The 52,083-nt window shown below is 67.8% G+C and carries 43 protein-coding genes, 1 tRNA gene and 1 pseudogene (1 of these 45 cut by a window edge); 26 read left to right on the forward strand and 19 right to left on the reverse strand.

From position 1 onward, the window contains the following. Positions 1–1,172 carry the 3' portion of a transglycosylase domain-containing protein gene (locus SSP24_RS23915; protein ID WP_141311746.1) on the forward strand. Its footprint begins 1,117 nt before the window's first position, so 1,172 of the gene's 2,289 nt are visible here — the last part of the coding sequence; its start codon lies beyond the left edge, outside the window; its stop codon occupies positions 1,170–1,172. A 151-nt stretch (positions 1,173–1,323) separates the two neighbouring features. Here SSP24_RS23915 and SSP24_RS23920 read toward each other — a convergent pair whose 3' ends face one another. Then, positions 1,324–1,788, reverse strand: coding sequence for a GatB/YqeY domain-containing protein (locus SSP24_RS23920; protein WP_141311747.1), 465 nt, complete (start codon positions 1,786–1,788; stop codon positions 1,324–1,326). A 94-nt stretch (positions 1,789–1,882) separates the two neighbouring features. Here SSP24_RS23920 and SSP24_RS23925 point away from each other — a divergent pair, with 94 nt between their 5' ends. The 3 genes from SSP24_RS23925 (at position 1,883) to SSP24_RS23935 (ending at position 3,892) form a co-directional block, all read left to right on the forward strand. Continuing rightward, positions 1,883–2,809, forward strand: a complete 927-nt coding sequence (locus SSP24_RS23925) for a metallophosphoesterase (protein WP_141311748.1) — start codon at positions 1,883–1,885, stop codon at positions 2,807–2,809. Positions 2,810–2,991: 182 nt separating this feature from the next. Beyond that, positions 2,992–3,786, forward strand: a complete 795-nt coding sequence (locus SSP24_RS23930) for a Pr6Pr family membrane protein (RefSeq protein WP_141311749.1) — start codon at positions 2,992–2,994, stop codon at positions 3,784–3,786. A gap of 32 nt (positions 3,787–3,818) precedes the next feature. Further along, positions 3,819–3,892 (forward strand) — tRNA-Pro (locus SSP24_RS23935). Between the two features lie 143 nt (positions 3,893–4,035). On the opposite strand, the gene SSP24_RS23940 is transcribed toward SSP24_RS23935, so the two are convergent. The 4 genes from SSP24_RS23940 to SSP24_RS23955 all read right to left on the reverse strand — a co-directional run bounded on the left by SSP24_RS23940 (position 4,036) and on the right by SSP24_RS23955 (position 7,594). After that, complete coding sequence (locus SSP24_RS23940) at positions 4,036–4,713, reverse strand: hypothetical protein (RefSeq protein ID WP_141311750.1); 678 nt, start codon at positions 4,711–4,713, stop codon at positions 4,036–4,038. Between the two features lie 617 nt (positions 4,714–5,330). Then, complete coding sequence (locus SSP24_RS23945; protein WP_141311751.1) at positions 5,331–6,833, reverse strand: LacI family DNA-binding transcriptional regulator; 1,503 nt, start codon at positions 6,831–6,833, stop codon at positions 5,331–5,333. A 63-nt stretch (positions 6,834–6,896) separates the two neighbouring features. Beyond that, positions 6,897–7,247, reverse strand: coding sequence for a helix-turn-helix domain-containing protein (locus tag SSP24_RS23950; RefSeq protein ID WP_167529679.1), 351 nt, complete (start codon positions 7,245–7,247; stop codon positions 6,897–6,899). A gap of 89 nt (positions 7,248–7,336) precedes the next feature. Beyond that, positions 7,337–7,594 (reverse strand): helix-turn-helix domain-containing protein, encoded by a 258-nt coding sequence (locus tag SSP24_RS23955; protein ID WP_141311753.1) that lies wholly within the window; start codon positions 7,592–7,594, stop codon positions 7,337–7,339. Positions 7,595–8,078: 484 nt separating this feature from the next. Between SSP24_RS23955 and SSP24_RS23960 the strand changes: the two genes are divergently transcribed. The 6 genes from SSP24_RS23960 to SSP24_RS23985 all read left to right on the forward strand — a co-directional run bounded on the left by SSP24_RS23960 (position 8,079) and on the right by SSP24_RS23985 (position 14,254). Continuing rightward, entirely contained in the window at positions 8,079–8,999 is a 921-nt protein-coding gene (locus tag SSP24_RS23960; RefSeq protein ID WP_141311754.1) for a hypothetical protein, read from the forward strand. Further along, positions 8,996–9,694, forward strand: a complete 699-nt coding sequence (locus tag SSP24_RS23965; protein ID WP_141311755.1) for an ATP-binding protein — start codon at positions 8,996–8,998, stop codon at positions 9,692–9,694. The genes SSP24_RS23960 and SSP24_RS23965 overlap by 4 nt, the downstream gene beginning before the upstream one ends. Positions 9,695–9,785: 91 nt before the next feature. Continuing rightward, a complete protein-coding gene (locus SSP24_RS23970) occupies positions 9,786–10,709 on the forward strand; it encodes a hypothetical protein (protein ID WP_308794429.1) in 924 nt (307 codons plus the stop codon). Between the two features lie 378 nt (positions 10,710–11,087). Continuing rightward, on the forward strand, positions 11,088–11,750 hold the full coding sequence (locus tag SSP24_RS23975; RefSeq protein WP_141311756.1) for a MobC family plasmid mobilization relaxosome protein: 663 nt from the start codon (positions 11,088–11,090) through the stop codon (positions 11,748–11,750). Next, on the forward strand, positions 11,747–13,459 hold the full coding sequence (locus tag SSP24_RS23980; protein WP_141311757.1) for a relaxase/mobilization nuclease domain-containing protein: 1,713 nt from the start codon (positions 11,747–11,749) through the stop codon (positions 13,457–13,459). Before SSP24_RS23975 ends, SSP24_RS23980 begins: the two co-directional genes overlap by 4 nt. A 192-nt stretch (positions 13,460–13,651) precedes the next feature. Continuing rightward, positions 13,652–14,254, forward strand: a complete 603-nt coding sequence (locus SSP24_RS23985) for a hypothetical protein (protein WP_141311758.1) — start codon at positions 13,652–13,654, stop codon at positions 14,252–14,254. Between the two features lie 282 nt (positions 14,255–14,536). Here SSP24_RS23985 and SSP24_RS23990 read toward each other — a convergent pair whose 3' ends face one another. Continuing rightward, a complete protein-coding gene (locus SSP24_RS23990; protein ID WP_141311759.1) occupies positions 14,537–17,062 on the reverse strand; it encodes a hypothetical protein in 2,526 nt (841 codons plus the stop codon). 678 nt (positions 17,063–17,740) lie between these two features. On the opposite strand from SSP24_RS23990, the gene SSP24_RS42975 reads away from it, so the two are divergent. Next, on the forward strand, positions 17,741–18,340 hold the full coding sequence (locus SSP24_RS42975) for a hypothetical protein (RefSeq protein ID WP_189986326.1): 600 nt from the start codon (positions 17,741–17,743) through the stop codon (positions 18,338–18,340). A 363-nt stretch (positions 18,341–18,703) separates the two neighbouring features. Here the strand turns inward: SSP24_RS42975 and serS are convergent, their stop codons facing one another. Continuing rightward, positions 18,704–19,996 (reverse strand): serine--tRNA ligase, encoded by a 1,293-nt coding sequence (serS, locus tag SSP24_RS24000; RefSeq protein WP_141311760.1) that lies wholly within the window; start codon positions 19,994–19,996, stop codon positions 18,704–18,706. A gap of 409 nt (positions 19,997–20,405) precedes the next feature. Here serS and SSP24_RS24010 point away from each other — a divergent pair, with 409 nt between their 5' ends. Then, complete coding sequence (locus SSP24_RS24010; RefSeq protein ID WP_141311761.1) at positions 20,406–21,263, forward strand: hypothetical protein; 858 nt, start codon at positions 20,406–20,408, stop codon at positions 21,261–21,263. Here SSP24_RS24010 and SSP24_RS24015 read toward each other — a convergent pair. From SSP24_RS24015 to SSP24_RS24030, 5 genes are all read right to left on the reverse strand, one after another. Next, positions 21,251–22,108: an aldo/keto reductase gene (locus SSP24_RS24015; RefSeq protein ID WP_141311762.1), complete on the reverse strand. Its 858-nt coding sequence runs from the start codon at positions 22,106–22,108 to the stop codon at positions 21,251–21,253. The genes SSP24_RS24010 and SSP24_RS24015 overlap by 13 nt on opposite strands. Continuing rightward, positions 22,042–23,238 (reverse strand): JmjC domain-containing protein, encoded by a 1,197-nt coding sequence (locus SSP24_RS24020; protein ID WP_141311763.1) that lies wholly within the window; start codon positions 23,236–23,238, stop codon positions 22,042–22,044. Before SSP24_RS24020 ends, SSP24_RS24015 begins: the two co-directional genes overlap by 67 nt. An 85-nt stretch (positions 23,239–23,323) precedes the next feature. Further along, complete coding sequence (locus tag SSP24_RS42980; protein WP_167307964.1) at positions 23,324–23,491, reverse strand: hypothetical protein; 168 nt, start codon at positions 23,489–23,491, stop codon at positions 23,324–23,326. A gap of 147 nt (positions 23,492–23,638) precedes the next feature. After that, positions 23,639–23,956 (reverse strand): hypothetical protein, encoded by a 318-nt coding sequence (locus SSP24_RS24025; protein ID WP_141311764.1) that lies wholly within the window; start codon positions 23,954–23,956, stop codon positions 23,639–23,641. Further along, complete coding sequence (locus tag SSP24_RS24030) at positions 23,956–24,447, reverse strand: ATP-binding protein (protein WP_141311765.1); 492 nt, start codon at positions 24,445–24,447, stop codon at positions 23,956–23,958. The genes SSP24_RS24025 and SSP24_RS24030 overlap by 1 nt, the downstream gene beginning before the upstream one ends. Positions 24,448–24,699: 252 nt before the next feature. Here SSP24_RS24030 and SSP24_RS24035 point away from each other — a divergent pair, with 252 nt between their 5' ends. From SSP24_RS24035 to SSP24_RS24060, 6 genes are all read left to right on the forward strand, one after another. Next, entirely contained in the window at positions 24,700–26,043 is a 1,344-nt protein-coding gene (locus SSP24_RS24035) for an NsdA family TPR-like regulatory protein (protein ID WP_141311766.1), read from the forward strand. Positions 26,044–26,116: 73 nt separating this feature from the next. Then, the gene (locus SSP24_RS24040) at positions 26,117–27,289 is read left to right on the forward strand and encodes a serine hydrolase domain-containing protein (RefSeq protein ID WP_141311767.1); all 1,173 of its coding nucleotides are present in this window, start codon (positions 26,117–26,119) and stop codon (positions 27,287–27,289) included. A gap of 377 nt (positions 27,290–27,666) precedes the next feature. After that, positions 27,667–29,142, forward strand: coding sequence for an ATP-binding protein (locus SSP24_RS24045; RefSeq protein ID WP_141311782.1), 1,476 nt, complete (start codon positions 27,667–27,669; stop codon positions 29,140–29,142). A 69-nt stretch (positions 29,143–29,211) separates the two neighbouring features. Beyond that, the gene (locus tag SSP24_RS24050; protein WP_141311768.1) at positions 29,212–31,983 is read left to right on the forward strand and encodes a Z1 domain-containing protein; all 2,772 of its coding nucleotides are present in this window, start codon (positions 29,212–29,214) and stop codon (positions 31,981–31,983) included. Beyond that, positions 31,980–32,990, forward strand: a complete 1,011-nt coding sequence (locus SSP24_RS24055) for a PD-(D/E)XK motif protein (protein ID WP_141311769.1) — start codon at positions 31,980–31,982, stop codon at positions 32,988–32,990. Before SSP24_RS24050 ends, SSP24_RS24055 begins: the two co-directional genes overlap by 4 nt. Then, positions 32,983–34,992, forward strand: coding sequence for an AIPR family protein (locus SSP24_RS24060; protein WP_141311770.1), 2,010 nt, complete (start codon positions 32,983–32,985; stop codon positions 34,990–34,992). The genes SSP24_RS24055 and SSP24_RS24060 overlap by 8 nt, the downstream gene beginning before the upstream one ends. A gap of 40 nt (positions 34,993–35,032) precedes the next feature. Here the strand turns inward: SSP24_RS24060 and SSP24_RS24065 are convergent, their stop codons facing one another. After that, complete coding sequence (locus tag SSP24_RS24065; RefSeq protein WP_141311771.1) at positions 35,033–35,221, reverse strand: AbrB/MazE/SpoVT family DNA-binding domain-containing protein; 189 nt, start codon at positions 35,219–35,221, stop codon at positions 35,033–35,035. A gap of 56 nt (positions 35,222–35,277) precedes the next feature. On the opposite strand from SSP24_RS24065, the gene SSP24_RS24070 reads away from it, so the two are divergent. Then, a complete protein-coding gene (locus SSP24_RS24070; protein ID WP_141311783.1) occupies positions 35,278–35,727 on the forward strand; it encodes a very short patch repair endonuclease in 450 nt (149 codons plus the stop codon). A gap of 11 nt (positions 35,728–35,738) precedes the next feature. Here the strand turns inward: SSP24_RS24070 and SSP24_RS24075 are convergent, their stop codons facing one another. Together SSP24_RS24075 and SSP24_RS24080 are read right to left on the reverse strand one after the other, a co-directional pair. Beyond that, entirely contained in the window at positions 35,739–37,676 is a 1,938-nt protein-coding gene (locus tag SSP24_RS24075; RefSeq protein WP_141311772.1) for a DNA cytosine methyltransferase, read from the reverse strand. Between the two features lie 430 nt (positions 37,677–38,106). Continuing rightward, positions 38,107–40,149, reverse strand: a complete 2,043-nt coding sequence (locus SSP24_RS24080) for a hypothetical protein (RefSeq protein ID WP_141311773.1) — start codon at positions 40,147–40,149, stop codon at positions 38,107–38,109. A 651-nt stretch (positions 40,150–40,800) separates the two neighbouring features. Between SSP24_RS24080 and SSP24_RS24085 the strand changes: the two genes are divergently transcribed. The 4 genes from SSP24_RS24085 (at position 40,801) to SSP24_RS24095 (ending at position 45,026) form a co-directional block, all read left to right on the forward strand. Then, positions 40,801–43,065 (forward strand): nSTAND3 domain-containing NTPase, encoded by a 2,265-nt coding sequence (locus SSP24_RS24085; RefSeq protein ID WP_229865812.1) that lies wholly within the window; start codon positions 40,801–40,803, stop codon positions 43,063–43,065. Positions 43,066–43,339: 274 nt separating this feature from the next. Further along, complete coding sequence (locus tag SSP24_RS42985; protein ID WP_167529681.1) at positions 43,340–43,486, forward strand: hypothetical protein; 147 nt, start codon at positions 43,340–43,342, stop codon at positions 43,484–43,486. Positions 43,487–43,690: 204 nt separating this feature from the next. Continuing rightward, positions 43,691–44,200, forward strand: a complete 510-nt coding sequence (locus tag SSP24_RS24090) for a hypothetical protein (protein ID WP_141311774.1) — start codon at positions 43,691–43,693, stop codon at positions 44,198–44,200. Positions 44,201–44,312: 112 nt separating this feature from the next. Then, positions 44,313–45,026: a GIY-YIG nuclease family protein gene (locus tag SSP24_RS24095; protein WP_141311775.1), complete on the forward strand. Its 714-nt coding sequence runs from the start codon at positions 44,313–44,315 to the stop codon at positions 45,024–45,026. Positions 45,027–45,395: 369 nt separating this feature from the next. On the opposite strand, the gene SSP24_RS24100 is transcribed toward SSP24_RS24095, so the two are convergent. From SSP24_RS24100 to SSP24_RS24115, 4 genes are all read right to left on the reverse strand, one after another. After that, entirely contained in the window at positions 45,396–46,211 is an 816-nt protein-coding gene (locus SSP24_RS24100; RefSeq protein ID WP_141311776.1) for an ABC transporter permease, read from the reverse strand. Further along, positions 46,208–47,212, reverse strand: coding sequence for an ATP-binding cassette domain-containing protein (locus tag SSP24_RS24105; protein WP_229865799.1), 1,005 nt, complete (start codon positions 47,210–47,212; stop codon positions 46,208–46,210). The genes SSP24_RS24100 and SSP24_RS24105 overlap by 4 nt, the downstream gene beginning before the upstream one ends. Positions 47,213–47,275: 63 nt before the next feature. Further along, entirely contained in the window at positions 47,276–48,124 is an 849-nt protein-coding gene (locus SSP24_RS24110; protein ID WP_141311777.1) for a DUF4097 family beta strand repeat-containing protein, read from the reverse strand. A 98-nt stretch (positions 48,125–48,222) separates the two neighbouring features. After that, entirely contained in the window at positions 48,223–48,741 is a 519-nt protein-coding gene (locus tag SSP24_RS24115; protein WP_141311778.1) for a toxin-antitoxin system HicB family antitoxin, read from the reverse strand. Positions 48,742–49,149: 408 nt separating this feature from the next. Between SSP24_RS24115 and SSP24_RS24120 the strand changes: the two genes are divergently transcribed. From SSP24_RS24120 to SSP24_RS45335, 3 genes and pseudogenes are all read left to right on the forward strand, one after another. Next, positions 49,150–49,488, forward strand: coding sequence for a hypothetical protein (locus SSP24_RS24120; RefSeq protein ID WP_229865796.1), 339 nt, complete (start codon positions 49,150–49,152; stop codon positions 49,486–49,488). Between the two features lie 118 nt (positions 49,489–49,606). Beyond that, a complete protein-coding gene (locus SSP24_RS24125) occupies positions 49,607–51,997 on the forward strand; it encodes a tetratricopeptide repeat protein (RefSeq protein ID WP_141311779.1) in 2,391 nt (796 codons plus the stop codon). 24 nt (positions 51,998–52,021) lie between these two features. Then, a pseudogene (locus tag SSP24_RS45335) lies at positions 52,022–52,083 on the forward strand (DUF397 domain-containing protein); the annotation flags it as partial.

The raw sequence follows: 52,083 nt of genomic DNA on the forward strand, positions 1-52,083 counted from the left end.
TCCTCGGCATGGGCCAGTCGAAGCCGTTCGGCTACGGCAAGAACGAGACCGAGTACAACTACTCGGTCGACTCCTCCATGGGCGGCTCGAACTACGGCTTCCCGACCGGTTCGACGTTCAAGCCGTTCGTCGCGGCGGCCGCGCTGGAGGAGGGGCGGCCGCCCACGCAGGAGTACTCGTCGCCGTACGAGATGGAGTACCCGAGCCCGGTCCAGACGTGCTCCGGCAAGCCGTGGGTGAACACCGGCCCGAAGAAGGCGACCGTCGAGAACGAGGACGAGTCGGAGGTCGGGCCGTACCGCCTGGAGGAGGCGATGGCCAAGTCGGTCAACACCTACTTCGTGCAGATGATCTCGGACATCGGCCTCTGCCCGGTCATGAAGATGACCGACAATCTGCACGTCGTGCAGGGCAACGGCGACAAGCTCCCCGAGCTGCCCGCCATCTCCCTCGGCTCCAAGGGCATCTCCCCGCTGACCATGGCGACCGCGTACGCAGCCTTCGCCGCGCGCGGTATGTACTGCACGCCGATCGCCATCGAGTCGATCACGCAGAAGATCGGCAACGAGCAGAAGTCGCTTCCGGTGCCGAAGTCGACCTGCTCACGTGCAATGTCCGAGCGGACCGCCGACACCATCAACACCCTGCTGCGCGGTGTGGTCGACTCCGGTACGGGCCAGGAGGCGGGCCTGAGCGACCGCGACAGCGCCGGTAAGACGGGTACGACGGACGAGCGCAAGAACGCCTGGTTCGTGGGCTACACGCCCAACCTGGCCGGCGCGGTCTGGGTCGGCAGCGCGACGCAGCAGGTCGAGATGGAGAACATCACCATCGGCGGCGTCTCGCACGCCAAGGTCTACGGCGGCCGCGTCCCCGGCCCGATCTGGCGCGACGCCATGACCGGCGCCCTCGCGGGCAAGGAGCCGGCCTCCTTCAACATCGTCGACATCCCGGACGGCGGCGACCGCGAAGGTGACCGTGGTGAGCGCGGCGACAACGACAACGGCAACGGCGACAACGAGGGCGGCCTGATCGAGGGGCTGACCAACGGGGGTACGGACGGGGGGACGTTCCCGGACCCCACGTTCTCGATCCCCGAGGGCTGGATCCAGGGCGGCGACAACGGCGGGAACAACGGGAACGGGAACGGCAACGGGGGGAACTGGCCGTGATGCGTTGACCCAGACGGTGGTACGACGATGGGGGCGCCCTTTTGAGAAGGGGCGCCCCCGTTGGCGTACTGGGACTGGGCGCCCTTCTTGATGGGGGCTCCCCCGTTGGCGTACAGCCGCAGGCTTGTCGCGGTGGCCGGCGGCTGCCGCCTCAGCCCGCGAGGAGCTTCTTCACCGCCGCTGCGACGCGGCCGCCCTCCGCCAGGCCGGCGACCTTCGGGTTCACGATCTTCATGACCGCGCCCATGGCCCGCGGCCCCTCCGCGCCGGCGGCCTTCGCCTCCTCCACCGCCTGAGCCACGATCTTGTTCAGCTCCTCGTCGGACAGCTGCTTGGGCAGGTACGCGGCGAGCACCTCGCCCTCCGCCTTCTCCCGCTCGGCCGACTCGGCGCGACCACCCTGCGCGAAGGCGTCCGCGGCCTCCCGCCGCTTCTTCGCCTCGCGGGTGATCACTTTCGTGACCTCCTCGTCGGAGAGCTCGCGCTTCTCCGTGCCCGCGACCTCCTCCTTGGTGATCGCGGCGAGCGTCAGCCGGAGCGTCGAGGAGCGGAGCTCGTCGCGCTCCTTGATCGCGGCGTTGAGGTCTTCCTGCAGCTTCGACTTGAGCGTGGTCATGGGGTCGATTGTCGCAGGTGTGCACGGCTGGACGCCCGTTGATTTAAGGGGCGGTCGGGCGCGGGGGCGCTACAGCGTCTGACACGATGGGCGTATGCGCGCGCGATACGGAGTACCCCTCGGCATCACGGCGGTCGCGGCCGCCGGTCTCGTCTACTCGGCCGGGTTCGAGGCCCATTCCTTCCGCCTGCGACGGGTGACCGTCCCCGTCCTGCCCGCGGGCATGCGCCCGCTGCGCGTGCTGCACGTCTCCGACATCCACATGGTCGGCGGCCAGCGCAAGAAGCAGCGCTGGCTGCGCTCGCTGGCCGGCCTGCGCCCGGACTTCGTGATCAACACCGGCGACAACCTCTCCGACCCGGAGGGCGTACCGGAGGTGCTGGACGCGCTGGGGCCCCTGATGGAGTTCCCGGGCGCGTACGTCTTCGGCTCCAACGACTACTACGGCCCCAAGCTGCGCAACCCCGCCCGCTATCTGATCGAGAAGGCCCAGGGCCGCCACGGCCTGAACGGCAACGCGCCCGCCGTCGGCGTCGTCCACAACCCGTGGGAGGACCTGCGGGACGGTTTCGACGCGGCGGGCTGGCTGAACCTCACGAACACGCGGGGGATGCTGAAGGTCGACGGCGTCACGGTGGAGATGACGGGCGTGGACGACCCGCACATCAAGCGGGACCGCTACGCGACAGTGGCGGGCGGTCCGTCGTCGTCGGCGGACTTCTCGATGGGCGTGGTGCACGCCCCGTACCTGCGCAGCCTGGACGCCTTCACGGCCGACGGCTACCCCTTGATCCTGGCCGGCCACACCCACGGCGGCCAGCTCTGCGTCCCCTTCTACGGCGCCCTGGTCACCAACTGCGACCTGGACACGGACCGGGTGAAGGGCCTGTCGACGCACACCTCCGAGGGCCAGACGTCCTACCTGCACGTGTCGGCGGGGTGTGGGACGAATCGGTATACGCCGGTGCGGTTTGCTTGTCCGCCGGAAGCTACGTTGATGACGTTGGTGGGGCGGGGGTAGGGCGCCGGGGTCGCCGGAGTCGCCGGGGCGGGGGTAGGGCGCCAGGGCCGCCGGAGTCGCCGGGGCAAGGCAGACGAGCCACAAGGACCGGGCAAGGGCAAGGCACCGGCAGACACCGGTCGACGTAACCCACACAGCCCACCCGCAATGCCCCATTTGCCCGATCTGCTTAGCGTGAGGGCATGACCGCCCCGATACCCAGGGACATCCCGGATCTCCCCGCGATCCCGGGCGTGCCCGGGCTGCTGCCCTCCCCGGTTCCCGCCACGGCGGTGGTACCCCCCGTACGCCGCCCCGTGACCGCTGCCTTCCGCCTCCTGACCGCGCTGACGGTGGCGGTCGGCGTAACGATCTTCCTGCTCCTCGGCAGCCCGCCCCGGGTGCTGAGCCACTTCACGATCCAGAGCAGCATCCTGCTGGCCGTCGTCCTCACGATCTCGGCCCGCCGAGCCTGGACGGCCCGCCGCCCCCTGCCGTCGGCCGTGACGGGCGCGACACTCCTCTACGTGCTGACCGCGGCCCTCGTCCACCACCTGCTCCTGGCGGACGCGTCGAGCCCGTTCGCGATGACGACGACGATGACCGGCGACGCACACCCCACGCTGCTGCAGTCGATCGCCGACCACATCCTGCACACGGCGGTCCCGACAGCGGCCGTACTGGACTGGCTGCTCCTCACCCCCTCCGGCCGCCTGCACCTCCGCCAGGCCACCACCTGGCTCCTCTACCCCCTGGCCTACCTGGCCTTCTCCTTCGCCCGGGGCGAGTACCTGCCGCCCGGCACGCCGGGCCGCTACCTCTACCCGTTCCTCGACGTCGCCCAGCACGGCTACAAGAGCGTCCTCGGCAACGCCCTCCTCCTCGGCCTCTCCATCTACGCCCTGGCCGTGCTCCTGGTCGCCCTCGACCACGCCCGCCCGAACCCCGTCCGCCACCGCACGAAAACCGGATTTCGTCTCCAGCCACCAGTGGGCTAAAGTAAACGACGTCGCCGCGACAGCAGCGACATCGGGGTGTAGCGCAGCTTGGCAGCGCGCTTCGTTCGGGACGAAGAGGTCGTGGGTTCAAATCCCGCCACCCCGACAGGGAAGTACCAGGTCAGGGGCCTGATCCGCTTTGCGGGTCGGGCCCCTTCTGGGTTTCTGGGGCACTCTTGGGAGCCATTTGGGAGCCGGACCCGAAAGAGGGATCAGTCCCCCTGCACAGCTCCACCGAGGGAACCGCCGTCACGTGTCGCTGCTCGGCTCCTGCGCCCAGGCGTCGTCATCCCAGCACCAGCAATCCTTCGGATCGCCAAGCGCATGCGGAACATCGACGCCCCCCCAAGGCACGGCGTGATCACGAAGGAAGTCCTCGGCCGCACTCATGGCTATCCACCGGACGGTATACACCTCCTCCGCCTCCCGGTGTGTTCCATCGTCGCCGTGAGCAGTCCAGCCCCAAGCACACCGGTCTGGAAGGTATGTGATCTCGGCAACCCCGCCGTACCTTTCCACCGTGATCTTCTCTGGTTGCCCCGAGCCGTCATCGACCGCGCCGGGCCACTTCTTACGCGCTGCCTGCTTGGAGATCCCCCAGGCAGATCCCAGATGGCCATAGGTAGCGCCCATTCCCCCGCCCATCAGCGCAGCCTCTGCGGCAAGCGCCTCAGCGGCTTCATGCACCCGCCGCAGGGCATGCAGGTAGGCGAGCTGCCAGTCTGCGAACAACTCCGCCATAGCAGAGGGTTCGTGTCCGTTGACCAGGCATTCCTGACCACGCGCCGAGATCCGACCCGCGATCTTGCAGGCAAGCTCCCTCAACTGGTCCTGCATCCAGGCTGCTTCGGCAGCATGAGGCGGACGCCACGGATCCGCCATGGCGTCCGAATCGAACCAGAACTCGTCATCGCTCACTGAACGCATGGGGACAACCGTAGTTGTCACAGCATGCCCGGTGAGGACAACCGTGATTGTCGCAACGGGCCCGTCGCAGAGCGGACTTCGAAAGTTTGATGTGCTCGGCTACTCGACTCGAAGCCACAGAGAGGAGAACAAAACTGCAGGTCACGCCTGCATGACCTGGCCTAGAGGAAGTGACCAGCCTCGACAGCAAGGCCGGAAAGCGGGCGGATTGACTTGCGGTGCTAAGTAGCAGCTGCTCGAAGGTGGGCGCGCTCGAATCACCGGGCAACCCACTTGCTTGCGGTCGATATGCGCCGTAGGCCCGAAGAATCGGAGAGGCCATGGCCAAGCACCTCAACTCTCACGTGGTTCCTGACGCTCAAGCGGTCTACCAGTCAGAGCCGCCCTCACGCACGCCGGCCTTCGAGCTTCGTTGCGGCCCCTTGCACGTGACACTTGATCGCGCACCGCTCAAGTTGCTGGCACTCGGGAGCACGATGACGGCCGTTGCCATGGGAGCAGCGAACTGGTTGCGCTGAAAGCCGGTCAGGGAGTGCTCCGCTTACGGAGCACTCCCTGACCGGGTTCTCGTCGCTCGGGGCAATTGAGAGTCCCGAGCGACGAGCCCTCGTTTCCTACTAGCGTGCGCGCAGTAGATCATCCAGCACACGCACCGGTGACGTCGGGCGCCTCGCGAGGCGAGCGTCGAGTGCCATCTCCCACTGCTCGGTGAGACCGAGCATGAGGCGCTTGCGCATGCCCAGTGTGACGTGGGCATAGCGCGCCGAGACCGAGCCGTCGATGTGGCCCATGCGCTCGTCCATGAGGACCTTCTCAGTGCCGAGGTCCTCCATCATCGTGCGGTGAGTGTGGCGTAGGCCGTGGGGTGTGAGGCCCTTGGCGATCGGGAGCCAGCAGGCGTCTGCCCGCTGACTCGCGCCGCGCCCGCGTGCCGGGATACCGGGCCACGGCTCACCGAGGATCGGCACCGGCCGGGCCTCCTGCGGTGCCTTCTTCGGGTACCAGCCGGAGACCGCCGGGGTGAACAGCCAGGTGCCGAAGCCGTTCCTGCGCCAGTGGGCCGCGTGCTCAGTGGTCGTGCCGCCCCGCACGAAACCGAGGTCGGCGATCGCCTGCTCGACGCGGACGCGGGTGTCCTCCCGCACGCGGTCGGGGTGGTTGAGGACGTTGGACACTGTCCCCGTGGACACCTCTGCGAAGCGTGCGACGTCAACGAGCTTCGCGCCCTGGTGGCCACCGGTGCGAGCGGCTCCCAGCCCCCGGAAGACGTAGGTCCTGCCGTGGCATGAGCAGGGCGCCGGCTTCGTGCGGGCGACGTGGTTGAAGACCAGGGCGGACAGCCAGTCCATCGAGTCGATGGTGCGGTAGCTGTCGTCCTTGGGCGGGCAGCGCACCAGTTCGCCGGTGTCCAGCTCATAGAGCTGCCACTCGACGCGGAAGGCACCGGGGCGGACGAACTCCGTTTCTAGGCCGACGATTTCGCCCCAGCGCATGCCGGTGTAGCCCTTGAGGACGACGGCGACGAACTCGTCGTCACGGCCGGAGAGCAGGGCAGCGCGCTCCGCGGTCAGCAGGATGCCGAGCGGGTCAGTGACCACCTTCTCCGGGCCACGGTCGCGGGAGCGGCCAGCGCGCTTGCCGCGTCCGCGCCGTCTGGCGGCCGGGTTGGAGGTGATCAGGCCCTCGTCGATCGCGTCCTCGAAGATCAGGTGGAGCGTCGAGCGCCAAGTCTTGACGCTGGAGGCCGCGTAGACGGCCTTCTCCTTCTTCTCCCACAGGTCGACGTCCGTGCGCAGGATGCCGGCGAGCGCCTTGTCCTCGAAGTCGGGGAGCAGGTGCTCCTCGATGTGGCGCTTGTAGTTCTGCATGGTCGAGGCGGCCAGGTCCTGGGCCTCGTACCAGCGGTTCGCGTACTCGCCGAAGGTCTCCTGGCCGAGTGCCGGGTCGCGCCAGTCGCCGCGCCGGTACTTGTTCTCGGCCTCGCTCGCGGCGCGCTGGGCCTCGCCCTTGGTGGCGAACCGGATCGCCTTGCCGTTGTCGTCGACCACCGTGAGGTGCTTGCCGGGCGCGGTCTTGTACCGGCCGCGCCAGTAGTTTCCGCGCTTCTCCGCGAAACCCAACTTCCGTCTTTCTCCCCTGCTCTCGGCTTGTGACTGGGCACGGGCGCGCTACGCGACGGTCTCTTACTGGGTACGGCGCGGCGGTCGAGCCCGCAGACGCCCTAGCGTCGAGGCCGTAGTCGGCCCAGGAGGACGGGCGGCACGAGTTCGTGCAGCGGGAGGACTTGTCGCTGCACGACTCGCCGACGCGCTTCTGACGGATCGCTTCGGGCGCTCTTCGTGGAGGCGGACGATCTCGGCGAGGTGCGCGGCGGTGAAGCGATAGGCGCGGCCGACGCGGGTGTGCGGGATGAGTCCGCGTCGGGCCCGGTCCTTGACCCACCAGGCGGAACAGCCGAGGGCTTCGGCGATTTCTTCGGGGCGGTAGAGACGGGGCAAGAGGGCTCCGCCCTCTGTGCCGGGAAGGTGTCGCACGAGGGCAGGGGGTATCTCGGAGTGGTGCAAGAAGGGCGGGTCCTAACTTGGTGGGAGTGTGCTCGGTCAGCGGTGCTGAGCGGCCCTCGTCACGTGACAGTCGGCCCCTGCAGCAGCACGAGAGGCGAGACGAGGAGGGCTTCGGCGATCGCGACGAGGTCGTCGGCATCGCATCGTCGTTGGGCGCGTTCGATGCGGGACAGCATGGTGTTGGACATCGGGTGGCCGAGGGCGGTCACGCGGCCAGCCAACTGGCGTTGTGACAGGCCGCGTTCGGTTCGGAGGATTTCGATGGTGCGGGCTGCCTGCATTCCTGCGGGTCCGACTTCCAATGAGCGTGGGGGCATGACTCCAATTGAAAGGTGCATTCGCCGGTTTGGGTAACCGGCGATCGTGATCTATGTTGCGCTCGCGTCGTTCGCCGAGATGCGGTTCCCCGGGGTCGGGAAGGGGCGCGGAACAGCGCGTCGATCATGGCTCTGACGTGGGGTGTTGTGTTGTTGCTTCCCTGTCTGCGGATGGTCAACGGCTTGCCGGTGTGATGCTTCTGGCTCTGCAGTCCGGGCAACTATTTGGTCAACAGCGGATCGTGCCTTACGGTTTTGCTCCCGCCCGCCACCGAGCCCCATTTCTCGCGGCCTTTCTGCCGTGAGAGATTGCGCCGGATAGGGCTGGACTTGCGCAACTGGGGTGTGGCTATGTTGACGACACCCCCGGAAACGCAATCGCTTCCCGGCGCGCGTACGCGCCAACACCCTCTCGATTCCCGCCCCGACCGACGGTGAGCCGTGATGTCCACGCACAGGCCACCGAGTGAGGACCGCCCCGCTCTTGGCACGAATCCGCACCATCAAGCCCGAAGCCTTCGTCTCCGAGTCCCTGGCCGCCGTCTCCCTGACCGCCGAGCGCACCTTCCTCGGCCTGCTCACCCAGGCCGACGACCAGGGCCGCCACCGCGACCACGCCGCGATCATCGCCGGGCAGCTGTGGGTGCTGCGCCCGGAACACACCCCCTCCGATGTCGAGACGGACCTCGCCCAGCTCGCCGACGCCGGACTGATCTGCCGCTACAAGGGGCCGGATCACAAGCGGTACCTGCACGTCGTGACCTGGCATCAGCATCAGAAGATCAACCGGGCCAGCAAGAGCCGCCTCCCCGCCTGCCCGGTTCACGACTCTTCAGGCGCTGCCGCGCCTGCCATGAGCGCCGGTGTCACGGAATCCTCGCTGCCGCCTCACGCAGTCCTCAGTGAGGGCTCCGGCGACGTCCGTGAGTCCGCGCTGAATTCCGGGCGGGATAGCGAAGTCGCAGGTCAGGAGCGCTTCACGGAGTCCTCCGTGATGGATCAGGGAACGCTCGGTGAGGCAGCAGTGACGTCTCACCGTCCGGATCTAGGACCTAGGACCGTGGATCTAGGAGATATCCCTTCGGGGGGCGCTAGCGCCCACGCGCCCGACACCGTCTCGGCCAAGCAGCTCCTTGGCGAGTACATCGCCGCGTGCAACCACCGCCCGCCGGGCGCCTTCCTGAACCATCTCGGCGGACAGGTGCGCAAGCTGCTCGACGAGGGCATCGCCCCCGCCCACCTCCGGGCCGCCCTCGACCGCCACCGGGCCAAGGGCCTGTCCCCGGGCGTCCTGCCCAGCCTCGTCCACGAGGTCATGAACGCCGCCTCCCCCGCCACACCCGCCGCCCACCGGACGTGGACAAACCCCACCGACGTTGCCGCCGCCTACGGAGATGAGCTCTGACCGCCACCCTCACCCGCGCACCCCAGCGCGTCGGCCCGCTCGCCGACCGGCTCAACACGATCCTCGCCAACCGCGGCATCGACCCCACAGCCACTGCCGCCCACGAGCCGGCACCCGAGAGCGTCACCGCCCTGGAACTCGCCGACGCCCGTATCCCCGCCCGCTACCGCCGCGCCCTGGCCGACCACCCCCAGATCACCGCCTGGGCCGACCAGATCGCCCACGCCGGACGCCCCGGCCCCAGTGGACCGGGCATCGCCGAGGGCCCGTCGCTGCTGATCGCAGGCCCCACCGGCACGGGCAAGACCCACCAGGCGTACGGCGCCGTCCGCGCCCTCCTCACCCGAGGCGTCCGCCTGCGCTGGGAGGCCACCACCTCCGCCGACCTGCACGCGCGCCTCCGCCCCCGCGCCGGCCACGACGGCGAACGGGAACTGCAGACACTGGCCCGCTGCCCGCTGCTGCTCCTAGACGACCTCGGCGCGGCCAAGGCCAGCGAATGGACCGAGGAGCTCACCTACCGGCTGATCAACCACCGGTACGAGCACATGCTCCCCACCCTCATCACCACCAACCTCCCCACCGCCGAGCTCCGCACCGCGCTCGGCGACCGCGTCGCCTCCCGCCTCGCCGAGATGACCGAGCGGGTCATCCTCACCGGCCCCGACCGACGCCGCACCGCGCCCGTCGACTGACGGCAGTCGCGTGTCCCCCTCCCCGCCCTCACCTCACCCCGCCCGCGCACAGGCATGCCCTTTCGCGCGCGAGCCCTTGGAGAGCCCCTGCATGACATCCGGCAGCACCGTGGCCACAAGCGCCGCAAAGTCCCAGGCTGCGTCCCTGGCGCACTGGACCGCTTCGCCCTCGGCATCCCTATTCCTGCTCGTCGCCCTCGCCTTGACCGCTGGATGGCTGTGGCAGCGCGCCCGCAAGCGCGACAACGGGCAGCGACATGGCACCGCCGCCATCCCGGTCGCCGCCGTCGCCGCGATCGGCTGCACCGCCTACAGCGCGGACACCAGCTGGCGCTTCGCCGCCGACTACCTCGACATGGGCAGCACCATCGAACGCGCCGCGATGTTCGCCGCCGCCGAACTCGCCCTGTTCGCCACCGCCCTGCTCGCCCGGCAGAACCTCAACGGCCCGAAGCAGGCGCCCGGCCTGCCCGGCACCCTCACCTGGGTGATCACCGCCGTGCAGATCCTGCCCGCCTATGCCGAATCCGGGCCGGTCGGCGGAACCGTGCGCGCCTTCGTCGGCCCGGTCATGGCGGCCATGCTCTGGCACCTGGCCATGGGGATCGAACTGCGCAACCGCAGCCCGCACGCCGACTCCCGCAGCCTGGCCGCCGTCCTCGCCCGACAGGCACGCGAACGGCTCCTGGCCCGGCTCTCGATCGCCGACCGGGACGCGGACGCCGCCCGGATCATCCGCGAGCGCGCCCTCGACCAGGCCGTCACCCTGATCCTCCGGGAAGAGGCCATGAAACCCGAGAAGCGCACCAAGTGGCGAGGCAGGCGCCTCACTCGCCGCCTGCACCAGGCTCTGGAGCGGGCCGACGTCGATCGCGACGAGCGCCAGGACAAGCTGCTGTTGCGCAAGCTCGCCACCCGCCGAGAGGCCACTGCCTTGGCCTCCATCCCGCTGCCCGCGCGCTGGCCCGACTCCACGCCAGGCACGAGGGGCGGCTCCGCGGGTCGCGGGCGATGACGCCGCCGACCGGGCAGCCCAACCTCAGCCCGAAAACCGCCCGCAACAGCCCGCCCGCACCGCCGACAGGCCGGAACCAAAACCGGGCGAGGAGCCGCCGGGCGACGATCCAGGCACAGCCTCGCGGGCGGAGTCGAAGCGCCCGGGTTCCAAACCGCGTGCGACACGGGACCTGCTCAACAAGTACGCCCATGACCTCTACCGCGAGCACGGACGTCTCTCCCGTGACCTGCTGGAGGAGGCCGTGCGCAAGGACGGCTACAGCGTGGCCAGCGACACCGCCGGAGAGGTAGTCCGCGCCGTCAAGGCCGAGCTGCCGACCGCGCCCAATGGCCACCCTCACTGAGACCGCCCCCAACGCCCAAGGAAGACCGCTCAATGCACGACTCGCACCACGAACTACACGACGCCCAAAAGGAGATCACCACGCCCACCTCGACGGCAGCAAGCAATGGCGTTGGACCGTCCACGGGCCGGTCCAACGCAGACTCCTCCGCCCCGGGGGTGGCGGAGGAGAAGCTCCGGCGCGAGGGCGCGCCGGAGCAGGAGGGGGTGGGCGAAGACGCTGCCGCCGAGCAGCAGCCCGCTGTTGTACGCGCTGCCGATGAAGCCGCGCTCTACCGTGTCGCCCGTCGCCGAGAGCGTGATGACGAGCGCCGCGAAAAGCGTGTCGATGTGCGATACAGCGTCGACGAGAAGTCCAAGATTCTGGCCAAGGCCAAGGCGTTGGGCATCGCCGGCGCGCACCTGGTCGGCGCGGTCGTCATGGCCTTCGTCAACGGCGAGGCGCACCTGCCCGACCAGCGCACGGTCTACGACGACGTGATCGATGAGTTCGCCGCCCTGCGCACCCAGATCGCCCGGATCGGCACCAACGTTAATCAGATCGCCCGCCGCCTCAACTCCGGCGGCGATCCACACCCTGTGGACGCCGCCATTCTGGAACGGGCCGAACGCCTCCTGGCCACCGCCCAGGACGCGGTGAAGGCTGTGGACGATGCCGCTTTCCGGGCCGCCGGGCAGAAGACGGGCCGGGCATGATCGCGAACATCGTCAAACCGGGCAGCAAGACCCGGGGCGTGCTGATCTACCTCTTTGGACCGGGCACGGCGACCGTTCACACCGACCAGCACATCGTTGCCTCCTGGGACGGCTTCACCCCCGACCCCGGCCCCGAAGACAGCCCCGGCCACAAGGAGCGCATGGACCAGCTCGTCAAGGCCCTCGACCTGCGGGTCAAGCAGGCCGGCGACCAGGTCCCGGAGGGACACGTGTGGCACTGCTCGCTCCGCGCCGCACCCGAGGACCGCACCCTGACCGACGCCGAGTGGGCCACCATCGCCCGCCGCGTCCTGCACGCCACCGGCATCGCCCCAGACGGTGATCCGGATGGCTGCCGCTGGATCGCCGTGCGCCACGCGGACGACCACATCCACATCGTCGCCACCAAGATGCGCGGGGACCTGTGTCCGCCGCGCAACTGGAACGACTACCACCGCGCCATGACAGAACTCACCCGGATCGAGACCGACTTCGGCCTCCACCAGTTCAACCGTGACCGTGACACCTGGCCCGCCGCCAAGCGCCCCACCCGGGCGGAGACCGAGAAGGCCGCCCGCAACGGACGCGACCGGGCCGTGCGCGAGCAGCTGCGCGTCATGGTGCGCACGGCGCTCTCCCATGCTCACAGCGTGGAGGAGTTCCTCAACCTGCTCGCCGATGCGGGCCTGCAGGTCGAAACCCGCACCCTGCCCTCCGGCGACCTCAAGGGCTACAAGGTCGCCCTGCCCGACGACACCAACACCGGCTTCGAGCCCATCTGGTACTCCGGCTCCAGTCTCGCCACCGACCTGTCCCTGCCCAAGATCCAAGAACGCCTCGCCGCCACCGAACCCGCCGACCCGCAAGCAGCAGGCCGGCCTCGGCCGAACCCGTGGCACCAGGCCACCGCCACCATCGATCGAATCCCCCACCACCTCGCCCAGGACGACCCGGCCGCGGCCTCGGCGCATCTGGTGGCGTTCGGGGAGATCCTCTACGCCCTGCCCGCCCTCGCCCCCGCCCACCTCCGCGCCGAGTTGCGCCAGGCGGCCTTCGCGTTCGAGTACGCGGTCAACACCCGTGCCCGCGTGGACCATCAGCATGCCCGCGCGCTGCGCGGCGTCCTGAAGACCATGCGCTCCCACCCCGCCGACGACGGCCTCGTTGCCATGCTCGTGGACGCCGCAATCCTCGCTGTCATCGCCGTACGCCGCAGGAGCGCTCTGCAGCACCACGACCAGCAGGTGGCCGCAGCCCAGCAGACCCTGCTCCACCTCCAGGCCGCGTACGGGCAGGCCGCGCCGGTCCCGCTGTCGCGGCTCGCAGAACGAAACCCACCGGCCGACGTCACACGCCGATACGCCGATCACCTGCGCACGGCCTTGCCCGCCTACGCCGAGCAGGTCCTCGGCGAGGCCGCCTGGGACGCACTGGCGGCCGTGCTGGCGCACGCCGAGCGCGCGGGCCACGACCCCGCCATCTTGCTCCAACAAGCAGCCGGGCAACGCCCGCTGGACGATGCCCGCTCACCTGCGGAAGTCCTCACCTGGCGCATCCAGCGCCTCGGTGAACGCCACGCACCCAGCCCTCTCGCCCGTGCCGCACAAGCCCGCAGCAGCGCTGCCCGCACCCAGTCCACCCCGAAGGCCGCTGAGCAGACCCCTCCTGCGGTTACACCACCGACGTCCGGTCCGCATCGGTCACGGTGACCACCCGGCCAACAAGCAGGGTGGTCTGCGCTGATGCCGAGGACCCTGACACGTCAATCGGAGGACTGGTTCCAGGTCGGCAAACGGCTTCCGGCGACTGCGGCCCACGCCCCGGCGAGGGCCCAACTCCGTTGTCAGTGACTGGTGTCAGGCTGAGCACCACTCGCTGCAGGCCGTCTTCAGGAGGACAGCATGAGCAACGCCGATCTCGGCCCGCTGGTCATCACTCGCCGCAGCAGCAGCGAGCCGATACGGGCCAACGGCGAAACCGTAAGCCAACTCGGCGAGTTCTGGAGCTGGGCATGCTCCGACCTGGCCAACAACACCATGCGCGGTGTCCTGGCCGAATACCTCGTGGCCACGGCGCTGGGTGCCACCGCCGGTACCCGCACAGAATGGGACACGGTTGATATCCGTACGCCCGAAAAGTGGCGCGTCGAGGTGAAGTCGTCGGCGTACCTGCAGTCGTGGGCACAGTCCCAGCCGTCGGAGATCTCGTTCTCCATTGCACCGGCCTCCGGCTGGGACGCCCAGACCGGCACCACCTCGGCCGACGTGCTGCGTCGCTCGGACGTGTACGTCTTCTGCCTGCTGCACCACCAGGACAAGCAGACCCTCGATCCCCTGGATCTGGACCAGTGGACCTTCTACGTCCTGCCCACCCGCCTCCTGGACGAGCGGTGCCCGAACCAGAAGACCATCAGGCTTTCCAGACTGGAGCGCCTCAACCCGCTGAAGACCGACTTCACCGGCCTCCAGAAGGCAGTCGCCACGTGCGCCGAAGGCGCGCGATAGCCCCTGGGACCGGCCGGGTTAGCCCGCGCGATGAGCCTTGTCGACGGCCTTCGCCAGGTGGGCGTCAGTAATGCCAGGGCTACAGGAGGGCCACCGCCAACGGTAGCCCGCGAGCCGCCCGCTCCCGGGCATGACCCAGCAGCCGGGGATCACGGTGGATCCAAGCACAGCTCAGCGCCCGGTCCCTCTGTCGGAGGGGCCGGGCGCTGAGCGGTAGCGGTTGAGTCACAGATGATGGAGGTGAACGGTGCAGGCCGGGTCCATGGCCGACCCGCGGCGCCCCTAGATCTGCAGGATCAGGCTCTCCACTTGTTGCAGGGCTGACACGCTGGTCTGCGCGGCATCACGCGCCTTCACGAGCTTCTCCATCCAGGCGATCCGCTGGTCGGCGGGCAGCGGTTCCTCACCCAGCTGGGTGCGCAGGCGGCGGGCCTCCTCGAAGTCGGCAAGCAAAGCATCGGCAGCAGCGACTGCCCTCTGATAGCTGCCCTCAGCCAACTCGACACGGGCCGGCAGCTCCCTTCGGAGGCTGGCCAGCTGATCGCGCGGGTCTACCGGCACGTCTTCGTGCACGCTGGTGCTGCCGTCGGCAGGATCAGTGGCCCTGGTAGTCGACGGCCCTCCGCTCGCGCCCCTAGCGGCATGGGGCGGTGTGGCGCGGCCCAACTCCACGGGGAACGTCTCGTCAAACCATGCCTTGTCGGCGACGAATGAGGTGGGGCTGCCGTCGAGGTCCGGGACGAGCACCATTCCGGGCACGATCGCGGTTCGTGTTGTGTCGTCCCAGTACCGTTCGCCGTAACAGACCGGCCGGCCCCCCTCGGGGGCCTCGGGTGCCTCCCTCGCATCAGGATGCGCCAACACAGCCCGCGCGAAGGAGAGGAGGAGCGCCCTGCTGACGTGCGGGGTCTGCTCGGTGTACGCCAGCGTTAGGGCCGCGAGGGCACTGGACGGGGTTCGGCGGACACCCTTGCGGCTGTCTCCCGCCTCGCTGCCCTGGCCGGGTGTAATTAGCCTCTCAGGAGCATGCATCAGGTTCGGCGCCATCCGGCGGACTAGTGCGGCCCACGCGGTGGGGTCGCCAGCGTCGGCTCCGAGGAAGAGGTCCTTCAGCGACCTCGGGTCCTGCCCGGACCCTTCCTTGGCCTCCTGGACTCCGAACAGGCCCAGCGCCGAGAGGATATTTTCCCGGTGCAGGTAAAGCTGGGCGATGGCCGCTGACCACAGCCTCGTGCGGGCCTCGGCGGCCTTGGCGCGGATCTGGCTCCAGGGTGGCTCCTGGAGGGCTCCCTGCACAATCGGCCAGAACAATCCGGTGTCACGGACCTGGCGCTTCCCCGTCGACGGCGGGGCGGAAGGAACCTCTGGGAAGACGAGCGCAGTGATGGCCCGGATGGCGGCATCTCGCATCGTGACCGGCGAGACCTCCTCGCTTGGCGGTAGCAGGGATGCCAGTGGGTCGAGCGGTCCATTCGCGGTCAGGGCATCGCGCACGCCACCCAAGTCGAGCAGCTCCGCCCCCCGCGCAGTGGGGAAGGTGTCGGCGAGCACCGCGCCGAGCTGGCCCTCCTTGGCGTACGCGTCGACGAGCGTGGCAAACAGGGCGATCAGGCGTGCATCTTCGTCGTAGGGCTGGATCCCGCGCAGATGGTCGTTGACGTTCAAGGCCCGAAGCACGTGCTCCAGCGCCTCCGGCTTGCTGCAGCCGATGACGATCTCCATCGGAACGGTGGCGACCTTGGCGGCGCGCTGGGCCGCGTGCTCGGGCTCCGTCTCCTCTGCGGCGCTGGCCTCGTTGAGGCCAGCCGAGACACGGTTGAGGATCTCGCGCTGGTTAAGCAGCAGCAGAGTCGGGTCGTTCTTCTCCTTCGGCAGCGGACACAGGGACTGGGGCATGCCGGTGACCAGGTGTTCCGGACGCAGTCCGAAGATGTCGAGGCGGGCCAGCGCCCGATTGTTGGCGGTCACCGCTACCATTCGCCACAGGCTGGAAGAGGTGCCGTCGGCAGTCTTGATCTGCCACTGCTGCAGCACGCTCATGCCGCGAGTGAGCTGCCCTGAGGCGACCAGGGACTCAGTAAGGTCGTAGCCTCGAGTCTTGCCCGCCCGCCGCAGGTTGGCCGCAGCGTAGCGCTGGATGTGTACGGCCACCTCATAGGGTTGCTCCGCGAGCGTCAGGGCTGCCATGGGCTGGCCGTTGTCCTCCACCGCCTGCACCACGGGGCGGGGCCGACGGTGCCCGAGCGCGGCCAGGAGGGCATCACGTTCGCGCTTGGCATCCCTTACTTGCTGGGTTGCCTCAACGAATTTCTCCCCGGCGGCGGCGAGCGCCTCGGCGGCATAGGTCTCGTCGCCGGGTGCGCGGCGGCGGGCGTCGCGCTCCTTTTCGGCGATCCTCTGTTCCTTCTCGGCTTTCTCCAGCGCCGTTTCGGCGGCAATCAGAGCTGAGACGCGTTGCGTTGCCTCCGGACTGGGCGGTGTCCAGGAGCTGACCGTACGGTCGTTGAGGTCCCAGGGCACCACGGCAGCACCGTGAACGTCACAGATGAGGAGGAGGACCGTGTCGGCACCTGCCTGCACCGGCCGACACGTGTTGGGGCGTAGGACCTTCTTCCCACCTACGGTGGCCACGATCTTCTTGATCTCAGTGTCCCCGAGGGCGGTGGCGAGGCCCTCGGTGATCCCAGTACGCGGGGGCGGGACAACGCCGTGCTGCTCGCAGGTATTCTCGACGGCGTCAGCCAGGTGCTTAGCCCAGGTATCGGTGCCGATGTATGGGTAAACGCCATCAGGCCGTTTGTTGGCCACGGGACTATCGTCTTTCTCCCGGCAGGCGCCGGGCGAAAAGCACGCTCCGCCTCCGCGGGAGCGTGACACGCGCCCGAAAGCCGAAGCCTCGTGCCAGCGGGATGCAGGCCGCTCCCCGTGGGAGTGCGGCATGTTCCGCTCCGTACGATCCGACTGCCAGCGTCCGTAGAAGGATCAGCCCGAACAGCACCCTGGTTGGTACTTGGGCATCTCACGACTTGCTCCTGCTCCGCCGTCGGCGGCATGAGGCGAACGGCGGTGACGAACCACCGACGTGTAGGGGAGAATCTGCCACCGGAGTTGGGGCTGAGCAGCCAGCATCCGTGTGTGCCCATCCCATCGGGTGGTCTTCTTGTCGCAGCACCTCATCGCGAGGCGCATTGAGACATAATCCGGCCTCCCTTTCGTCCCTGAAGGAGGAGGCGGGAACGCTCTTTGCCGGCTCCGGGGCGGCGAGCGGCGAGCGGCGATCATCCGGGACAGAAACGGCCGTCGCACGAATTGGGGTGCACATCCGCTCCCGTCGTAAGCTGGGCAGGCACTTGGGCGCCAGACACCCGAGCGCCTACCGCAGGGGGAGCCCTCGCTCCTCCACTGCTCCAAGCGGTAGTTCTCTGGGACCGCTCGTCAGCATGACCGAGTCGACATCGCCGTGAAGTGGCGGGCCGGATCGAAGCGATGCATCCCGACCTCTTGGACCTCTGTGTGGTGAGATCCTCGGCCTGCTCGATCGCGAGAAGAAGCTCCGTCGCTGTCTCGTCGTCCTCTGCGGGGTCGGCCACCGTGACCACGCCCGTCCGATCGCATAGAGCCGACTCGGCGCAGGGCCCCTTCGCGCCAAGTGAACGCGGCTATGGGGGTGCTGGCGCAGAGGGACTCACCGAAGACGGCTGCGCCTGCTTCCCCGTACATACGGGCGTAGGTGTAGACGAAAACGGATCCGTCACGGATGGCGGCGGTCTTGGAAGAGCCGCCGAGTTCGCCGAGTTCGCCGAGCCACTTCACGTGGTCCGCGCTGAAGAGACGTTCATGGCGCCGTACATACACCTCGTGGAAGACGGGTCCGACGACCTGCATTCGGCGGCCGAGGATCTGGGCTGCTCAGACAGCGAGGTAAGGCGCCTTCTCTTCGTCTATTCGGCCAAGCCACACGAGGTCGCTGCCAGCGACGGCCGACGGCTTTTCCCCGTCCAGGCCGAGGTGGACGGCGATTTCAGGGATCGGTTCGTGGGCTGCGTACCGCTCGATCATCTCGGGCTAGTAGCAGTAGAGCCGTGACCGCTTACCATCGAAGGCCGCGTCGGCGTGCTGAAAGGCGGGGGAATGCTGGGACGTGGCGACGTCGCAGTCCAGCTCGCTCCACGTGCGTGTCCAGGCCGACAGGGACAGGTATTCGTGCCCCACGACCAGGAGGTCGTATCCCGTATCGCGAAGCTCGCGCTCGGCGAGCGATCCGGCGGTGATGTCCTCCAGGCGGACCGGCCGACGAATCCAGTCACTCTCCAGGTCCGTGAGCCAGCCCGGCCCTAGGAGGTGTACGTCGGCGCCTGCGGCGACCGGCCACAGCCATCGTTCGATCCCGCCGCAACCGACTGGTGGAAGGCGTAGCTACCAGGGAAGTCGCAGACGCCGACGAGCACGTTATGCCTCCGGTTTTCCGCCCACCGAGACACGGCGGAAGCCGAGGTACGGGACGAGCGATTCGGGCAGGACGATGGAGCCGTCCTGCTGCTGGCATTGCTCAAAGAGAGCGGCCAGGGTGCGGCCGACGGGGAGACCGGAGCCGTTGAGGGTGGCGACGAGCTTGGGCTTGCCGCCCTCGCCGCGGGTCCGGATGTTGGCCCGGCGGGCCTGGAAGGTGCCGAAGTTGGAGATCGAGGAGATCTCACGGTACGTGTTCTGGCTCGGGATCCAGACCTCGATGTCGTAGGTGAGCTGGGCGGAGAAGCCCGTGTCACCGGCGGCCAACTTGACGACGCGGTAGGCGAGGCCGAGTTCCTTGAGGCACGCCTCGGCGTGGCCGACCATCGTCTCCAGCGTGGGGTCCGCGTCCGCCGGGTCGACCATCTGGACAATCTCAACCTTGGCAAACTGGTGCTGGCGGATCAGGCCCCGGGTGTCGCGGCCATACGACCCGGCTTCGGATCGGAAGCACGGCGTGTGCGCGGTGAGTGCCAGCGGCAGCTCGGCCGGAGGGATGATCTCGTCAGCGTAGAGGTTGGTCAGCGGCACCTCGGCCGTCGGGATCAGGAACAGCTCGCGGTCGGCGACGCCGGTCTTGAACAGGTCCTCCTCGAACTTCGGCAGCTGCCCCGTACCGGTCATCGTCTTACGGGTGACCAGGTACGGGACGGCGTGCTCGATGTACCCGTGCCGACGGGTGTGCAGGTCGAGGAAGAGCGTGGCCAGGGCACGCTCCAGCGCTGCCCCGACACCGCGCGAGACCGCGAAGCGCGGGCCGGACAGCTTCGTAGCCCGCGCGAAGTCGAGGATCCCCATGCCCTCACCGAGGTCGACGTGGTCCTTCGGCTCGAACGGGAAAGCTGGCGGAGTACCGACCCGGCGGACCTCGACCGCGAAGTCCTCGGAGTCGCCGTCCGGGGCCGCGTCGTCCGGCAGGTTCGGGATGCTGAGGAGGAGGTCGCGGAGCTGCTCCTCGACCTGCACCTGCCCGGCCTCGATCTCCCGGATCTCGTCCTTCAGTTCGCGAGCGCGCTCCTTCAGCTTGGAGATGTCGCCACCCTGCTTGTCCGTCTGCTGGACCTCACTCGCCACCCGCTTGGACTCTGCCCGCAACTCGTCGGCCGAACGGATGTTCTGGTTGCGCCGAGACTGGAGGGACTCCAGCTCGGACAGGTCCAGAGAGTAACCGCGACGAGCAAGCCGACGAACCGCTTCGGCACCCATTTCGATTAGGGCGCGGGCATCATGCATGAGGAAGATCCTTTTGATCCGGTTGGTGGGATACGGAATCGACGCTAGCAACCACTGGGCCCTCGCCGATCCGGAATATGTCCGCGCCACCGCGTTCGGCACGACCTCCGATAACGAGTTTGCAGCCCCGCAGGCAGGCCACATTGCACAGGTTCCACTCGCCGAGGCTGCCGCCAGCAAGGAACTGGCCACCGCCAAATACATCAGCGACGTCCGCACCCCTCAGCGCATTCGGCATCACGGGCACCGTGCCACTGATCCTGGAGGAGATCCGGAGGCAACCACGCTGCTGACGACACCGGCTGCACGGCTTCATTCAGTCGTATCCACGATCTGGACGTGGCCGGCGGCTTTCGTCGGTTCCTCGACGCCGGATACCTCCCTCCGCACTACTGCTACGGTCGCGTGCATGACGCTCTCGGTCTCCACGGGTCAGGCTGTTGATCTACGAGTGCAGCTGGCTGGCGAGGTCCTTGATCGCGTCGAGCGGTCTCTGCAAGTGCGTTTGCTCCCGGATATGGTGGTGCGCAAGCGTCGATCTGTGGGGGCCGGAACAGACCGGGACACCTGGGTGCGGATCGAGCGGCGCCTGCTCGACAAGATCCCCGACCAGGGGTGGAACGGCACTGAAAGTGCCGCGCGTCTGGAAGGCATCGCCCAGCCCGACTGGCACGGATGCGTGGTCTGGCGGGACGCGGACGGGCTGGCGATGTGGCGGGCCGACGAAACTGAGCTCCTTCCGGGAACTCCTATCGGTAGCGCCGTGTTGAGTGCCTTCCCGGCGCTGCCGGACGAGTGGTGGGACGCGCTGAACGCCTCGTTGGACGCGCTAGCGGCCCAGCGCACGAGGCGGGTAGCCACACCGGACACCGACACCATCACCCAGGCCCTCGTCACCGAGTCCATCCGCGGCGCCTTCTCCGACAGTTTCGATACGGCCATCGAGCGGTGGGTGCCGGCCCACGCGGATCTGAACTGGGCCAACATGACCGCTCCGGCGTTCAGTCTCTTCGACTGGGAGGACTGGGGTAACGCGCCGCTGGGGCTGGACTCGGCCTCGCTGTGGGCGAGTTCCCTTGCTGTCCCGGCTCTGGCCGATCGCGTACGGCACGAGCGCCGGTCCGACTTCGAAAGCCGCGAGGGCAAGTTGATGACGTTGTTCGCCTGCTCGAAGATCCTCGGACCGTACGCGCACCCGGAAGACCCTCGTCTGGAACCCGCCCGGCGCATGGCCGAACAGGTCGTCAAGGAGCTTCAGGCAGGCTGACCACGCGAGCGGTCCCGAAGGAGACTCCGGTACTCCTCGATGATTCGCTCCTCGACTTCGCCAGCCAGGGCGCCGACGAGTTCGCCCAGATGGGCGGGTTCATCGGTGCCCACAGCGACGGATCCGACCAGCGGGAGGTGATACGCAGCTCTGAAGGCCGCTTGCATGCGGGAGAGCCGGCCGCCATCCCGGAGAAAGACGCGTGGGTCGATCCTGGCCCACACCGGGGCACCGGTGCTGCCCCCGAAGGGGCTCATCCCCCACACCTTCCGGCCGCCCAGGTCGTATGCCTTGGTGAGGGCATCCGCGGCATCCAGCGTTCTGGCTCCGACCAGCAGGCCGACGCGGGTCATGAGGACTGTCGGCCTCGGCACGGTCGGGCCGATCAAGCTCACCAGCGGTGCTGGGTCCCAGGACGCGATGCCCCAGGCGGCGCACAGGCCCTTGGCCGTGGCGTCGTTGAGGGCAGCGCACGCCTCTGCCAGCACCTCCTGGCTGTGAGCGGTGGCCTCGCGGAGCGAATGTTCCGGGTTGTGCAGGAACACCAGCTCCGGCTCCCGTCCCAGGTCCCCAGCCGCCTGCTCCACGGCCTCGTGCAGCCGTACGGGATCCAGGGAATGCTCCGCCCCACCCGGCCCCGGGAAATAGCCGACCTTCGTGGAGACCGTGAACTTCGGCAGCAGGTCGCCGGCCGTCCGCGCCAGGACCTGATGCGAACGGAAGCCGAGGTAGTTGGTGCTGGTGTCGAGCGCCGTGACACCGAGGTCGAGCGCCCCGGTCAGGAGACGGCGTTCGTGACGAGATCGGTGTAGCCCGAGCACAACTCGGGGGTCAGCACCGCGCACAGCTCCTCCTTCACCAGGATCTCGGCGACCTCGGTCACTTCGGCCCCGACGACGGCCGCGGCCCGCTCCAGCTCGACCGGCCGCCCGCTCAGCAGCAGACGCAGGGCGGGCAGGGCCTTGGCCGCGAGGGTGACCTTCTTCCCCGAGGCCACGACGTCGATGGTCTCTCCGTGCTCCTGAAGCTGAGGCGGGAAATGGGTGGTGCACACCACGGCGTCGAGCGGCCCGAGTATGTCGAGGAACGGCACGTGCCGAGGCAGTGTCGTCGCCTGCTCGTATGCGTCCAGGAAGTCGGCCAGCGGGCGCTCGCTGATCAGCTGCGCGGCAGCCTCGGTCAGAGCGTCGCTGCCGGTTCCGTGCCAGCGGTCGAGGTCGTGGCGGAAGATCTCGTGTTCGCGGCACCAGTCGGCCAGCCACGCAAGCCAGCTCGCCCCTGTGCGCTTGGTGATGCCGAATGTGACGTGAAGGCTCTTGCCGGAGCCGCTGCCGGTCCGAGTCGCCTGGTGCCAGTGGCCCCGCGGGATGTGCATGACGTCGCCGGTCCGCATCAGACCGGACCAGATGATCTCGTCGCCCGGAGTGCTGTTGGGGTCGGCGTCCCGGTACATCGGGACCGCGCGGGAGGTCGCGCGCACCTCCCACTCCTTCTCACCCGCCAGCTGGACGATGACGACATCGTGGTCGTCCCAGTGCAGAGGGAAGCCGGAGGCGTCGTTCGTGGTCAGGTACGCGTTGACCTGGACTCGCTCACGGGTCCACCACTGCAGGGCCCGGCAGGCGACCTCCATGGTCGGATCGAAGACGTTGGCCTGGTCCATGATCACCGTCGCACCTTCTCCCAGGAGCCTGCCCAGGCTGCGCATGTTGACCATGGAGATGCTCTGGCCGCGGGGGCTGACGCTGTCGGTGTAGTAGATGGCCGGATGGACCTCCTCGCCCTTCTGGAAGCACCGGAACTGCGGGCGGTTCAGGCTCCTGCGCATCGCGACGTCGAGCAGGCGGTTCGGGGTCATGATGCGGGAGACGAGTGCGGGGTCGTCCATGCTCCCGCGTACGAAGTCCTTGCCCAGCTCCTCGGCTCCACTCCAGCCGAGCGCTGCTTCGATGGCATTGATCAATCGATGTTCCATCGTGCGTCCTCCATCGGTTCGACCACTGATTCGGACACAGCGAGGGCCGACACGGCCGAGCGCGCCGGCCCTCACCGCTTGGTGCCTACTCGCTGTCGTGCAGGTTGCCGTCGCCACCCGGCCACGGCGCGTCACCGGAACTGCCCTGGTTGTCCGACCGGAGGCTGTCGTACCGGTCATGGACGGCGGTCAGCTCTTGCACCGCCACCAGGAGGCCGCTCCGGGCCGGAGGCGGTGTTGTGGGCTCTGCCACCTCGTACTCCTTCCTCTTCGTTTCTCCCGCCAGGGCTCCGACGGGAGGTCGATGGCCGCCCGACGGCCGTGGGAGACGTGAGTTGCCGTGGGGCGGCAGTCATTGGGCGCGCCATGAGCGGCAGTCCGGCGCCAGGGACAGGGCGGTTCAGCGGTGAATCGGAAGACCGCCGGCGTCCTCGCGCATGTTGATTTCCAGAACGCGCTGGTCCAGTTCGTACAGACAGGCACGACAGGCGTAGAGGGCCGCGTGCATGCCGCTCGACCGGACGGGTCCGATCCACGTCACCTCGACGTCGTCACGTCCGCACCACAGCCAGCACTCGCCGCGTGCCTGCCATTCGTGGCGATCCCATAGCGCGTAATCAGTGGGCTCCCTGGTGACGGGGTCGATGTCGCGGCGGGTGGGCCGGAAGACCACATCGGGATCAGGAAGCGGATTCGCTCGTAAAGCGTGCCGTCCCATCACGCGACCGCCAGAGTGAGCGACTCAGGCTCGGCTACCACACCGCGCTTCAGTCGTAGCGCGAATAGCCTGCGCAGAACGGCTGCTCGGATGGCAGTGGCCGCCTTGGGAAGCGCGATCTCCGCCCATACGCGCTTCCCCTGGCCAACAGGCTCCCAGGCACACCGCGAAGCGAGAAGCTCGACCAGTACCAGGCCGCGCCCGCTCTCGTCGTCGGCCAGCGCACAACTCACCTGCGGAGCAGCGGGATTTTCATCGAGGACGTCAATCACCAGGCGGCCGGGCCGGTGATACAGCGCGACGGTGACGAGTCCCTCCCCATGGACTACGGCATTGGTAATGAGTTCGGAGGCGACAAGACGGATGGCGTCAGCCGTCTCGTCGTCCAACGGCACTCCCCACGCACGCACCTTGTCTACGACCGTGCGCCGGGCAAGGGACACTTCCCTTTCCTCACCCGCGAGGAGGAAGCGATGGACGAGCGTAGGCATGGCTGACGCCTCCGAGGAGTTGGAGAGCGGCTCCGTCCCCGACGGGGAAAGGGGACGGAGCCGCCGATCTGAGGAGCCGTTCCGGGAGCGATCGCCCTGCGCGGGCTCCGTGGACGGCTGATACTCAGTCAACGGCCCCTGGTAGCAAGGAGGAACGTTTCTAGGGGGTTCCTCCTGGGGACGCCCTCCCCGTACGCGGCGACGCGAAGTAGCCTCCCCACTACGCCGTGAGGGGATGACGGGAGTGATGACATGCCTGGTGAGCCGTTGGCGGTCCACCCGCTGAGCTTCCTCCTCCAGACGCGCGGTTGGGGGAAGGCCGAGTTCGCCCGGCTCATGCAGGCGCACGGGCGGTCACTCGGAATCCCGCTCGCGACCAACCGGACCACCGTATGGAAGTGGGAGCAGGGGCAGGAGCCGGATGCGGACGCTCAGCGCGTCCTCGCCGACCTGCTGCGAGTCCCCTACGAGCAGGCCCGGAAGGAAGGTTGGCCCCGGTGGCTGCCGGTGTGGGAGGTCACGGGACTCACCGCCCCGTGGACCGAGGCCGGTACCGTTGAGGCGTTGTCCGAACTCGTGGGGAGTGGCCGCATGGATCGCCGGGGCTTTCTCACCATCACCGGCGCCGCCCTGACGGGCGTCGCGGCGAGCTGGGTGGACGCACCGTCCGCCTTCGCCTCGACCCTGGGCGGGGATCAGGTCACGGACACGATGGTCTCGACGATCGAGCAGCGCATCAGCACGCTGCGCACCCTCGACGACCAACTTGGCGGCGCCACGCTCCTGGAGCAGGCGCGCGGCGATCTCGCCCTCGTCACCGGTCTCCTGAGCACCGGAAGGTACACGGAGAGCATCCGAATTCGCCTCTACGCCCTGGCAGCCCGGGTGTCGCACCTGACCGGCTGGATGGCTTACGACGCGGGGCTGCGGTCCGCCGGCCAGCGCTACTACATCGGGGCACTGCGCAGCGCCCGTACGGCTGGAGACGACGCGTTCGGTGCCTTCATCCTCGCGGAGATGGGCGTTCACGTCTCCGAGGCCGGACGGACAGCCGAGCGCGTCGACCTCATCTCGACCGCGATCGACAACGCCCCTCGAACTCTGTCGCCGTACACCCAGTCCTTCCTCTACCTGCACAAGGCCGAGGCACTGTCCCGCGACGGCGACCACCGGAACGCCGGAACAGCCCTCAACCGCGCCGTGTCCCACTGGGAGCACCACACGACTGAGGAAAACCCGGAGTGGCTCAACTGGTTCGGCGAGGCCCAACTGAAGTCCACCGAGGGCAAGGTCCTGCTGCGGTCAGGGCAGGTGGAGCGCGCCACGGACTCCCTGGAGACCTCCGTGAAGAGCGCGGCCCCTCGGGACAAGGCCGTACGATCCAGCCGCCTGGCCGAGGCCCGGCTCGCCAGCGGTGATCTGGACGGGGCGCTCGACGCCGCGAACTACGGCACCGAACTCCTGGAGAGCAGTGTCAGCTCCGTACGGGCACTTGACCGCTTGAAGGAGTTCTCCGCACACCTCGAACCGCGCAAGTCCGTCCCTGCTGTCCGGGAGTTCCGCGAGCGGCTTCAGGCCGTGCCCGTCGCGGCGTGACCGTCACCTCTCGAATTGCGAGGCCGAGCCCCGCCCCCTCAGAGCAGGCTGCCGCAATGCCAGGATGGATGGCATGACGACGATCCACGGTGAGGTCGCGGCTGGGTTCGAACCGGTGCGTGAGGCGTTCGCTGCGAACTTCGCCCAGCACGGGGACATCGGCGCGGCGGTTTGCGTGTACCAGTACGGCCGACCGGTGGTGGACCTGTGGGGAGGCGTCGCCGACCCCGAGACCGGTCGTCCGTGGACGCGAGACACGCTGCAGCTCGTCTACTCGGCGACCAAGGGGGCGACCACGACCGCGGCACACATGCTGGCCGAGCGCGGTGCGCTGGACCTGGACGCGCCGGTGGCGAAGTACTGGCCGGAGTTCGCCGCGAACGGCAAGGCGGACATCCCGGTGCGCTGGCTGCTGTCCCACCAGGCCGGCTTGATCACACTGGACCAACCCGTCCCGCTCAACGAGGCGTTGGCCTGGCACCCGATGACGGCCGCGCTGGCCGCTCAGCGTCCCCTGTGGACTCCGGGCACGGCGCACGGGTACCACGGTCGGACCTGGGGCTGGCTCGTCGGCGAAGTGATCCGCCGGGTATCCGGCCGGACGCCGGGCCGCTTCTTCGCCGACGAGATCGCCGCCCCCCTCGGGTTGGACTTCTTCATCGGACTGTCAGCGGAACAACGCGACCGGGTCAGCCGCATGGTGTACCAGCGACCGACCGTCGACCTCACCACCATGCCCACCGAGTCGGTTCCCGAGGAACTCCGCGAACAGGTGGCCGCGTGGCGGGATCCGCAGTCGTACAGCAACAGGGCGTACATGGTCACCGATCCTGCCGAGATCGACTTCGACTCGCCCGAGGTGCAGGCCGCGGAACTCCCAGCCTCCAACGGCGTCGGCACTGCACACGCGCTGGCGCGCATGTATGCCGCGCTGATCGGCGAGGTGGACGGAGTGCGCTTGCTTGCTCCGGAAACCCTGGGGTTGGCGGTCAAGGAACAGGCCGGCGGGAAGGACCAAGTAATGCTGATCCCAAGCCGATTCAGCTCCGGATACACGTTGCCCACCGAGACCAACCCGATGGTTGGACCGGGCTCTTTCGGCCACACCGGGCGGGGCGGCTCGCTCGGCTTCGCCGACTTGGAGCGCGGCGTTGCCTTCGGTTACGTGATGAACCACATCATCAGTGGCTCCGACGATGCGCGCGCGACGTCGCTGGTCGAGGCAGTGCGCAGGTCACTGGACTAACTCATCACGGTAGGCGCTGGACGAATACACCGCTTCCCAAGGCGGAGCCCTGCAACTTACCCACAGCAGCCGAGCATGCGGTCCCAGCTCACGTCGATCGCTTCAGGCTATTCGGCTGTGAATGGTGGTAGTTGCTCTGGAGCCGATGGCAAAGCCACATGTTTACGATGAACACGCAAGCTGGAATGCGTAGAACACCAGATGATTCGCTCCACGCCTCTACTACCATCGATCCGGGCGGGCGCTTGCCGGGTGCATAACCCGACAGCGCGGAGGGGGCATCTCCAGGATTTCGCGGCGTTCTCTTGGTTCGCATGGATCATGAGCCAGCCGCACAGCGAGAGGGCCCGTATCGGGGAAGCAGGCTGGAACCACCCATGACATACGACATCGCGGCCCCCGAACCCGCGGGCATGGTGGCTTCGCTCAGCTCCCTGGGGTACTCGCTGCCCGCTGCCGTCGCGGATCTCGTCGACAACAGCATCGCGGCTGAGGCCCGGAACATCGACGTCGAGTTCACCTGGACGGGACGGGACTCGTGGATCGCAGTCGTCGACGACGGCAGGGGCATGAGCGCCCAGGAACTCGTCACGGCAATGACCGTGGCGGCTCGCGGGCCGGCGACTTCACGTTCTTCCACTGACCTGGGCCGCTTCGGCGTGGGTCTGAAGTCCGCCTCGTTCTCGCAATCGCGGCAACTCTCCGTGGCCACAGCGACCGATGGGGTGTGGCACGTACGGACCTGGGACCTCGATGTCGTTGAGGAGTCCGGTGAGTGGAGGCTCCTCCACGGAGCAGACCTCGACACAACCACCGTGCTGGACAGGCTTCGGAGCGGCACTGACCACGGGACGATCGTGCTCTGGCGGCAGCTCAACGGCTACAACGGTAGTGACGTCCGCGAGGACGACGAGCGCACCCAGAAGCAGTTCTACGCCGAGGCAGCCCGTACGGAGTCACACCTCGGAATGGTCTTCGCCCGATTCCTCACCGGGAGCCGACGCAGGAACCTGCGCGTGTCCGGAACCCCGGTGGAACCCTGGGATCCGTTCATGGTTAACCACCCCTCTGTCCAGCGGCTCCCCACGGAGGAACTGCCTCTCGGCGGCAGTTCCGTGAGGGTCGAGGCGTTCATCCTCCCCAGCGCCCACCGGCTCACCCCGGAGGAGTACGGCCTGGCTGCAGGGCCACAAGGGTGGCTCGACCAGCAGGGCTTCTATGTCTACCGTCGCAACCGCCTGATCCTGGCCGGCGACTGGCTGGGACAGAGAGGCATGCGTCGCGAGGAGAAGTACAACCTGGCGCGCATCGCCGTCGACATCCCGGCCGAGACGGACGTCGAATGGGGTGTCGACGTGAGGAAGTCCAGCGTCGTCCCGCCCGTGGGCCTACGTCCGCACCTCCACCGCATCGCACGACAGGCCCGGGCGAGGGCCGCAGACGTGCTGCGGCACCGTGGACAGGTCGCTGCACGTACCCACGGTGATCCCCTGTCGTACGCGTGGAACGTGCGCCGACCGGACGGCCGGGTCACGTGCAGGATCAACCGCAGCCATCCGCTGGTCCAGGCTGCTCTGCGACCCGGCGGCAGCAACACTGCAGACGTACGCGCGTTGATCCGGCTTCTGGAGGAGACGGTGCCCGTCGCCGCCCTCCGTGTGATGCATGAGACGGACACCAGCGACGACCCGGAACCGTTCGGTGGTCCAGGACCCGCCGACGAGTCGGCTACCGAGGTGGCAGAGCGCATCTACGAGTCACTCGTCTCGGGCGGCCGATCGCCCGCCGCCGCGCGCGAGAGGTTGCGGACCATGCCTCCCTTCGACCAACTACAGGGCTTCTGGAGCGGATGAGCCCTGAGTCGTTGTCAGTGGCCACCCCTACTCTGCTCGACACCGTCTACATCCCGCTGGAGGTCCCACGTGAGCGCCGTTCCCGACGACCCCATGGCCAAGGCCACGCGTCTGGTTCTCGGATTCCTGCCACAGGACCGTCAGCCGAAGCCGGACGAGGTACAGAACGCGGTCAACGCCATCTTCGGGATGCTGGCCGCGCAGGGGGAGGCCCTTGACCGGGACCAGCTGGCCAAGGAGATCGAGGCCATGATCGCTGTGTTCCAGGAGCGGTCGCTGGCACTCGTGGACCCCAAGGGGCACGAACCCTGGCTGCCCGAGGCGAAGAACGACCGTGCCTGGGATTTCTGGGAGCGCTACCGGCGGTACCTCGAAGACGTGGTGAACCTTCCGCCGTGGGTCGTGAGGCGGCTGGACCAGAGCTCGGACGAGGTACTGAGCCAGCTGGAGGATCCTCGCCGCTCCGGCCCCTGGCGTCGCCAAGGGCTCGTGATCGGCCAAGTGCAGTCAGGCAAGACCGGCCAGTACATCGGGCTCGCCGCGAAGGCCGTGGACGCGGGATACCGGTTCATCGTGGTCCTTGCCGGCATCCACAACGACCTCCGGAGCCAGACACAGCTGCGAATGGACGAAGGGCTCCTGGGTTTCGACACCCAGCACCAGAACCGATCCAACGAGGACGGCCGTTCACGTGCAATCGGCGCGGGAGCCATGCCCCTCGCCAAGAAGCTCGACATCGCGTCACCGACGAGCAGCGCGGAGAAGGGGGACTTCGGCCTCGCGACCGCCAAGGCCATCAACTTCCCCCTCGGCAGCTTCCCCGTCGTGCTCGTCGTCAAGAAGCACTACAAGATCCTCGAATACCTGCGCAACTGGGTGATAGACGTCCACGGCACCGAGGACGAGAACGGCGAGAAGGTCGTGCAGGACCTCCCTCTGTTCGTCATCGACGACGAGGCCGACAACGCCTCGATCAACACGGTCCGTGACCCCGAGGCAGACCCGACCAAGACCAACGCCGCTATCCGCAAGCTCATGAAGAGCTTCGACAAGGCCGCGTACGTCGGGTATACGGCCACCCCCTTCGCCAACATCTACATCGACCCCGACGTGGACCACGGCGTCGCCGGGGAAGACCTCTTCCCTTACAGCTTCATCCGCAGTCTTCCCTCGCCGTCGAACTACCTTGGTCCTGAGCGGGTCTTCGGGCTCCAGGTCGACGACGAGGACGAGGAGGACGTGCAACCGCTGCCGCTCGTGCGCCATGTGGACGACGCGGACAGCTGGCTCCCCACCAAGCACAAGTCCGGTGACATCCCTGGCGACCGGCTCCCGCAGTCCCTGCGCGACGCGATCTTCTCGTTCGTGCTCGCCTGCGCCGCCCGCCGGGCGCGAGGGCAGACCAAGGTTCACAACTCGATGCTGGTGCACGTCACCCGCTTCACCGCGGTGCAGAGCCTCGTTCGCGACCAGGTCGACGACCACCTGCGGCTCATCGTTGACATGATCCGAGACCGGTACGGAAAGGGCCCCCAGCTTCGCGCCGAACTCCGGGCTCTCTGGGAGCGGGACTTCGTTCCCACCACGGACAAGTTCCCGGCCGAAGAGGTGCAACGCCTGACCTGGGAGCAGGTCTCCGAACAGCTCCTTCCTGCCCTCAGGAAGATCCAGGTCAAGACGGTGAACGGCACCTCCAAGGATGCGCTCGACTACTACGAGAACCGGAGAAACGGCCTGTCTGTGATCGCCATCGGGGGACAGAAGCTCTCCCGCGGCCTCACCCTGGATGGCCTGACCGTCAGCTACTACCTGCGCGTGTCGAAGACGTACGACACGCTCCTCCAGATGGGCCGGTGGTTCGGATACCGTCCCGGCTACGAGGACGTGTGCCGTCTTTACACCACGCCCGCGCTTGAGGACGCCTATGTGGAGGTCACGGCCGCGACCGACGAACTCCGCAGGGAGGTCGAGGAGATGGCGGCACTCAGTCTCACCCCGAAGGAGTTCGGGCTGAAGGTCCGTTCCTCCTCTCTGGGGCTCACCGTGACCGCGGCCAACAAGATGCGTCAGAGCGCGAAGATCCTTCTCAGCTACTCGGGGGAGGGACCGGAGACGGTGATCTTCAAGCTCGCCGACAGGACCGTCGAGAACAACTTCAAAGCCCTCGAAACCCTGGTCCGTCGGCTGGACGACGTCGCGGAACTCGTACCTGGGGGTTCAGGGACCAACGTGCGGTGGCGAGGGGTTCCCCCTGAGGTCGTCTCGGAGTTCCTCACCACCTATGAGACCGACCGCATGGCTCAGCGGGTTCGTCCGAGGCTCATCGCCAAATACGTGGAGCAGTGCGCCAGGGTGGGTGAGCTGGGCAACTGGACTGTGTGCCTGGTCAGTAGCACAACGTCGCAGTCGCCACGGGACATCGCGGGGCACACCGTCGGCCTCGTGACCCGCAAGGCGCTCAACGACGGCTTCAGGGCCGAGGGACGGTACACGATTCGCCGGGTACTCAGCCCGCCCGACGAACTGATCGGCCTCGACAAGGCGCAGGAGGACGCGGCACGAAATGCCGCGAAGAAGGAGGCTGAGAAGAAGGAGAAGGCGTCGGCTCCGAAGACGCCGGCGGGCCCGCACATCCGGCGGCAGCGGCGGACCGACCAGGGCCTCCTGCTGATCTACCCCATCGAACTGCCTCAGGTCGCCGACGGTGAGGCGACGACACTCCTCGTGGGCTTCCAGGTGAGCTTCCCTCACTCCGACTATCAGTCCAAGACCGAGTACGTCGCCAACACCGTCTGGCTCCAGGAGGACATCTACACCATCGCCGAGGAGGACGAGGCGTGACCGTCACCGAGGACGAGTGGCGTGAACTGGAGAGTCCCCAGGACACCCCGGGACGGTCCAGCCTCCGTCTGTACCCGGAGTCCCCGCTCGACATCTTCCTCTCCGTCTCCCACCCTGGCCGCCAGCGCATGTTGGTGTTCCGGGCGGACGCTCGCTCCGCCGACCCGATCGTGCGGTCGGTGGGCCGACTCCCCAAGGCAGCCGGGATCGAGATGAACCTGAGTGCCGTTTCCCGGGTTGAGTACGAGCTCCAGGTGATCCTGACGGCGGACGGGCTTCGCGAGGTGTTCAACCCGCTCGTCTCCGACGTCGCCGAGACCGCCAAGTCCGCTCCGGCCGCCGCTGAGGCCCTGGCAGCCGCCGTGGACAGGTTCGAGAGGTGGCAGGACCTCCTGCGCGCCGTCAGCAGGGACGGGTTGAGCGCCGAGGCGCGTCGCGGACTCTACGGCGAACTCCTGGTACTGGGAGACGTCCTCCTGGCCTCCCTGGGCCAGGCCGAGGCGGTCGAGGCGTGGACCGGTCCCACGGGGACCAACCAGGACTTCCAGCTGTCCGGGCTGGCCATCGAGACCAAGGCCAGTGTCGCGAAGCGGCCCCGGAGCATACGGATCGCCAGTGAGAGACAGCTGGACGGAACCGGGACGCCCGCGCTGCTCCTCGCACTCGCGAATCTCGACGAGCGGCGGGGTGGATCGGGAGAGAGTCTGAACAGGAGGGTCGAGGGCATACGACAGCAGCTCACGAGTCCCGCCGCCCGGGCCCGGTTCGACGGTCTACTCGTCCAGGTCGGTTACCTCCCCGGGCACCATGACCTCTACGAAGAACCCCGGTACACCCTCCGCGAGCTTCGGTTCTGGCACGTACGGGAAGGCTTTCCCAGGCTGGTCGAATCGGACCTGCCTGAGGGCGTCGGTGACTGCACCTACCACGTGAGCACCTCTGGTCTGGACGCCTATCGCGCCACGGCCGACGAGGTGAAGGAACTGATCGGGGGGTCCCATGGCTGAGCTCGACCTGGCCGAGTTCTCGCGGAGCCTCGTCGCCGATGTCCAGGCGACCGCTGATGCCGAGGGGACGACGACCCCGGAGGCGTTCACACGCCGGGTCTTCGAGGACCTGGAGCAGGCCGGCGTCGTGTCCAACACCTTCACCGCCTACCACAAGATGCACGGCCACGAGGTGCACGGTTACGGCATCGGAGAGTCGGGCGAGTCCCTGGACCTGTTCGTGACGGACTTTCAGCTGGAACCACTGGAGAACAAGCTCACGAAGGCACAGACCGAGACGTCCTTCAGGCGGCTTCTGGCGTTCGTACAACGTTGCCGGGACGGGCTGCAGCAGCACATCGACGAGTCGTTCGACGTGTACGACATGTGCGCTGCGGTCGAGAAGGCCCTCACCGAGGTGCAACGGATCAGGCTCTTCCTGCTCAGCAACAGGGTAGGCACTGCAACCGAGTTGCCGGCCTCGGAATTCGACGGCCTCCCGGTGACCCACGAGGTGTGGGACCTGGCACGGCAGCACCGCCATGCGACGTCGGGCGCTCTCGGCGAGCCCATCATGGTGCCCTTCAGCCCGCCGCTGCCCTGTGTCTCCGCCCCGAGCTCGGAAGAGGACCACTCCGTGGTCCTGGCCGTCATACCAGGGAAGATGCTCGCCGAGCTGTACGCCGAGTACGGCACCCGGCTCCTCGAACTCAACGTTCGCTCCTTCCTCCAGACCCGCGGCGCGGTCAACCGGGGTATCCGGGAGACCCTGCTGAACGCACCTGGCAGGTTCCTGGCCTACAACAACGGGATCACCGCGACCGCGTCGCAGGTCGACTTCGTGAGGGGCCCGGACGGCGAGCCCACCCACATCTCCGGAGTGCACGGCCTCCAGATCGTGAACGGCGGCCAGACGACCGCCTCGCTCCACTACGCGCTGAGCCGCGACAAGGCCGACCTGTCCCACGTCCGGGTCCAGATGAAGCTGACGGAGGTGGCGCCCGAACGGCTCGCGGAGATCGTTCCCAAGATCTCGGAGTACTCCAACACGCAGAACCGGGTGACCCAGGTCGACTTCAGCTCCAACCACGACTACCACGTGGACATTCAGCGGATCACCCGCTCCCTGTGGGCCCCCGCGACGGACGGCAGCGGTCAGGAGACCCACTGGTTCTACGAGCGTGCGCGCGGCCAGTACACGGACGAGCTGGCGAAGGCCCGCACCCCTGCCAGGCAGCGGCAGTTCAAGAAGCTGAACCCGACGAAGAAGAAGTTCACCAAGGCGGACCTCGCCAAGTTCGTCCACTCGTGGAACCAACTGCCGTACCACGTGAGCCGCGGGGCCCAGAAGAACTTCGTCGAGTTCATGTTCAACGTCGACAAAGCACCGCCCCGCGTCGACATCCAGTACTGCCAGCGGGTGATCGCAATGGCCATTCTGTTCAAGGCGGTGGACCGGATCGCCGCCATCCACGGAGCGGGCAGCCACAAGAGCATGATCACCACGTACACCGTGGCTCGCCTGTCCTTGGCAACGGACCGCCGGATCGATCTCGACCGGATCTGGCGAGAGCAGGACCTCTCACCGGTGCTGGAGGCCGCGATTCACGACCTGTGCCCCCGCGTCATGCGCGCGGTGACCACTCCGCTTGAGGGCAACCACGTAGGCGAGTGGGCCAAGAAGGCGGCGTGCTGGGACGCCGTGTCCAGAGTGCCCTGGACGACCCCCCGAGCCCTGACGGCGGAGCTGCTCGACCACTCGCTGGACGAGGCGGCACTCGCCGGCGGTACCGGTGCCGAGGAGGGAGCAGGCGAAGAGGCAGCTCTGATCCCTGCCGACGAGTGGTACGCAATCGAGCGCTGGGCCAAGGAAACCCGCAACCTCGAACCCTGGCAGCGGCAGCTGGCCCAGTTCGTCGGAAGGCGCCTCGAACTGGAGCAGGAGGTTCCAGAGACGCAGGCTGTACAGGCCCTGCATGCCCGTAACGAGGCGCTACGGCTGGGGTTCACCCCCGACCCATAGCCAGCGGCTCCGCGTCCTGGGTGCGAAGCCACCACCTACGTCAGAGCATTCCCGTCTCAATGAGGTCACGGATCGCGTCCTCGGCCCGCCTGAGGACGATCCGCCCGTCCCCGTCGCTGAACGCGACAAGGTCGGTCCCCGGTGCGATGCCGGCCTCGGCCAGCAGGCCGAGGGGCAGCTCAATACGGCCCTGGTCATCGACGTGAAGTTCGGCTGGTTCCCGGAGCATGAGGAGCGTGTGGCACTCTCCCTCTCGGAGGACGTCGACAGGCTGGGGCTGTGATCATGGCCGGAGCTGGTAGGACACCGGATCGGCGGTGGGTCGCCACTGCGGAGGGGGAGCATCTTCGAGGTCGACGCGCGAGGGACACCAAGCCCGAGATCGCCCTCAGAAAAGCTGTGCACCGGTTGGGCTTCAGATTCCGTCTCCAGCGGAGGGTGGCGCCGCGGTGCACGGCCGACTTCGTGCTCCCTCGGTATCACGTTGCTGTCTTCGTCGACGGTTGTTTCTGGCACGGCTGTCCTGACCACAGCCCCAAGGAGTTCCGAGGGCCCAACGCCGCTCTCTGGCAGGAGAAGCTCGAGACCAACAGGGAACGGGACCGACGCAACACAGCACAGGCCACGACCGCCGGATGGACCGTGGTTCGGATCTGGGAGTGCGAGATTCGTCGCGACGTTGAGAGAGCCGCGCAGCGGGTGGCGGAGACTACCGATTCGAACGGCGCGGGGTGAGTCGCCGATCGCTATCCCTGCGTGACAGCCAGAGTCAGCAGGTCGTCGGACAGGTTCTCCCGGCTGACGCAGTGGGCGACGAGCGGGCACTCCGAACACACGGGCTGGTCTTCTCTGCACAGGTCCGTCCCGATGAGCCGGATCGCCCCCATACGCAGAGGTGCGTCCTTGCCCGCGCCCACGAGCTTCACCAGGTTCACGCGGCCCTCGCTGAGACGGTTCGGGTGATCCGTTTCGACACCGTTCACACGAGCCGCGACCCGCAGCGTGCCCGTGCCGACCAGCATGAGGTCCTCTCCGATCAGCAGTCGGTAGAGGGATTCCTCGGCTGGCTTCATGGCCAGCTTGGCGGGTACATCGAGCCGCTTTCCCCACTGCCAGTCGTAGGGCTTTTCCACCAGCGGTGCCAGGCGGTCCACTCGGGACCGGGCGGGCATCGTGGGCGCCGCGTCGACCAGCTTCTTGAACAGTGCCGCGGTGAGTGTCTTCGACCTTCTGACGGAGGTCATCAACTCCGCCATCGCGGCTGGCTTGATCTTCGCTCCGGAGAGTATGGCCACCACGGCGGCATGCAGCGGTACTGGCGCGTCGCCGGGAAGCTGGTACCAGTCCCCGCCGTCACGCCTTTGCTTCGCCCACTCCGCGAGGCCGTTCCTGACCTCCCGCCAGTGGGGCTGGAGCCCGGCAGTCTCCGTGGTGGCATCACCAACCGGCTTCAGTGCCTCAGCAGCGGCCTCTCCCAGGAGCGGGGGTACGGCGTTCCCGATCTGCCGGAAGGCGTCACTCCGGGTGCCGGCGAACCGGAACCTGTCCGGAAAAGTCTGAACGCGTGCCGCCTCCCGCACAGTGAGGGTCCGCAGCTGCTCCGGGTGGATGTACCAGTAGCCGTCCTTGGCGATGTGGGCGGTGATCGTACGACTGAGTTCGCCCCAGGCCAGCTTCTTGTACTTGTCCGTGTACTTCTCCGCGCTGTACCGCTGGTATTTCTTCTCGTCCCCGGTCAGTTTGTCCTGAAGATCCGAGTACTTGGTGTCGGATTCCATGACCTCGAAGATCCGATGGTCGTCCCTCCGGACCCTCCGGGTCATGTGGTCCCAGACCAGCCCACGAGGCGCCTCTTCGCGCATCTTCGTGGCGAATCCAGACAGGTTGCGAGGCTTTCGGTACTTCAGCTCCCGCTCTCCGACCCGTTCCGTGGGAACGACCTCCAGCTCGGGCAGGTCACCGATGGCGTCGCGCAGGGTAGTGGGCTCCGAGTCGGGCTTCCGCCAGGCGAAGTCGTCGACGTCCTTCCTGGCCAGGAGGATGAGACGCTTCCGGTGCTGCGGGACGCCGTAGCTCCACGCGTCAACGAGCCGCACCTGCGTCGCGTAGCCGAGCTCCTCCAACTCCTCCTCGATCGTTCGGATGACGAAGAAGTCGTCGTGAAGCCCCATGTCGGGGACGTTCTCCATGAGGACCGCCCGCGGACTGATCCGCTTCACCATGTCCAGGTAGGCGCTCCACAGCTCCTTCCGGCGGTCTTCCGGGTCGCGGCCATGGTTCTTGACGAGGTCACGGATCTTGTTGCGCCCGGCCCTGCTGAAGGGCTGGCAGGGAGGTCCACCCGCCACGAGGTCGATCTTGGCGAACTTGAGGATCTCCTCAAGCCTGTCCCGCTCGGCGGGATCACCGAGATCCATCTTCAGGCTGAGGCCCGGGAAGTTCGCCCTGTGGGTTTCCACCGCACGCTCGTCGAAGTCCACCGCTGCCGCAGTGGTCCATCCCGCCCGCTCCACGCCGGCGCTGAGACCACCGGCACCGGAGAAGAGGTCTACAGCCAGCCTCTTGCCCTTACCAAAGCCTTCCAGCCAGTCCTGGAAACCCTCCGGGGTGCAGCTGTTCTTGTTCGGATCCAGCTTGAGGTAGTCACTGCGTTCAAGAGGTACGCCGTAGTGCCCCTTCGTCACAGCACAACCCTTCGTACGCAAGACATGAACGAGCACCAGGAGATCACAGACGCGCTGGTGGAAGCAAGGATTCCGCCGAAGTGGACGTCAGGAAAACCTGCTGCTCACCCGCCGCGTACCCCCGGGTATCCCGGTCCTCGGGACCCCCTGTCCCCTGGGGCCGGACCTATGCTCTGGTGGGCTCCGAGGCGACCAATCGTAAACGATCGAGAGATCACAGCCCTCATCGATTCAACGACTGATCCCGCCACTGGGACACGCTCATACGTTCGCCGGGCTCGGCTAGCCGACGCGAGTGGCCCTCGTTGGGCTACGGACGCTCCTCCTACCTGCCGGTGGACAGGGTGGTGCCCCAAGCCGGGCTGGTTTTTTGGGGCTGTCTTCGCTGGCGCGACGGACTGGCGGTGGCCCGGACGCGCTGCCAAGAACGTCAGACGGCGGAGTTTTCGAGTCCCGTGATCCACGGCCAGCGAGGCGCATGCCTCCGCAGGGTTCGATCCGCAGGGGCGAACCCATGCACGAGTTCGCAGGGGCGAGCGCTGCCCAACCGGTGGCACTCCCCGGCGAGAATTTCAGCGAAGGCCAACAGCTTGCGTCGGCCTGGGCCCTCAAGCAGTTGAGCTGCAGCCTTGGCCCCGCCACTGATCAACTTCGTGGTGCTGATCAGCTCGTCTTTGGCGGCAGCATCACCCTGTCCAAGGGCAGTCGACAAGCGGTCTCGTTCTCCAACTACGTGGGCAGCAGCCGAGAAGAGAACCGTTGAAACGGCTGTCTCGGCGGGCTCTCCTGCATTGGTCATGGCATTTGCCAGCATGGGGAGCTCGGCGAAGGGGAGGGGATCGACACTCTCCCAGAGAGATTCGGCGACTTGGAGCCCGGCGCGCGTTCCCGTACGGTCCACGCACAACGGCAGGCGGTCAGGGGAGCACTGACGCACTTCCCAGCGCTCGACTCCGGGGTCCGCCATGGCAGACCTGAGAATCGCCCGGCACGCCTCTCTCAGAGTCTCAATGGAGACGTCGGGAACGTCCAACCGCACAAGACTTCCTTGGCGTCGGATGTCCAGCACCGGGAATCTGGCTTCTCCAGCTGCTTGAAGGATGGCGAGGTCTCGGCTGACGTAGTTCGGGTCCTCCGCGCCCCGGATGATCAGTGATGCGTTCTGCGCGTAGGACACAGCGACCCCGTGCTCGAACCCACGGCAGATGGCGCGAGCGCGGATCGCCGCATCCAGAACCTGGTCCAACTCAGCTGGCTGCCCACCGAGAAGGAGCGTGCTGCTGACTGGATCCCAGCGAAAGTCTTCGTGTGCGTTCGCATTGCGCCAGTCAGAGCGGATCGTCGAAGCCAGCAGCCTGCACAACGGCTGATCATCTTCAGCTGCCAGCAGATCCCGTACGGTCGCGAGTGAGGCCCCCTGCGGGACCGCCCTGCCCAGCAGTTCCAAGACCACAGTGGCCGTGCGCTTGACGTCACCTTCCAGCACGGCCCGGTGCAGGTCCATGGCCGCACGCGCCTTTTCTTCCTGGTGCTCCGCACGGTTGTAGGCATCGCGGTAGGCGGACTGTCCGCGATGGGAGGACAGCATCTCCGGCTCACGATCACCATGTCGCGCAATCGCTGAACACGTCAGTTCCGGTTCTGACTTCAGATGACACGTCACCAGATCACGTGCCAGGAGAGTGGCACGGTGCGTCACCAAGGGACGGTCGGTCAGCGCGAGAACGGCAAGCTGATTAAGAAGGTGCACCGTCAGCGGTAGCGAGTCGTCGATCAGGTGCCTCATGCTCAGGCGCAGCCGACGATCGAGTGTCCTGGGATCCTTCGCCCAGGCAGCCAGCAAACGGGCGCGTGACGCAACACCCGAGCCGGGGCCCAGTTCCTCGGCCGACACCCCGAGCGTTCGCTGATAGACGTCCTCGTCAGGAAGACCAGCCTGATCAATCCTGGCAGCAGCCTCCAGAGCACGTCCAATTGCCTGGGCCGCTAGGGCATGCTTCCGTACTGCGGCCCAAGCGGACTCCGCCCATCCCTGTTCCAGACAGGCGAACAGCGCTTGAGCCTCGGCCCGATTCGCTCGCGCCAGGTCAGCCGCGGCCCGTCGCTCGGCCGCGCTAGTCCGGGACGGACTGAACCGGGACACTTCATCTGCGACGGCGCCCAAGGCGGCAACCGACCTGCCGAGGCGCCGCAACAACTCTGGAAGTTGATTCCCGACGGTCCCGCCGGAAGCGGTCCGCAGGCGCAGGATCTCCGCAACCATCTCGTCGGTCTCCCGCTGAAGCCCGGGCAGATCAGCATCCCTCAACACTGACTTCCACTGCGCGCGGGTCACCGGCAAAAAGGCAACATCCTGCTGTCCCCCGGTCTCGTCACGAGGTGCAGTGAGATTCGGTTTTCTGATCACTGCTTGCACGGCGGCACAGGACTCTCGTTCGACCGCGCCCAGTTGGTCAGGGAGAGATACATCCATCAGCACAGGATGACACCGGTGCCGTGACTGAAGCCCGCTGTTTTCACCGCCCCGACTGCGTCCTTGCGAGGCTTGTCCGGAGACCGCTGGGAGTCGTTTGGGTTCCGGAGGAACCGACTGCCCAGCGGGTCGGCCGCCCGTAGCTCTGGATGCCTGGCGGGACGCTGCCAAGCATTTGAGGAGGGAAATAGTAGATCATCCGGCGCCCGTAAGGACTGGACGAGCCTCCACACCCTGCTGGGCGCCATCCCATTCCGGGCGGTGGACGACCTACGGCGATGTGGCCTCCGTAATCGACAGCCACGCCGTTCCCCGGCACCCACCTGGCCGCCTGCGGTCAGTGCCCCAACGCATGGCGGGTCCTCACCACGGCGGGGCGCGTCAGCGCCTGCTTCCGGTGGACCGACTCGACACGCACGGAAACACCTGTGGAGGCCCTAGCAGCCGAGGGCATCCGATTCGATGGCGAGGCCGCCATCGCGGAAGCCCGCCTGCCGCTGGAGGGACTCCGACGTCTACTCGACGGCTGACCGCTTCCTTCGGCCATAGCCACGGAGAAGATCTGGAGGGAGAACCTGACCCTCTGGCCGGCGTCGCGCCCACTGCGGGGAGAATCGAGGCCGGCAGCGGCATCGACGGGGCGAACACACCATGGACTCTTTCGAGTTGGGGCGGTTGACGGATCACGACTTCGAGGTGGTCTGCCGCGATCTGTTCAGTGACATCCTCGGTGTCCCGCTGGAGATCTTCCCGCGCGGCCGGGATCGCGGCATCGACCTGCGGCACACCGGCCCCGCCGGAACGACCATCGTGCAGTGCAAGCACTGGCCGCGCGCGACCCAGAAGACGCTGATCGGACGCCTGATCAAGGATGAACTACGCAAGGTCCGCGTACTGGCACCCGACCGCTATATCGTCGCCACGACCGTCGGCCTGACCGTCGACGGCAAGGAAAAGCTCCGCAGCGCCTTCGCCCCGTACGTACGCAGTACCGGCGACCTGTACGGCGTGGACGAGATCGTCGCCGAGTTGCTGCGCCGCCCGGACCTGGTCCGACGACACTTCCGGCTTTGGCTGAGCAGCACCGCCGTCCTTCACACCGTGCTGAACCAGGACCAGTACCTGCGGTCGTCGTGGCTTCAGAAGCGGCTGCAAGGCGTCGCAGACACCTTCGTCCCGCACGAGGGCTTCGAACGAGCCAAGCAGCTTCTGGACACCCAGCAGGTTTGTGTCATCGCCGGCACCCCCGGGGTGGGCAAGACGACAGTTGCGCTGATGCTCGCTGCGTGGCTGATGGGCAACGGCTACGAGGTCCACGAGATTTCCCAGGACGTCGACGAGATCGGCACCCTGTGGCGCGACGACACTCGGCAGGTGTTCCTCTACGACGATTTCCTAGGGCGTACGACCCTGGACGCACCATTGAACAAGAACGAGGACAACCGCCTGCTGTCGGTGATCCGGGAGATCCAGGAAACACCTGGCAAGGCGCTGGTGATGACGACCCGCGACTACCTGCTGGAGCACGCCCGTCTCCGGCACGACCGGCTGGCGGAACCGGACGTATCGGACGCGGTCAGCGTAATACGGCTGACCGACCTGGACCTGCGCGTACGGGGCCAGATCCTCTACAACCACGTCCACCACTCTTCCCTGCCGCCGGGCGACAAGCGCCGGTTCGCCGATCCTGCGGTCTGGCGTCCGGTGGTCCAGCACAGGAACTTCAATCCGCGTCTGGTCGAGGAGACCCTCCGGTTGTCCGCGCGACGGGGTCAGGACGTCGCCGCAGCCATGCTGGAGAATCTGGACGACCCGCGCCGCGTCTGGGAGCGCATCGTGGAGAACGAGCTGACGGACGAGGCCGTCCATATGCTGGAGGTGCTGTTCACCTTCAGGTCCGCGCCATTGGACGACCTTGAGGAGTCCTGGCACTGGTACCGCAAGGAGATGGACCAAGCGGCGGACGGCCGAACGTTCCGCAGGGCGCTGCAACTGCTGGACGGCACGATGGTCTCCGTCGAACAGGGGCGGGTGGCGTTCCACAACCCGTCGATCGAGGACTACGTCCGTTTTCACCTCAACGTCGGCCGAGCCCACTTCCTAGAGCTGATCAGGGCCATCGTTCAGGGGGAACAGCTGCGCCGACTCGTCGCGGCCGGCCGCTTGGCCGATGGGGCGGGGATCTTGGCCGGGCTCCGGGAGCACGAGCTGGCCGTGGCCGCTGCCGTCCGTGAGATGGAAGAGGACGTGGGAAGCGGGCTGTTTGACGAGGACGAGAGCCTGTCGACCCATCTGAAGTGGGTCTTGGAGACAGCCGAGTTGCTGGACTCCGCGTCACTGGCCGCGTACGTAATGCAGGAAACGCTCTCCCCGTCCAGCCACCTTCAGCCCATCTCCCACCTGGTGAGCCTGGCCAACTCGCTCGACGTCAGCCCGTTGGTGCCGCAGGAGCACGCGGAGCGGTTCCGCGAAGAAGTGGCCGATATGATTCACGCCGAACTGCTGGAGAGCGCCGAAGTCGGCGACTGGTACCGGTCAAGCACGCTGTACGACCAATTGCACTCGATACCGTCCGCACTGGTCCGTGAGCCAGTGACCCAAGACCTCGTCCGGTGCGCCTTGCAGGAGCTGCGCCGGTTGGCCGCCGAGCCGGAGCGGGAACCGCGTGTCGAGAACCTGGAGCTGATGGAGGAGTTGGTGGACTTCCTATGGGAGCAGGGAGCCGAAGATGAGCTGCCGGAGGAGTTCGCCACCGTACAGGACCGGGCCGAGCGTGTGAGAGCGGCGCGGGAGGCCGAGCGGAATGAGAGGCTCCGGCAGCATCAGGCCCAGTGGGCACCGGTCGAGCACTCCGACACAGCACGCGATCGCGCGCTGGTCACCGAGCTCATGCGCAAGCTCGACGACACACGCTAACCGCTTCCCACTGGGAGCCATCTGGGAGCCACCCCGCTCCCCAAGTCCCTTCCAGGCCACCTGAGACCATCCCACCCCGACGCCCTGACCAGGCAAAACAGCAAACCGCCCGGTGTCGATCCCGCCCGACCCTCATTCGGGACGAAGAGGTCCTGGGTTCAAATCCCGCCAACCCCGACAGAGAAGCAGGTGAGGCACCTGCTCATATCAGTAGGTGCCTCACCTGTTTCTTCGTTTCTACGGCCGCCGCGGATCAGCACAGACGATCCCTTCCATGACCACGGCGCTGGCCTGGATCACGGGCCGGATCTGCTTCCTCGCAAAGGTGCAGAAGCTGCTCAACCATGGCGTGGCCAAGAAGTGGTGCGACATGGAAGAGGGGTGCGTCACCGCGCAGTGGCGGGCTGCTTCCGTCGGCTGAAACCGTTCATGAGAACCACGGCTGGGCCGTCCCTGGGCCGTCCGAGGCCGCTCGACAGTGGCCAAAGACGACCAACGACGACCACCAGGCGTACGAGCCCACCGCTCTTGACCAGCAAAAACCCAGCTTGCTAAAAGGGATGTGAGCCTGTCCTCGGGCCGTGCACGTCCTGTCCCGTAGATCCGTTGCACTACGCTCCGCGCCATGAAGCTGAAGGCAGTGGCCACGCTAGTTCTCGTCGGTGCGGGCGGCATAGCCATCGTCGCGGCAACGGGAGTGTGGGCGCTGTCCGGTGGGCTTTACGGCTGTACCAGGGCTGACGAAGAGCTCGCCCCCACCCTGGCGTCCCTGTCCATCCTCGATGCGCACCCGAGCCAGACGCAGCCCCAAGGCGAGCGGTACTCCGGATGCGACGAGGATGACGGGTTCGCCTACGCCGGGCAGTACTTCCGACTCACGACCTCCCGGGTCAGCGTGCTGACCTTCTATCGCAAGGCCGCCACAGAGGACGGCTGGCGACTCCAGAATGCCAGCTCTTCGCCGTCCCCTGCACCTGGCAGCCTCGCGGTCGACACCTCAGCGCTCTGTTTTGAGAAGCCCATCGCGGGCACTACCGCCCATCTCGCTGTGTGGTTCCCCAGCGATCTCGGGGACAGCCCCGACGACTTCGGCCTAGAAGTCACAGCCAGCCGTGACGGGACTGCCTGGTGCTGACCCGGCGCCGCCGCATTCGAGGTAACTGAGGTGATTCGGCGCGCTCGCCTCCAGCACGGGCCCCGGGATGTCCCAAAGTCAGGGGGTACTTGCGGCTGCTTAGGATTGCCGCATGGAGTCGCGTGGTCAGGCTGGTCGACAGGTCAAACGAATAGAACAGCAGTGGGGCTTCGGGCTAGCACCGATCAAACCGGACGTGCAGCGCGGGCGCGTCGACGCCGCGAAGACGGTCTTGGCCACCATCGTCCAAGGGCACCACGCGGCCCTCGGCCGGCTCGACGATCTATCGACGGTTCAGGGCCTGTTCACCCGGACGTACAAGAAGGACCAGTGGGACTGGTTCACGGTGTGTGCACGGTTGGGCTACCCGTCTGTTAAGGAAGCGCGTCAGACGTCCAGCACGCTCCGCCACCTTCGCCAGTGCCTCCGGGACGCGAACTGGCAGGCGGCAATGGAGGCCGCTACCACCTTGAAGATCGCTGGTGTCCCGGACCGCCTCAGTAACTTTGTCACCGGCACGCCGACTCCCCTCTCCGGCCGCGGCTTCGTCTACGTACTCTCCACCCGCGAGGCTCCCGAGATGCTCAAGATCGGCTACACCAACCGCGATCCTCTGACTCGAGCCAAAGAGATCAACTCGGCAACCGGTGTGATCACTCCCTGGGGTGTCCGCGGTGCCTGGGTGATCGCCCACGCCCACCGCGCCGAAGGGGACATTCACGCCCTTCTGGCCGACTACCGCATCCGCAAGGACCGCGAGTTCTTCCAGATGCCATTCGCGGAGGCAGCCCGCGTCATCGAGGGATACGTGGTCGGGGTCCGTTAGGGCCTCGTCAAGGTGTCAGCGCTGCCCCCCGTGATCCTTGCTTGCCCGGGGAACAGGCGCCCATACGGGCTGCCAATGCCACCTGTGAAACTGTCGGTCGGATGCCGGTTGCAGTACAGCAGCGGAGTACAGCAACCACCGCGACCGCAGGTGACCAGCAAGGGCCACCAGTGGCCAACTGATTAGCCCTGTTGACCTCAATGACCCTCCAGCCGAGAGTTCGGGACGAAGAGGTCGTGGGTTCAAATCCCGCCACCCCGACAGGGAAGTACCAGGTCAGGGGCCTGATCCGCAGTGCGGGTCGGGCCCCTGAGTGGTTTCTGGGGATCGCTTGGGAGGAATCTGGGACTGCGGCCGGTCTTTCTTCCGCTACTTCGGGTCGCGGTTGAACAGCGACTTGGACCAGACGTAGCCGAGCGCGGCCAGGGCCAGGCACCAGGCGGCGGCGAGCCATCCGTTGTGGCCGATCTCGGTGCCGAGGAGGAGCCCGCGGAGGGTCTCGATGGCCGGGGTGAAGGGCTGGTACTCGGCGATGGGCTGGAACCAGCGCGGCATGGCGTCGACCGGGACGAAGGCGCTGGACAGGAACGGCAGGATCATCAGCGGCAGGGCGTTGTTGCTGGCGGCCTCGGCGTTCGGGCTGGACAGGCCCATGCCGACCGCGATCCAGGTGAGCGCCAGGGAAATCAGCGCGAGCAGCCCCGCCGCCGCGATCCACTCCAGGGCGGTGGCGTCCGTGGCCCGGAATCCGATGGCCACGGCGACGGCTCCGACGAGGACCACGCTCATCACGCACTGCAGCACGCTGCCCACGACGTGCCCGATGAGCACGGACTGACGGTGGATCGCCAGCGTGCGGAAGCGGGCGATGATGCCCTCGGTCATATCCATGGCGACGGAGACCGCGCTGCCGATCGTGGTGCCGCCGATGGTCAGCATCAGGATGCCCGGGACGAGATACGCGAGGTACTCGGAGCGGTCCGCTCCGCCGCCGATGCCGGCGCTCATCACGCCACCGAAGATGTAGACGAAGAGCAGCAGCAGGATGACCGGCGTGAGCAGCAGGTTCAGCGTCATGGACGGGTAACGCCTGACATGCAGGAGGTTGCGGCGCAGCATCGTGGACGAGTCGCGCACGGCGAGGGAGATCCGGGTCGGGCGGGTGGTAGCCAGGGGGGTGCTCATCGGACGTCCTCCTTGGTCTGGTGGGGGACGCCGGCGCCGCCGGTGAGGGCGAAGAAGACGTCGTCGAGGTCGGGGGTGTGCACGGTCAGCTCGTCCGCCTCGATGCCGGTCGCGTCGAGCCAGTCGAGGAGGGAGCGCAGCTCGCGCTGGCTGCCGTCGCTGGGGACCTGGAGGATGAGTGCCTCGTCGTCGCGCTGCGTCTCCCGCAGGGCGGTCGCGGCGTTCTCGTACGTCGCCGGGTCGGAGAAGCGGAGCCGGACGTGTCCGCCGGGGATCAGTCGCTTGAGTTCCTCGGCGGTGCCCTCGGCGGCGATCTTTCCGTCGTTCAACACCGCGATCCTGTCGGCGAGTTCGTCGGCCTCCTCCAGGTACTGCGTGGTGAGGAAGACGGTGACGCCGTCGGAGACCAGCTCGCGGATGATCTGCCACATGTTGTGGCGGCTGCGCGGGTCGAGGCCGGTGGTCGGCTCGTCGAGGAAGATGATCCGCGGGTCGCCGACCAAGGTCATGGCGATGTCGAGGCGGCGCTTCATGCCACCGGAGTACGTGGAGGCTGGCTTCTTCGCGGCCTCGGTGAGGTCGAAGCGCTCCAGCAGTTCGGCCGTGACCCGTCGGCCCTCGCGCTTCGGCAGGTGGTGCAGGTCCGCCATCAGGAGCATGTTCTCCTCGCCGGTGATCAGGCCGTCGACTGCGGAGAACTGGCCGGTGACGCCGATCGCCGCGCGTACGGCCTGCGGGTCGGCGGAGAGGTCACGACCCGCGACCTGGGCCTGCCCGCCGTCCGCGGTGATGAGCGTGGACAGGATCTTCACGGCGGTGGTCTTGCCCGCGCCGTTCGGGCCGAGCAGCGCGAACACGGAACCGGCCGGGATACGCAGATCGATGCCGTCGAGGACGGTCTTGTCGCCGTACGACTTGCGCAGACCGACGACGGAGATGGCGGCGGAGCCAGAGTCGCCCGCCGCCATTCGCCTAGGCGTGGGCATGACAGATGAGGCCATGGGGTCCTCCCGATCGAAGGGTGAAGTGGCTGGGGTGAGAAGGGGATCTCGTGCGGCTGGTGCTCAGGGCCGAGCGCGCAGGACGTCGATGTTGCCCCAGTTGGTCCGTGCGCGGACCTTGACGGTGTCCTCGGTCTCCTCCGGGGCCTCGGAGGCAGCGAGCGTGTTGCGGACATGTCCGCGGTTCGAGCTGACGTCGAGCCAGGCGGCGGTGCCCTGGCGGATGCCGATCTCGATGGCGCCGTTGGAGCTCTCCAACTGGACGTCACCACGCGCGACTTCGGCGACACGCAGGGGGCCGTTGGTCGTGGTGCCGGTGACCGACGCCTCGGCGCGCTCGATGTCGATGGCGCCGTTGGCGCCGCTCACCCGCAGCTCGCCGGTCACGGCGCCGACGGTCGTGTTGCCGTGCGAGTTCTTCAGGACGGCGGGACCGTCGACGAGGCCGACGCGCACGTTGCCGGTGCTGCTGGTGATCTCGGCCCTGCCCTCGACCCGGTCCACGGTGATGGGGCCGTGCGACACGGTCAGCTGGAGCGGGCCGGTCTCGTCGAAGCGGGCGTCGCCGGCCGTGATCTTCACACGGACCTCGCCGAGCCGGCCCTCGCCGAACACCTGGGCCCAGGCGCCGGTCATGTCGATGCGCGAGCCCGTGGGCAGTTCGACCGTCACGTCGGCGGTGCCGGTGCGGCCGAGGCCGAACAGATTGCCCTTGGGCGTCCGGACGGTCAGTACGCCGCCCGTGTACGTGACCTCGGTCTGCTCGGCCGCCCGCACGTCCAGGTCCCTCTTCGGGTCGCGGGGCCGCACCTCGACGACGGTGTCGAGGCGGTCGCCCGCGGTGAACTGGATGGAACCGGCCTCCACGTGCGCGGTGACCGAGATCGGTTCGGGAGTGTCGAAAGAAGGCATGGCTGTCCCGTCCTCTTGGGTCTTCAGGACGTCCCCGCAGGTGGGACGTGGTGTGGGTGGAGTGGTGCGGGTGGAGTGGTGCGGGCGGGGGGGCGCGGCTAGCGCACCCAGCCCGTGAAGCTCTGTCCGACGGTCTGGGACTTCTCCGTCGTACGCGGGCGGGTGCCGCCGTCGACCGCGGCCGACACGGCCCGCACCAGCCACGCGTTGACCGACAGGCCCTCGCGGCTCGCGGCCTCCTCGGCGCGCGCCTTGAGGTGGGCCGGCAGACGCAGGTTGACGCGGGCGATGCCACCCTCGTCGCCCTCGGCGGGCACCTGCGCCTTGAGCGATTCGACGGGCGCGGCCGGCTCCGCGGGGGCGCCGCCATAGGTGGGCGGCGGTGTCACCACGAAGTCGGGGTCCAGACCGCGCAGCCGTACGTCGACCGAGCCGGGGGCGAGCTCGCGGGTGATCTCGTCCATCGCGGCGGAGAGCACGTTGAGCATGGTCAGCCGGGTCGCCGACTCCAGGGGAGCGGTGAGCCTCTCGGCCAGCTCGCGGGCTTCGTCGCCACCGGCTTCGGCGGCCACCGCGAGTTCGCGGCGGAGAGTGTCGACATACGGAGTGAGGTCCATGACGCCATGATGACACCATCATGGCGCCACACGCAAGCCTCGGTGGCGCCCCTCGTGGGCCAGTTCAAGGGAAAGCCGTCCTGAGCTGCGGAAACGCAAAGATGCCGACCTGCATCATTGTGGCGCCATGCGGACCCGTCTACTTTCGGGAGCGCTGGATGGCACCAAGTGGTGCCATCCGGTGCCATGCGGCCGAAGGCAACTCGACTGGGTGGGACACCAGCGTGCCGCGCGGCCTCCTCGTACGAGCCGAACAGTACTGCCCCGGTGTCGGGCAATCCCATGCGCCGCTCCGCCAACTCGTGGGTGACACAGCAGAGATGGGCCTGTACGACGTACGATCCCGTCTGTACGCCCGCGCGTTCTCGCACGCGTACAAAGGGCCGACCGTCGCGATCGGGGGAGCGAATGGATCCGCAGCTGGTGCAGCTCGCGCAGACCGCCGGTACCACCGTCGTCGCCTTGCTGGCCACCGAGGCGTGGACCGCGACGCGCGATGGGGTGGTCGCGCTGTGGCGGCGGGTCAGCCCCGCGAGGGCCGACGATGCCGCAGCCGCGATCGAGGAGACCCGCGCCGATGTCGTCCTTGCCCGGGAGCAGGGGGACACCGAGACGGAGGAGGCGCTGGCCACCGAGTGGTACGGGCGGCTGCGCCGGCTTCTCGCGGCCGATCCGTCCGCCGCGCAGGAACTGGAGCGGGTGCTGAGCGAGGCCCGGGGCAACTTCCCGTCGGCGAGCAGTCGTTGATCGGTTCCGTCCACCTGGCCGCTCACGCCTCCGGAAACGGGCGGGTGTACCAGGCAGGGCGTGACCAGCACATCACGGAACGGTGAGTCTCCAGCCCGGGCCGCCCGAAGGGTTACCCATGCGGGCGGCCGCGCGGGAGCAGGGGCGCGTCTTCCAGGCGCAGCACGACCAGCACATCACCGAGTACCACACCCACTACCACTCGGCGCTGCGCGCAATCGCCGATGACGGCCGTCCTGGCCCAGATTCCGTACGCGTTCCGCTGACGGCCCGACCCTTGTCCCCCATCCGCGACCGCACCGCCGTACGCCGGGACCTGACGGAGTCCGTGACGGGCGGCCCGGAGGCGGCCGGCACGCATGTCGTGTACGGCATGCCGGGGTGCGGCAAGACAGCCGTCGCCCAGGTCCTCTTCGACGAGGTCGTACGCGACCATGGTGTCGTCGGTCTGTGGGTCAACGCCTCGCACCCCACCACCTTCCGCGAGGGCATGCTCGCCGTCGCCCTCGACCGCGGCGCCTCCCAGGACGAGGTGGACGCCGCCCGTGCGCTGCGCCGCCCTCCCGCCGACCTGGTCTGGCACTGCCTGGACCGCTCCCCCGAGCGCTGGCTGCTCGTCCTGGACAACGCCGACGACCCGTCGGTGCTGAACAACGGCTGGCTGCGGTCGAGCCCACGCGGCACCGTCGTCATCACCACCCGGCACGGGCAGGCACCCCAGTGGCGGCACGCCACCGGGCACCGCCTGGACACCCTCGACGTACCCGACGCGGTCGAGGTCCTGCGTGATCTGGCGCCCGCCCACGCGGACCGGGCGGCGCTGGAGGAACCCGCCCGACGGCTGGGTTGCCACCCGCTCGCGCTCGTTCTGGCGGGTACGTTCCTCGGTCACCAACTCCTGGAGCCGGTCAGCGTGGACGACTACCTCAGGCGCCTGGACGACGACCCCGGTCCGGTTCTCGACCAGGGAGCCGCTCCGGGCGAGAGCGACCTGCGTCGTCTCGTCAGCAGCACCTGGCAGCTGTCCCTGGACTCACTGCGTGACCAGGGACTGCCGGAGGCCACCACGCTGCTGCGGCTGTTGTCCTGTTACGCCCCGCAGCCGCTGCCGGTCGGTGTCCTGGCGCAGGACCGGCTGAGCGCGACCGCGCTGTCCGACGCACAACCGCCGCTGCCGGGAGTCCGAGCGAATCAGGCGCTGCACGGGCTGCTCACCCAGAGTCTGGTGGCGTTGGTGGAGGTCCCCGGCGACGCGGGCCGTCCTGCCGTCCGCAGCGTGCAGGCGCACGCGCTGCTTCTCGACACGGTGTTCGCCCGCACGCCGCTCGACCAGCGCGACACCGTACTCACCGCGGCGACCACACTCCTGAGCCGACTCCTCGCACCGGACACGGACACCGACGGCCGGGACGAAGGCCAGTACAGCGAAGGTCAGTCCACCGAAGGCCCGTACGTCGACGCACAGACGCTCCGCCTCTTCCTGCCCCACGCCATCGCACTCCTGCGCCGGACTGTCGGGACGCGGAGCCCCGCTGTCCACGACGCCCTCGCCATCACCCGTCGTCTGCGGCAACAGTGCCACGACAGCGGAGACTTCTCGGCCGCACACGCACTCGCCACCGCCGCGCACGCGGCCACGGACGGCGAACACACCGCCGCCGCTCTGTCCGACCGATACGAGCTGGCCCGCGCCCTGGCCGGGCTCGGCCGGTACACGGAGGCAGCCGAACTGCACCGCAGCGCCCTGCGGGAGCGCGAGGAACTCCACGGCCCCGACCACCCGTCGACCCTGGACAGCGCCCATGCCCTGGGCCTCGCCCTCTACGGGCTGGGACGGTTCGAGGAGGACGAGCTGCACATGGCACGCGCTGCCCACGGGCGCGCGCGAACACTTGGTCCGGAGCACCCCGACACCATCGAGAGCACCGCCTGCCTCGCGGAAGCCATCGGCGAGCAGCAGCGCTGGGACGAGGCCGAGGCCCTGGCCCGGCCGAACCTGGCCACCAGCGAACGTGCCCTGGGCAGGGAGCACCCCCGCACGCTGGTCAGCCGGATCACCCTTGCCTGGGTGCTGTTCCGCCGTGGCTCGACCACGGAGGCCGAACAACTCGCACGAGCCGTCGCCGAGGGAAACGAACAGCAGTTGGGCCCCGGCCATCCCCGCACCCTTGCTGCCGGTGACCTGCTGGCCGGGATCCTGCTTCAGCAGGGACGGTGGCCCGAGGCGGAGGAGGCGGCCCGGGCGGTGCTGAGCGCGCGCCGACGCACCTTGGGCGACGAACACCCGCACACCCTCGCCATCCAGACCCGGCTCGCACGCATCATCCTGGGTGCCGACCGAGCAGTCGAGGCGCGGGACCTGGCGGAGGAGGCACTCGCCGCTTACCACCGTGTCCTGGGTCCGGACCATCCGCTGACGCTGAGGTGCCGGGACGTACGCGAGGAAGCCCTCGCAGCCGCCACGTCACAGCCCCACGCAACCGATCACCCCGAGGAAGACCTCCCGTGACCACGCCCGGTACCACCAACCCGCGTCTGGCGCAAGAGCAGCTACAGCGGCAACGAGAACGCCTGCCTCGAAATGCTGTACCCCCC

The organism is Streptomyces spinoverrucosus, from assembly GCF_006539505.1.
Classification (GTDB): Bacteria; Actinomycetota; Actinomycetes; order Streptomycetales; family Streptomycetaceae; genus Streptomyces; species Streptomyces spinoverrucosus.

Coding starts and splice junctions, on each gene's coding strand:
- SSP24_RS24025 (WP_141311764.1), bottom strand. CDS start 23,956: ATGGGACGGCACGCTTTACGAGCGAATCCGCTTCCTGATCCCGATGTG.
- SSP24_RS24100 (WP_141311776.1), bottom strand. CDS start 46,211: ATGAGCACCCCCCTGGCTACCACCCGCCCGACCCGGATCTCCCTCGCC.
- SSP24_RS24125 (WP_141311779.1), top strand. CDS start 49,607: ATGCGGGCGGCCGCGCGGGAGCAGGGGCGCGTCTTCCAGGCGCAGCAC.
- SSP24_RS24070 (WP_141311783.1), top strand. CDS start 35,278: ATGGCCGGAGCTGGTAGGACACCGGATCGGCGGTGGGTCGCCACTGCG.
- SSP24_RS42975 (WP_189986326.1), top strand. CDS start 17,741: ATGCATCCCGACCTCTTGGACCTCTGTGTGGTGAGATCCTCGGCCTGC.
- SSP24_RS23930 (WP_141311749.1), top strand. CDS start 2,992: ATGACCGCCCCGATACCCAGGGACATCCCGGATCTCCCCGCGATCCCG.
- SSP24_RS24040 (WP_141311767.1), top strand. CDS start 26,117: ATGACGACGATCCACGGTGAGGTCGCGGCTGGGTTCGAACCGGTGCGT.
- SSP24_RS23940 (WP_141311750.1), bottom strand. CDS start 4,713: ATGCGTTCAGTGAGCGATGACGAGTTCTGGTTCGATTCGGACGCCATG.
- SSP24_RS24090 (WP_141311774.1), top strand. CDS start 43,691: ATGAAGCTGAAGGCAGTGGCCACGCTAGTTCTCGTCGGTGCGGGCGGC.
- SSP24_RS24110 (WP_141311777.1), bottom strand. CDS start 48,124: ATGCCTTCTTTCGACACTCCCGAACCGATCTCGGTCACCGCGCACGTG.
- SSP24_RS24105 (WP_229865799.1), bottom strand. CDS start 47,212: ATGGCCTCATCTGTCATGCCCACGCCTAGGCGAATGGCGGCGGGCGAC.
- SSP24_RS24030 (WP_141311765.1), bottom strand. CDS start 24,447: ATGCCTACGCTCGTCCATCGCTTCCTCCTCGCGGGTGAGGAAAGGGAA.
- SSP24_RS24060 (WP_141311770.1), top strand. CDS start 32,983: ATGGCTGAGCTCGACCTGGCCGAGTTCTCGCGGAGCCTCGTCGCCGAT.
- SSP24_RS23985 (WP_141311758.1), top strand. CDS start 13,652: ATGAGCAACGCCGATCTCGGCCCGCTGGTCATCACTCGCCGCAGCAGC.
- serS (WP_141311760.1), bottom strand. CDS start 19,996: ATGCATGATGCCCGCGCCCTAATCGAAATGGGTGCCGAAGCGGTTCGT.
- SSP24_RS23975 (WP_141311756.1), top strand. CDS start 11,088: ATGCACGACTCGCACCACGAACTACACGACGCCCAAAAGGAGATCACC.
- SSP24_RS23955 (WP_141311753.1), bottom strand. CDS start 7,594: ATGCCCCCACGCTCATTGGAAGTCGGACCCGCAGGAATGCAGGCAGCC.
- SSP24_RS23980 (WP_141311757.1), top strand. CDS start 11,747: ATGATCGCGAACATCGTCAAACCGGGCAGCAAGACCCGGGGCGTGCTG.
- SSP24_RS24115 (WP_141311778.1), bottom strand. CDS start 48,741: ATGGACCTCACTCCGTATGTCGACACTCTCCGCCGCGAACTCGCGGTG.
- SSP24_RS24010 (WP_141311761.1), top strand. CDS start 20,406: ATGACGCTCTCGGTCTCCACGGGTCAGGCTGTTGATCTACGAGTGCAG.
- SSP24_RS24020 (WP_141311763.1), bottom strand. CDS start 23,238: ATGGAACATCGATTGATCAATGCCATCGAAGCAGCGCTCGGCTGGAGT.
- SSP24_RS23920 (WP_141311747.1), bottom strand. CDS start 1,788: ATGACCACGCTCAAGTCGAAGCTGCAGGAAGACCTCAACGCCGCGATC.
- SSP24_RS24065 (WP_141311771.1), bottom strand. CDS start 35,221: ATGCTCCGGGAACCAGCCGAACTTCACGTCGATGACCAGGGCCGTATT.
- SSP24_RS23925 (WP_141311748.1), top strand. CDS start 1,883: ATGCGCGCGCGATACGGAGTACCCCTCGGCATCACGGCGGTCGCGGCC.
- SSP24_RS24035 (WP_141311766.1), top strand. CDS start 24,700: ATGCCTGGTGAGCCGTTGGCGGTCCACCCGCTGAGCTTCCTCCTCCAG.
- SSP24_RS24045 (WP_141311782.1), top strand. CDS start 27,667: ATGACATACGACATCGCGGCCCCCGAACCCGCGGGCATGGTGGCTTCG.
- SSP24_RS42985 (WP_167529681.1), top strand. CDS start 43,340: ATGACCACGGCGCTGGCCTGGATCACGGGCCGGATCTGCTTCCTCGCA.
- SSP24_RS24085 (WP_229865812.1), top strand. CDS start 40,801: ATGGACTCTTTCGAGTTGGGGCGGTTGACGGATCACGACTTCGAGGTG.
- SSP24_RS24080 (WP_141311773.1), bottom strand. CDS start 40,149: ATGGATGTATCTCTCCCTGACCAACTGGGCGCGGTCGAACGAGAGTCC.
- SSP24_RS23970 (WP_308794429.1), top strand. CDS start 9,786: ATGACATCCGGCAGCACCGTGGCCACAAGCGCCGCAAAGTCCCAGGCT.
- SSP24_RS24095 (WP_141311775.1), top strand. CDS start 44,313: ATGGAGTCGCGTGGTCAGGCTGGTCGACAGGTCAAACGAATAGAACAG.
- SSP24_RS24120 (WP_229865796.1), top strand. CDS start 49,150: ATGGATCCGCAGCTGGTGCAGCTCGCGCAGACCGCCGGTACCACCGTC.